Source organism: Flavobacterium collinsii, assembly GCF_902804485.1.
GTDB classification, from domain to species: Bacteria; Bacteroidota; Bacteroidia; order Flavobacteriales; family Flavobacteriaceae; genus Flavobacterium; species Flavobacterium collinsii.
This window is the reverse complement of record NZ_CADCST010000058.1, coordinates 1-57,671: the sequence shown is the minus strand read 5'-3', so window position 1 is coordinate 57,671 and position 57,671 is coordinate 1. Positions and strand designations below refer to the sequence as shown.

The following is a 57,671-nucleotide window of genomic DNA, read 5'->3' as shown; positions in this document are numbered from 1 at the left end:
AACTCTTTCTAGTACTCATCTTTTTAGCATACTCTTTACTAAAAAGATTAAAAGCTTTATTCTCTTTTAAAGAACCGGGGTGATTCTTCAATTGCAATTCATTGACCTCCTTTGTGCGACAGCTGTGCGAAGGCCCAATTAAGTCTTGTGCTCTAATTCCCTGGGCGCTCCAGAGACAACACAACACTAATAAAAGTAGTTGCTTTTTCATAATACTTGTTTTTGGTTATATTTTTTGTTTTTTAGTTAATTATTTGCAATACATGTAGTTTAAATCTTAATTTATTAAGATTTAAACCTAAATATTTGACCTGTGTTACAAATTTATCTTTCAAATCTAACCCTAACCCAAGTGTTATTTTTATGTTATATTATTATCAAATGATATTATATTATTGTTTTTTGCTCTAATCTTACTTTTTAACACAATTAATCTTCATTCTTACAATTAAAATCAAAACATGTAAGTGTGTTTTTTCGTTTAAAAAGACACTAAAAATCAGCGGTTTAATTGGTTCTAAAACTTTATGCTTTTTCTATTAATAAGCTCAAATTTTAAATGCTGGCAACTTCACTTCGTACTATCGAAAATTGTAGTACACTTTCAGATTTGAATTCTCTTATTCTAAACTAAAAGTTTATACTTTAGATCTATTTTTACGTGAAAACTATCTAAAAAACAAGAATTACATCGTAATAAACTGTAAGGAAATACGTTTAACACATTCTAACTTTAATTATATATGGAATATTTAAAAAATTACACTGTTGCAGAAGGACACATAGACGTACAAGGCATTATGGACGGCTTATACTACCCATTTTATATGGAAGAATGCCGTCATGCCTTTATAAAAGATATTTTAGGTTTTGATTTTGTACAACAGGCAGAAAACGGCGTGTTTATGGTTTTATCTGAATACAGTATCAAATTTATCCGGTCGTTAAAAAAAGACGATAATTTTGACGTCAACTGTGCTGTTTATACTGATGCTCAGGGATTGCCTCGTTTACATTTCAAACAATCGATCATTAAAAACGGAAAAATAATGGCTTCAGCAGTATTTACGGGGACTTGTATTCCTGCTACAGGAGGCAGACCTTATTTACCTGAAGAATTGAAAGCGAATTTTGTTGATGCACCTTCATTACAGCTATAACCAGAGAAAAATCTCTTTTATGTAAAAACACAAACAGAGTTCCCTTAGCATTTTGAGATATAGAAAAAAGCTGAAAATAGCCATAAAAAAGGGCTGAAAGCCTAAAAGCATTAACATGGTGCGAAGCACTATGAATTAAAGCAAGGACTGGTGCACCCTGAAAGAGCGAGAGCAAACAAAATCTTTTTTATTAAAAAATCTCTTTGGAAAACATAATATAAGTCAATTTCTCTTCTTTGGGATTAGGCTTATCCCCTTTCAGGGCTCAAAACAATCATTATCAATGTCCTTTCATAGTGCTTCGCACTATGCTATTTCTAAGGCTCATTCAGAGCGATAGATAGTAATAAATAGGTTCGTAAATGTGTCAGGTTGTGCAATGCTTCCCTTACCGCAAAGCCTTTTTAAATTGCAAAACTCTCGGCATCAAAAAAATATCTTGCTATAATACCTAAGAGTCGTTAAAACAAAAAATCCCAAACTCCATTTTTAAATTGGAATTTGGGATTTGTAATTTGAGCTTTATTTTTTTATTAGATCTACTCTAGAACAAAGCTTACACTTACGTTGGCTGTAATTTCAATTTCGCCAATTGCAAGCGTTTCGTTTTCAGCACCACCGTTAGTATCCATAGCCATTGATTTCATAGCTGCATACATTGGTCTTGGATTGTACACCTGAGAATTGTCTGAGATTGTAATAGCTTTACCAACTTTTTGTCCTAAAACTGAAACATAATCTTCTGCCTTTGCCTTAGCATCTTTAATGGCTAATTTACGAGCTTCTGATTGGTATTGCGCTAGTTTAGAAGACTCAAAAGTAACGTTATCTAAACGATTGATTCCCTGCTGAACTAAACCTTCCATTACTTCATCGTATTTAGATAAATCTTTCAATACAATTTCTACAGTCTGAGTAGCATTATAATTTGTTTTCTTTTTTTCGTAATCGTATTGCGGATTAAGTGAAACTTGTTTTGTTTTATAATCAGCAACAGGAACATTCATTTTTTTAATGAATTTCAAAACAGCATCGATTTTTTCATCGTTTTGTTTTTTGACATCTTTAGCATTATTCCCTTTTGTCTCAACCGTAGCTGAAATACAAACCTGATCTGGTGCTATTTTTATCTTTCCTTCTCCACTTACATTGATTTGAGGAATTTGTTTGGTTTCTTGTGCGTACGACATAGACATAAACATGATTGTTAAAAATAATACTACTTTCTTCATTTTTGTTATATTTAAATTATTTGATTAGTGACCTTTCAAAAGTTGTGCCATTGTTACAATTTTCCCAATTTGGCCATAACGAAAAGGATCAAAATTGGGATTGCCAACAATATCACCATCATGCTATGATCTACAAATAAGGAAGGTTCTTTGATCAAAGTTATCAAATATCCTCCAATAGCACCTCCAAAATGTGCTGTATGTCCGATATTATCATTTTTAGCCTTCATACCGTATATAGAATATAATAAATATAAAATTCCAAATAAATAAGCTGGCATTGGTATGACAAAAAAGATCCCCAACATCATATCCGGCTGCAACAATATCGCAGAGTACAAAACTCCTGTGACCGCACCCGATGCTCCTACGGCTCTATAACTATAATCGTTTTTATGGAACAACATTGTTAATAAACTCCCGAAAATTAAACTTCCGAAATAAATCAACAAAAAAGAAAAATTACCCAACCATTGCAATACCACCGGAGCAAAAAACCAAAGCGTCAGCATATTAAAAAGCAAATGCATCATATCGGCGTGTAAAAAACCAGATGAAAGCATTCTTATTTGTTCTCCTGAGCGAATACTTCCTACATGAAACTCATATTTTCTAAAAAAAGCAAGATTATTGAAACCCTGGTAACTAATCAAAACATTGGCAACTATAATTCCAATCAAAATGGTATTCATAAAAAACATTTAATGTGAATTGTAAATATAGTCATTCTTAAACATATGTTAGCATCAATCCAAAATATCGATCGTAATTCATTTTTGCTTTATATTTGTAAAAAAAACAATACATGCAATTTCTCGTTTATATAATAGCCTATCCTTTTCTATGGCTTATCTCTATTCTCCCATTTCGATTATTTTACTGGTTTTCTGATTTGGTCTGTTTTCTGATTTACAGAATCGTAGGCTATCGCAAAAAAGTAGTTCGAGAAAACTTAAAACTTACTTTACCACATTTAAACGATGCTGAGCGAAAAGAAATCGAAAAGAAATTCTATAGCCACATGTGCGATATGTTTCTGGAAATGATCAAAACGATGAGCATTTCGCCTGAAGAAATGGAAAAAAGATTTAAGACTACAAATATTGATCTTGTAAATGAGTATGCAAAAAAAGGTAAAAGCACCATTCTGGTAGCTGCGCACTACGCCAGTTATGAATGGCTTTTAACTATGAACACAAAAATTGCTTTTCAGGGTATAGCAGTCTATAAAAAAGTGGCCAATCCCTACTTTGATAAATTGGTTCGAAAAATACGTTCTAAATACGATACCGAATTAGTTGAAACCAGAAAAGCAATTCCAACAATGGCTCAAAACCAACGTGATGGAATTTTAAGTATGTATGGTTTAGCAAGCGATCAATCGCCAAAACTGGATCGAATTTTTCACTCGATGAAGTTTATGGGAATCGAAGTTCCAGTGCATACAGGTGCCGAAATGCTGGCCAAAAAATACGATCTAAGTGTTATTTTTGTAAAAGTAAAAAAAGTAGCCAGAGGTTATTATGAGGCTACCTTTGTACCAATCGCCGATAATCCAAATGATTACGAAAACTTTGACATTACTGAAAAGTACTTAAGAGAAGTAGAAAAACAAATTTATGAAGCCCCTGAATTCTATTTATGGACACACAAAAGATGGAAACATAGGATAAAGTAATTTTTTTTTATGAAATGTGAGATGTAAAATGTGAATTGTGAGTTTTTGGTGTTCAAACCTAAAATACTCTTTCACTTTTCACTTTTGAGTCTTCAAAATAAAAAACACCTTTTTCGTAAATGAAAAAGGTGTTTTTTGTTTATCAAAATGAAATTTTACCATTTCCATATTTGTGGTTCCTCTTTCCAGATTAAAAGTCTAAATTCTTCATAATGATTTCCATTTCCAATTGTATGTTCATCACGATGTCCTTTTCCTAAATGAAGTTTGTGCAACATTCCTGAACAAGAACCAACCCAAAGGGTCTTTTCATCATCTGATATAGTCATACTACTTATTGTTGAGCCTAAATAATGTCTCCAAATTTTCTGTCCATTCTTATCGAAAGCTTTGATATAACCATAAGCATCACCCAGAATGTAGTAGTCAGAAGTTGCGAGTCCCGAATAAACCCTCATTTCATCATCAATTACTACATAGTCGTCACTATCGGTATACGCTTCGATTTTGATTTCTTTTAACTTAGCACTGTCAACACCAATGGTGATTCCATTATAAAAATGACAGGAATTTGTAATTAATTGTTCATCATCTTTTGAAAAAAGGCAAAAATGAGGATATGATGACTGCGGGCCAATCTCACTAATTTTATTTCCTTCATTATCCAAAATAGCATGATCTCTACCTTGATCTCCAACTACAATATATTTATTATCATTAGACAATGCCCCATTTTCCATATCAATACGAACTCCCCCATCCTCTTCATCATCAATTGGATGAATCAATTTTTCTTCGCTTTCGGAAATTAGATAAATTCCTTCTACACTTACAAAAAGTACTTTTGAACCGTCATTAAACGGAATCAATTCTGTAATCCCCACATTTGCAATATCATTCAAAACAAATTCACGAATAAACTTGCCATTCCAATCTTTAAAGAGAGATATTTTATTATCTAAAGCAATAGCAAAAACATTTCCTTTTTTCGATTTTCCAATAGCCCTGATTTCCGAATCCAGTTCCGAAATTTTATCTCCATCCAACAAATATGCTTTTCTTTTCTCATAAGGAGCTCCTATTAGAAAAACAATCTTTTGGTCATCAATAAAAAAAAGCTGATTAATACCCTGAGATTGTTTTTCTATAAATTCAAAAATAGGCATATTTGATGGAGGAAATTCTAATCTGAATTCGTCAACTCTGCCTTCTAAATTTGCTTTTCTTAACAACTTTAAAACATCTTCACCCAAATGATTCCGAATATCATCAGGATCTTCACCTTCCCAATTTTCCCATCCGTTTTTCTCACCAAAATCTACCATTTCGTTTACCTCTTGGGCATATTCTTTCCCTTTTGTAAACCACTCTTCCTGAATATTCATTTCTATATTTTTTTTAATCTTTTACATGAAGCAAACATACAAGTAAAAACCTACAAAACAAAACTGCAGATAAAATCATAAATAAAAATGCCTCTTTCGAAATTTCAAAAGAGGCATTTTTTATGCTTCAAAACTTAAGAATTAAATTCCTGCGATCGCTTTTATTTCATCAATAATTCGAAGTGCCAATACATCGGCTTTTTCCTGAGAAGGAGCTTCTGTATAAATCCTGATAATTGGCTCTGTGTTTGATTTTCTTAAATGAACCCATTCTGTAGCAAAATCAATTTTCACACCATCAATTGTACTGATATCTTCGTTTTTGTATTTTTCGGTCATGGCTTCCAAAATTGCATCAACATCGATTTGTGGTGTTAATTCAATTTTATTTTTACTCATATAATATTCAGGGTAAGAAGCTCGTAATGCCGAAACTGACATTTTTTTATTTGCTAAATGCGTCAGGAACAAAGCCACTCCTACCAAACTATCTCTTCCATAATGAGATTCCGGATAAATAATGCCACCGTTACCTTCACCTCCAATAATAGCATTGTTTTTCTTCATTAACGCTACTACGTTTACTTCACCTACAGCACTTGCTTCGTATTTCCCACCATGAGCAACGGTTACGTCGCGCAAAGCACGTGACGATGACATATTTGAAACTGTATTTCCAGGAGTTTTACTCAACACATAATCCGCACAAGCTACCAAAGTATATTCTTCTCCAAACATTTCTCCATCTTCAGAGATAAATGCCAAACGGTCTACGTCCGGATCAACAACAACTCCTAAATGTGCTTTCTCTTTCACAACCAGTTCAGCAATATCCGTTAAATGTTCTTTTAAAGGTTCCGGGTTATGAGGGAAATGCCCGTTTGGTTCGCAGTATAATTTTACAACTTCAACACCCATTAATTCTAATAATTTTGGAATAATGATTCCGCCAGAAGAATTTACTCCATCAACAACTACTTTGAACTTTGCAGCTTTTACTGCTTCAACGTCTACCAAAGGCAAGTTTAAAACCTCGTCGATATGGATATCCATATAAGCGTCATTTATGGTAATTTCACCTAAACTGTCAACATCCGAGAAATCGAAAGCTTCTGCTTCGGCAATTTCAAGAATTTTAGCACCTTCTTCTCCGCTTAAGAATTCACCTTTTGCATTCAGCAGCTTTAAAGCATTCCACTGTTTTGGATTGTGAGAAGCCGTTAAAATGATTCCTCCATCTGCCTTTTCTAAAGGAACAGCTACCTCTACAGTTGGTGTAGTAGAAAGCCCAAGATCAATTACATTAATTCCTAAACCTATTAAAGTATTCACTACAAGGTTATGAATCATTGGCCCCGAAATTCTGGCATCACGACCAATTACTACTGTAAGTTTTTCTTTTGATGTATTGTTTTTCAGAAAAGTTCCATATGCCGATGCAAATTTCACAGCATCAACAGGAGTCAGGTTATCTCCTACTTTTCCACCGATTGTTCCTCTTATTCCTGAAATTGATTTTATTAAAGTCATTTTTGTGAGTTATGGTTATTTTTTGTCACAAATATAGAAAAGTTACTAAGATTCTAAGTTGCTAAGGTTCTAAGTTTTCAGATTTTAAATACGAAGTGATCTATCATTCCTTAAAACGATGTCAAAAAGTTTTCATACTTTTACTAAAATAACTTAGTTTCTTAGAACCTCAGGACCTAAACAAATGAATTTCCTAGCCCATATATATCTTTCCGGCGAAAACGATCTGATCAAAATTGGCAACTTTATGGCCGATGGAATTCGCGGAAAACAGTTTGAGCATTTTCCGGAAGATGTTCAAAAAGGCATTCTTCTACATCGATCTATAGACACCTATACCGATTCGCATGATGTTTTCAGGCAAAGTACCAAACGTTTACATGAAAAATACCATCATTATGCCGGTGTTATTGTCGACATTGTTTACGATCATTTCCTTGCAAAAAACTGGGAAAAGTACTCTGATGAAAAATTGGATCGTTTTGTTAACCGATTTTACAGATCTTTGCATGAAAATTATCCCATTTTAACAGAAAAGACGCAAGACTTAATGCCTTATATGATCAAACAAAACTGGCTTTTGAGTTATCAGACTGTTGAAGGAATACACCAAATTTTAACTCAGATGGACCGAAGAAGGTCGAAAAACCAATCCAATATGCAATTTGCCAGTGCAGAACTAGTCGAATTCTATCCGGAATTTGAGCGTGAATTTACACTCTTTTTTGAAGATATAAAAAGCCATTCCAGTCAAAAATTACTTTCTCTTTAATAACGCTTTTTACAGAGAAAGCACCAATACTACATTTTAATTTTACATCAGCATGAAAAAAATAACTTTCTTAGTTACCTTAATCTACATTAGCTGTACCGCACAGCAAAACCCAATAAAGCCAACCGGACTTGTCGTTTCAAAAGCCATGGTGGTTTCGGCACGTGCAGAAGCTTCAAAAGTTGGAGCAGACATCATGAAAAAAGGTGGTAATGCCTTTGACGCAATGGTCGGTACTGAATTGGCTTTGGCTGTTGCATTCCCATATGCAGGAAATATTGGCGGTGGTGGTTTTATGGTTTACCGAAAAGCCAATGGCGAAGTGGGCTCACTGGATTACCGCGAAAAAGCACCTCTTGCTGCAACAAAAGATATGTTCCTGGATAAAGATGGAAATGTCATTAAAGGAAAAAGTACCGAAACAGCTTTAGCAATTGGAGTTCCGGGAACTGTCGCCGGAGTTTTCGCTGTTCATAAAAAACTAGGATCTCTTCCGATGTCCGAAATATTAAAACCTGTTATTGCCCTTGCCGAAAAAGGTGTAATTGTAACCTTAAAACAACAAAAGCAACTGGAAGCTTATCATGACGCCATTGTAAAAGTGAACGGTCCGAATACACTTATGGCCGGAAAATTCAAAGAAAACGACACGATCAAATATTCTGCTCTGGCCAGTACTTTAAAACGCATTCAAAAGAATGGAAGAGATGAGTTCTATAAAGGTCAAACTGCTAAAACCTTAGTAAATTATATTCAGAAAAAAGGCGGTATCATAACGCTTAAAGACCTTGAGAAATACGAGGCCAAATGGAGAAAACCACTACAGTTTGACTATAAAGAATTAAAAATTACTTCAATGGCACCACCAAGCAGTGGTGGAATTTGTCTGGCTCAAATTATGAAAATGATTACTCCTTATGACTTATCCAAAATGGGACATAATTCGGTAGAATCCATTCAGGTTATTGTTGAAGCCGAGCGAAGAGCATATGCAGACAGAAGTCAGTTTTTAGGTGACCCTGATTTTGTAAAAATTCCAATGAAAGCTTTGCTATCTGATACGTATTTAAAAGACAGAATGTCGAGTTTCAATACCGAAAAAGCCAGTTTATCCTCTGAAATAAAAGAAGGAAAAGTAACGTACAATGAAAGTACTGAAACTACTCACTATTCTATCGTTGATGCACAAGGAAATGCTGTAGCTGCAACTACCACAATAAATGACGCATTTGGATCTAAATATTACTGTGACGAGCTGGGTTTCTTTTTAAACAATGAAATGGACGATTTTAGTGCAAAACCCGGATCTCCTAATATGTTTGGTTTAGTAGGAAATGAAGCCAACAGTATTGCACCGCAAAAAAGAATGCTAAGCTCAATGACTCCAACGATTGTCGAAAAAAACGGAAAACTGTTTATGGTGGTAGGTACTCCGGGCGGATCGACTATTATCACTTCTGTATTACAGGCAATTTTAAATGTATACGAATACAATTTAAGCATGCAGGAAGCTGTAAATGCTCCCCGTTTTCACCACCAATGGCTTCCGGATCTGATTACATTTGAACCTAATGCCTTTAGCAATGTTACAATTGACAAACTAAAAGCAAAAAACTATCTGATCAATGAAAAAAATGCTCCTGTAATTGGCAAGCTGGACTGTATCCTGGTTCTTCCAAACAATTCTCTTGAAGGTGGTGCTGATTTTCGTGGAGACGATACAGCGGTTGGTTTTTAATATTAGTTCTCTATTTTCGTGAGTTTTCAAACATTATAGACTAAATTTGTATTCTCCCTAACCTTTTACAAACAGCATGCTAAAAAAATATTTTAGAAAACTAGAAAACATTATCGCTTTAGGACAATCGTTAATGACTCCAAAGCAATTTATTTTCCTGTCAAGCGTTTTAATTGGTATCTCCTGCTCTCTGGCAGTAATTGTTTTAAAAACTTTTGCACATAGTGTTTTTTCATTCGCCACTTATATCAATGGAATTTTAAAACTGAGTTTTATTAACAGTATACTTCCAATTATTGGTATTGTACTTACTGTTTTTGTTGTCAAAAGAGTTCTAAACGGTAGCATCGAAAAAGGAACATCACAAATATTGTATGCTGTTGCAAAAAAAGCGAGTATTATTCCCAGAAAACAAATGTATGCCCAAATCGTTACCAGCTCCTTAACGGTTGGTTTGGGAGGTTCTGCGGGTCTTGAAAGCCCCATTGTGGTTACAGGAGCCGCTTTTGGGTCAAATTTTGCTCAAAATTACAGATTACCTTATAAAGACCGGACTTTACTGATTGGCTGTGGTGTTGCAGCTGGAATTGCCGCTGCTTTTAACGCTCCTATTGCCGGAGTTCTTTTTGCAATTGAGGTTTTGCTGGTAGATGTAAGTATTTCAGCTTTTACTCCTATCATGATTTCGGCCGCAACAGGGGCTTTAGTTTCGGCTATTGTTTTGGACGAAACGATTTTATTATCCTTTAAAAAACAGGAAGCATTTAATTATCATAATATTCCATTTTATGTACTTCTGGGAATTTTAACCGGTTTTATGGCCGTTTATTACGCCCGAAATTTTCAAAGAATTGAGCATTATTTTGCCAATCTAAAAATGGGAGCCTACAAAAAAGCATTAATAGGAGCTTCGTTATTGGCCTTACTAATTTTTGTTTTCCCAACACTCTTTGGAGAGGGTTATGAAAGTATAAAAACACTATCCGAAACCGATCCCGGAAAAATATTAAACAATACCCTGTTTGAAGATTTCAGAAACAATCAGTGGGTTTTATTATTATTTGTAGGATGTACCATGATGGTCAAAGTTTTTGCCTCGGCATTAACTATTGGTAGCGGTGGAAACGGTGGTAATTTTGCACCTTCCTTATTTCTAGGATCTTATTTAGGTTATTTTTTCTCTAAATTCATTAGCCTTATCGGTTTATCAAAACTGCCAATCAGTAATTTTACAATGGTTGGAATGGCGGGAATTTTAAGTGGATTGTTTCATGCACCTTTAACCGCTATCTTCTTAATTGCTGAAATCACGGGAGGTTACAGCTTAATGATTCCGCTGATGATTGTATCATCAATCAGTTTTGCAATTTCAAAACGTTTTGAAAAATATTCACTAGACGTTAAAGGTCTGGCTAAAAAAGGACACGCTTTTACAAGTAATAAAGATTCAAATATTTTATCAACTTTAGATATCGACACCATTATTCAATGTGACTATCTAACAGTACATCCAGAGGAAAACTTAAGCAAACTGGTCGATCTTATTTCCCACTCCAACCAGGTGGTTTTTGCAGTTGTAAACAATGAAAAAGAACTTGTTGGTATTGTTCATTTTAACGATATAAGGGAGATTATTTTTAACTCTTATCGTGTCAAGTACACTTTAATTAAAGACGTCATGAAAACACCGGCAGCTACCATTTCTTCTACTGACAGTATGGAAATTGTAATGAGCAAATTTGAAATATCAAAAACAGCATTCCTTCCCGTTATCCGAAACGAAAAATACTATGGCTTCATCTCCAAATCTATAGCACTTGAAGCCTATAGAACCAAGCTGCGTTCTATGACAATTGAATAGCCTTAATATCGGATACGTTATTTTTTTGGATTATCCGATATTAAGAAGTACCTTTGGTGGGTAATGTGGAATATAGACTTAACATATAGAACTGAATTTCAATCAACATTTGATCGATTGTATCAAAAAAGGCTTGATCTGCAAAACAGCAGACCACTGCCCAATATTGCTTTGCATAAAATTCGAGAGAGTTTATCTTTAGAATGGACATACAACTCGAACAGCATAGAGGGAAACACCATGAGTTTGCGGGAAACCCAAATGGTCATCCAGGAAGGCATTACCATCAAAGGAAAATCACTTCGGGAACATTTTGAAACCCATAATCATGATAAAGCTATTGATTATCTATATCAAATTGTAGACGATACGTACAAACTTCGAAGCATCGATATTTTGTCTATTCACGGATTGATTTTACGTTCTATTGAAGATGATTTTGCCGGTCGTTTACGCAACGGAGGTGTCCGCATTTCCGGAGCTAATTTTATGCCTCCCAATGCAAACAAAGTTTCAGATTATCTTGATGAACTAATCGATTTCATCAATACAAATCCATTAGAACTGAACGATATTGAACTGGCTACGATTTACCATCATAAACTAGTTTGGATTCATCCTTTTTTTGATGGAAACGGGCGTACAGTTCGTTTGAGTATGAATTTATTACTAATGCGTTGTGGTTTTCCGCCTGCCATTATTCTTAAAAACGATCGAAAGAAATATTATGAAGCACTCAATCAGGCTAATAACGGTAATTATCAAAAACTAACCCTTTTGATGTGTCAGGCTTTGGAACGTACTTTAAATATCTACCTAAGTGCAATGCCCGGCAATGATTATGATTATCAGAAAATATCTGATATTGTAAGTGAACCAGAAACTCCATACGGTCAGGAATATGTAAGTTTACTAGCCAGAACAGGCAAAATAGACGCTTATAAAGAAGGCCGAAACTGGTACACCACCAAAGAAGCCATCGAAGAATACATGCTTACCCGAAAAAGAAAACGCTAACTTTGGTTAGCGTTTTTTGTTACTATTTGTAACATAAACTTTTGCACTCCAGTATCAAAAGAACAAATCAAAATGGTAACTTTGCTTTTTGCTCAAATTTATGTTAGAAAAAGACAATACTATTGAAGTTCTTGGTGCAAGAGTTCATAATCTAAAAAATATAGACATTTCAATTCCGCGTGAAAAACTGGTTGTTATTACCGGTTTATCAGGCTCGGGAAAATCATCTTTAGCATTTGATACCATTTATGCCGAAGGACAGCGTCGTTATGTAGAAACTTTTTCGGCTTATGCCAGACAGTTCCTTGGCGGCTTAGAACGTCCCGATGTAGATAAAATTGACGGACTTTCACCCGTAATTGCAATTGAACAAAAAACCACCAGTAAAAGTCCACGCTCTACCGTAGGAACCATTACCGAAATCTACGATTTCCTAAGGCTTCTTTACGCTCGTGGTGCCGACGCTTATAGTTACAACACGGGCGAAAAAATGGTTTCGTATTCTGACGAGCAAATTAAAGATTTAATCATTCAGGATTTTAATGGAAAGCGCATCAATATTCTGGCTCCGGTAATTAAAGCCAGAAAAGGACATTATGCTGAATTGTTTCAACAAATTACCAAACAAGGCTTCCTAAAAGTACGTGTCAATGGTGAAATTCAGGATTTAGTTTCCGGAATGAAACTGGATCGTTACAAAACACACGACATCGAAATCGTAGTCGACAGAATGCTGATTGAAAATACTGAAGACAATCAAAAACGTTTAGCCGAAAGTATCAATACAGCGATGCATCACGGTGAAAATGTCTTGATGATTTTAGATCAGGACACTAACGAAGTGCGTTATTTCAGTAGAAATTTAATGTGTCCTTCAACTGGTATTTCGTATCAAAATCCGGAACCTAATTTATTTTCTTTCAACTCCCCAAAAGGAGCTTGTCCGCATTGTAATGGTTTGGGAACTGTACATGAAATCAATATTAAAAAAATTATTCCAAACCCTAAATTGTCTATAAAAGCAGGTGGATTCGCACCACTTGGTGAATATAAATCATCCTGGATTTTTAAACAATTAGAAGTTATTGGTGAGAAATATGGTTTTAAGATAACAGACCCTATTGAGAAAATTCCGGAAGAGGCCATGACTGTTATTTTACATGGCGGAAAAGATAAATTCACGGTAAACTCAAAAGATCTTGGCGTCACCCGAGATTATAAAATAGATTTTGAAGGTATCTCTCATTTTATTAAAAATCAATATGATGAAAGTGCTTCAACAACTATCAAACGTTGGGCAAAAGATTTCATGGACGAGGTTAATTGCCCTGTTTGTGAAGGATCCCGTTTGAAAAAAGAAGCTTTATTCTTCAAAATCAACAATAAAAATATCACCGAACTATGTGATATGGATATTTCTGATTTAACAATCTGGTTTCAGGATCTAAATACTCACTTAACCGACAAACAACTTTTGATCGCTTCGGAAGTGGTTAAAGAAATCAAAGACCGTTTAAACTTCCTAATGAATGTTGGCCTGAATTATCTAGCATTAAGCCGAAGCTCAAAATCACTTTCGGGTGGTGAAGCACAACGTATACGTCTGGCAACTCAAATTGGATCACAACTGGTTGGAGTTTTATATATTCTGGACGAACCAAGTATTGGTTTACATCAAAGAGACAACGAAAAACTAATTAAATCATTAGAACAATTACGCGATATTGGGAACTCGGTTATTGTGGTGGAACATGATAAAGATATGATTGAAACCGCCGATTATGTGATTGACATTGGTCCGAAAGCCGGTAAATATGGCGGAGAAATCATCAGCATTGGAACTCCTGCCGAAACATTAAGGTCTAACACCATTACTGCTCAATATCTGAATGGTAAAATGAAACTCGAGATTCCGAAGGAACGTCGCAAAGGAAATGGAAAGTCCTTAAAACTAACGGGAGCAACAGGAAACAACTTAAAAAATGTTTCTATCGAACTGCCTTTAGGACAACTGATCTGCGTAACTGGAGTTTCCGGAAGTGGAAAGTCAACTTTGATAAACGAAACGCTTTATCCTATTTTAAATGCTTACTATTTTAATGGTGTTAAAAAACCACAACCCTACAAAAAAATTGAAGGCCTAGAACATATCGATAAAGTAATTGACATCGACCAAAGTCCGATTGGAAGAACACCACGTTCGAATCCGGCAACCTATACCGAAGTTTTTACAGAAATCAGAAACCTGTTTACTATGACTTCCGAAAGTATGATTCGAGGTTATAAAGCAGGACGATTTAGTTTTAACGTAAAAGGTGGACGCTGTGAAACCTGTGAAGGATCTGGCGTGAGAACCATCGAGATGAACTTCTTACCTGATGTTTATGTAGAATGTGAAACCTGTCAGGGCAAACGTTTTAACAGAGAAACACTGGAGATTCGATACAAAGGAAAGTCTATATCTGATGTTTTAAATATGACCGTTGATGAAGCGGTTCCGTTTTTCGAGAACATTCCGAAGATTTACAGAAAAGTAAAAACTATACAGGATGTTGGTTTAGGTTATATCACCTTAGGTCAGCAAAGTACAACGTTGTCAGGTGGTGAAGCACAGCGTATCAAACTGGCTAGTGAGTTATCCAAAAAAGATACCGGAAACACCTTTTATATTCTGGATGAACCTACTACAGGATTGCATTTTGAGGATATACGTGTTTTAATGGATGTCATTAATAAATTAGTGGATAAAGGAAATACAATTTTAGTAATAGAACATAACATGGACGTTATTAAACTTGCGGACTATATTATCGATATTGGTCCAGAAGGCGGAAAAGGCGGCGGACAATTGATCGCCAAAGGAACTCCGGAAGAAGTTGCGAAAAGCAAAAAAAGTTACACCGCTAAGTTTTTAAAGAAAGAACTAGAATAAAATTATCATTGCCAAGGTTTTAAACTTTGGCAATGAATTTTGTCTCTTTTTGGAATTAAATCAAGGAAAGAATATAAGTCGAGCCTAAGGCTCTTTTTATTATTATGTCCATTTTATATGACGGATTAAAACCCATCGCTACAAGATTAGTCGAGCCTACGGCTCTTTTATGATTACATCTGTTTTATACGATGAAATAAAATCCGTTATCAATAAACCAACCATATGATTAAGTTCCAAAGGAACGATAGATTTTGTAGCAACGGATTTTAATCCGTTGAAAATAAAACGGTCCCAAAATAAGTTTCAGAGGAACGGCACATTTCGCAACAATTTTAAATTTCGACAATGAATTTCGTTTCGTTCTGAAATTAAATTAAAAAAAATATTGGTCGAGCCTATGGCTCTTTTTATTACTACATCCATTTATATGACGGATTAAAATCCGTCACTACAATATTGGCCGAGCCAACGGCTCTTTAATGATTACATCTGTTTTATACGATGGAATAAAATCCGTTATCAATAAAACAACCACATTATCAAGTTCCGAAGGAACGATAGATTTTGTAGCAACGGATTTTAATCCGTTGAAAATAAAACGATACCAAAATAAGTTCCGGAGGAACGGCACATATTGCAAGTACAGATTCAAATCGATTGGCACAAAACAAAACATTTTTGCAAAACACCCTTAATGCATTGATAATGAACAGTAACCCGCTACCCTCTTTTATTCGGATGCAATATTTAAATTAATAAATCCTCATTTTTGCTCCAATTCGCAAAAAAAGCCTTAATTTAGCTGGCCTTTTTGTCAAAATTTTAAACTTTGGCAACGCTTTTTTGGGCAAAAAAAAACATTGATTAAATCGAAAACTGATGCCCTAGCCCCGATGGAAACGGCATCCTTTTGTGACGGGAGTTCGGCACAAAAGATATAGTGGACAGCGGGAAAGAGCTCCTTCCTTCGACTATGCTTAGAATGACCATTTAAAACGACACAGCTAGAAATAAAAATATAAATAATTAAAATACCTAAAATGAGATTAGAAGATTTTGATAATGATGAGGATAAAGTAATTCAGGACCGTTTAAAACAAAAAACGTGGAATGAAATCAGGACCAACGACAGCTGGGCGATTTTTAAAATCATGGCTGAATTTGTAAACGGATATGAAAGTATGGGACGTATTGGCCCATGTGTCTCTATTTTTGGATCAGCAAGAACAAAACCAGACGACAAGTATTATCTATTAGCAGAGAAAATAGCTTATAAAATCAGTAAAGCAGGTTACGGAGTAATCACAGGAGGTGGTCCCGGAATCATGGAAGCTGGAAACAAAGGAGCACATCTAGGAGGCGGAACTTCCGTTGGACTAAATATCGAATTGCCTTTTGAGCAGCATTTCAATCCTTATATTGATCACGACAAAAACCTGAATTTCGATTATTTCTTTGTGAGAAAAGTAATGTTTGTTAAATATTCACAAGGTTTTGTAGTAATGCCTGGAGGTTTTGGAACTCTTGACGAAATGTTTGAAGCCATCACTTTGATCCAAACTAAGAAAATTGGAAAATTCCCGATTATATTAGTTGGAGTTGAATTTTGGTCAGGATTAATCGAATGGGTCAAAACTGTACTTGTTGAAAAAATGCATACAGTAAGCCCTGAAGATTTAAACTTATTCAAGATTGTAGACACTGAAGATGAAGTAGTTGATGTATTAGACAAATTCTACAAAAAATACGATTTAAGTCCAAATTTTTAATACAATCATCAATTTTAGAAGTGATATACAAATTTAAGTTTCCTGCTGAACAGGCAGAAAACAAGAGAAATTCATATCGTCCATAAAATTACATTAAATAAAATACTACAAAAATTAAAAGCTGTTTTTTAAACAGCTTTTTTTATACTATTTTTACAAAAAACCAAAATCATTATTTACGCTTGAGTTTATTTACAATTTAAATTATTTACTCTATCCTTGAAATCATTTTATAAAATCATATTCTATATTTTCGTTTTATTCGGCTCGATAAAACAATACGCACAACATCAGTCTAAGATGGAGGTCGCCGTTAATCTTGAGCTCAAAACCCTGAACATAAAACAAGACATCACCTATTACAACACTTCAAATGATTCTTTGATTTCAATTGTCCTTAACGATTGGAACAATGCTTTTTCCGATAAAAATACGCCATTAGCCCGACGATTTTCCGACGAATTTTACAGAGGTTTTCATTTAGCAAAAACTACAGAAAGAGGAAGTACAACTGTTTTAAGTTTAACCGATTCAGACAACGCTGTACTTGAATGGGAACGAACAGCGAAAAATCCGGATTATATTGTAGTAAAACTAAATCGTAAATTGCGTCCAGGAGAAAAAATCGATTTGCATTTAATTTATATCGCCAAAATACCGAGTGATAAATTCACCCGTTATGGTTTTGATCAAAATGGTGGTATGAATTTAAAAGACTGGTTTTTAAGCCCGGCTCGTTTTGAAAATCATCGTTTTATGAAATACAACAATTTCAATTTAGATGATATTGCCAATGCTGGTACAGATTACGAAATTGAAATAAAAGTACCACAACAGTACTATGTAACTTCTGATTTGAATCAGATTTCAGAAGGCAATGCAAGCTCATCTTTTAAAACTTATGTGCTTACAGGGAAAAATAGAAATGATTTCACTTTGTTTATCGAAAAGCAAAATAGTTTCAAAAACTACGAAAATGGCTCGCTTCAGGTACTTACAAATCTTACAAACAAGAGACTGACCGATATTCAAAGTGCCATTATCATCAATAAAGTAGTTACTTTTGCTAACTCTTTTATTGGAAAATATCCACATCAAAGAATCACTGTTTCTCAGGTAGATTACGATCGAAATCCATTCTACGGATTGAACCAGCTGCCTTCGTTCATTAGTCCGTTTTCAGACGAATTTGTTTTTGAAATCACATTCCTGAAAACTTATCTGAATAACTATCTTAAAAACAGTCTGCGTCTGGACCCCAGAAAAGACAACTGGGTTTATGACGGTATTCAAATTTATGCGATGATGAAGTACATCGAAGAAAACCATCTGGATCAGAAAATGCTGGGAAGGCTTTCTGACATGAAACTCTTTTCTGGTTTTAACATCACAAGCCTTACTTTCAACGAGCAATACAGTTATTACTATATGCTTATGGCCCGTAAAAATCTGGATCAGCCGTTAGGAGATCCAAAAAACACTTTAATAAAATTTAACGAACAAATCGCGAGTAAATATCGTGCAGGCTTAAGTCTTAGTTATTTAGATGATTATTTAAATCACAATATTGTTCCCGAAAGTGTGCAGGAATTCTACGATTTAAACAAAACGGAACAGACAAACCGATACGATTTAGAAAAAATACTAACCAAAAAAAGTCCCAAAAAAATTGACTGGTTTTTCAATACGATTATAGGTTCACGTGACATCATCGATTATAAGTTCACCCATGTTTCGAGAACGAAAGACACCGTGGCCTTTCGAATTAAAAACAGAACCGGTATCTATGCTCCGATACCTATATATGGAATTAATAAAAATGAAGTTGTTTTTAAAGAATGGGTTGAACCTAAAACAGCCGATTCAACCTATATTTTTGAAAGAAAAAATGCCGACAAAATTGTCATCAACTATGACAATGAGGTTCCGGAATACAACCAAAGAAACAATTGGAGATCCATAAAAAGTTTGGTTATTACTAATCGTCCTATCAAATTTAATTTTGCCAAAGATCTCGAAGATCCTTATTACAATCAAATTTTATACATACCAACTCTAAATTATAACTATTACGACGGTCTGACTCCCGGTATGCGTCTTCACAACAAAACAATTTTAGACAAACCTTTTACGTTTGATATCGATCCGGCTTATTCCATTAATGCGAAAACTTTTTCAGGTTCTTCCTCATTTTCCTGGAATCAGTACTACCGAAACAGCACTTTATACAATGTACGCTATTCCATAAGCCAAAATTATTACCACTACGCTCCTGATGCCGCCTATTTGAGACTGAATCCGATGGTACAATTCAGAATCCGTGAAGAAAATTTCAGAGATAACCGAAAACAACTAATCATGTTCAGACAGGTTATTGTAAATCGTGAAGCAAGTACTTACATCAAAGACAATTCCACTCCAAATTATTCTGTTTTTAATGCCCGTTACGTTAATACAAAAATGGAACTGGTAAATCATTTTAATTTTATGACGGATGTTCAGTTCTCAGGAAAATTTGGAAAAGTAGCTGCAGAAATTGAATACAGAAGACTTTTTGAAAACAATCGCAAACTAAATTTAAGATTGTACGCCGGAAGCTTTTTATACAATCGAACAAACTCTGATTATTTTAGTTTTGGTTTAGACCGACCGTCTGATTATATGTTTGATTACAATTTTTTCGGCAGATCAGAAAGTACTGGAATTTTCAGTCAGCAATATATAATAGCCGAAGGTGGTTTTAAATCTAAAATAGCACCAAGATATGCCAATCAATGGATGGCTACCTTAAATGCGAGCTATGCTATCTGGAACTGGATTGAGGTTTATGGAGATGTAGGTTTAATGAGAAGCAAGCATCAAAGCGAAAATTTTAGATATGATAGTGGTATCCGGTTAAATTTAGTTCCGGATTATTTTGAATTGTACTTTCCGGTTTATTCTAATAACGGATGGGAGATTTCACAAAATAAATACAGTGAAAAAATACGATTTATCGTCACATTTTCACCAAAAACATTACTTAATCTTTTCACTAGAAAATGGCTTTAATCGAATGAATTACTTGTAAAAACATGCATTATTCATATAAAAAAAGCAAAAACACCAAGCATAACACAAAAAAGACACCCGCTTTTAGCAATTTAATTACAGATAATTAAATTATATTTACTTTAATGAATTATGATTATTAATACTTTTTAATTATTTTTGTTGCGTAACATGACCCATTTGAGATTATGATTAAAGAAAAAAATAATACTACACTTACTTTCGAAGATTTCAAGACTGAAGTAATGAACGATTACAAAATTGCGGTTACCAGCCGCGAATGTAGTCTTTTAGGACGTAAAGAGGTATTGACAGGGAAAGCTAAATTTGGAATATTTGGAGACGGTAAAGAAGTCCCACAACTTGCAATGGCAAAAGCCTTCAAAAACGGAGATTTTCGTTCCGGATACTACCGCGATCAGACTTTTATGATGGCCATTGGCGAATTGACTCCAAAGCAGTTTTTCGCAGGTTTGTATGGCCATACCGATTTAGATTTTGATCCAATGTCTGCCGGAAGACAAATGGGCGGCCACTTCGTAACTCATAGTTTAAATGAAGACGGTTCCTGGAAAGATTTAACAAAACAGAAAAATTCAAGTGCCGATATATCTCCTACTGCCGGACAAATGCCAAGATTATTGGGATTGGCACAGGCTTCAAAAATCTACAGAAATGTTGACGGAATTACTGTTAAAGACAAATTTACAGTAGACGGAAATGAAGTTGCCTGGGGAACTATAGGAAACGCAAGTACTTCTGAAGGCTTGTTTTTTGAAACTATAAACGCTGCAGGTGTACTGCAGGTTCCGATGGTAATGAGCGTTTGGGATGATGAATACGGAATTTCGGTTCACGCCAGACATCAGACTACGAAAGAAAATATCTCTGAGATTTTAAAAGGATACCAACGCGATGAAGATGCTAAAGGTTACGAAATTTTCAGAGTTAAAGGCTGGGATTATGCCGAACTGGTTTCGACTTACGAAAGAGCCGGTGCTATTGCACGTGAAGAACATATTCCCGTTTTAATTCACGTAAACGAATTAACGCAACCACAAGGACATTCTACTTCAGGTTCACACGAGCGTTACAAAAACGCAGAAAGACTGGCTTGGGAAAAAGATTTTGACTGTATTCGTCAGATGCGCTTATGGATGATTGCCATCAATATTGCGTCACCTGAAGAATTGGCTGAAATTGATTTTGATTTGAAAAAAGAAGTCCTGGAAGCTAAAAAAGAGGCCTGGAATTCTTTCATCAATCCAATTATCGAAGATCAGAAAAACCTTTTGGCTTTATTAGGTCAAATTGCTGAAGCAAGCATCAACCATAAAGAAAGAATACAAAAATACATTTCGGAATTAAGCGCTATCAAATCACCTTTAAAAAAGGAAATGCTTACCATCGCAAGAAAAATATTGCGTTTTATTGAAGTTCCAAACAGCAAAGTTTTATTATCAAACTGGATTACCAATTATATTGAAATTACGCAGCCACGATTCAGCAGCCACTTGTACTCTGATTCTGAGCTAAATGTATCTTCTGTTAAAAAAGTACTTCCGGAATACGACGAAAATGCGAAAGCAGATTTGGACGGAAGAATGATCCTTCGTGATAATTTCGATGCTTTGTTTACTAAATATCCGGAAACTTTAATTTTTGGTGAGGATGTTGGAAACATTGGCGATGTAAATCAGGGGCTTGAAGGTATGCAGGAAAAATACGGAGAACTTCGTGTTGCCGATATCGGAATCCGTGAAGCGACCATTATCGGTCAGGGAATCGGAATGGCGTTGAGAGGTTTACGCCCGATTGCTGAAATTCAATATTTAGATTATTTACTATATGCCATCCAAATCATGAGTGATGATTTGGCGACATTACAATACAGAACGGTAGGAAAACAAAAAGCGCCGTTAATCATCAGAACCCGCGGACACCGTTTAGAAGGTATCTGGCATTCAGGTTCACCAATGGGAATGATTATCAACGCTATTCGTGGTATTCACGTTTTAGTACCAAGAAACATGACTCAGGCTGCAGGATTCTACAACGCCCTTTTAGAGTGTGATGAACCGGCTTTAGTAATCGAATGTTTGAACGGTTACCGTTTAAAAGAAAAAACACCACTAAACTTTGGAGAATTCAAAACACCGATTGGTGTAGTTGAAACTTTAAAAGAAGGTTCGGATATAACACTTGTTTCTTACGGGTCGACTTTAAGACTGGTAGAACAGGCTGCGGTTGAATTATTAGATTTAGGAATTGATTGTGAGGTAATCGATATTCAGTCTCTTCTTCCGTTTGACATCAATAAAGACATTGTAAAAAGTATCGCTAAAACCAATCGTTTGTTAGTTATTGACGAAGATGTTCCTGGTGGAGCTTCAGCGTTTATTTTACAACAAATTCTGGAAGAACAGGATGCTTACCACCATTTGGACAGTAAACCACAAACTCTTGCTGCAAAAGCACACAGACCAGCTTATGGAACTGATGGTGACTATTTCTCAAAACCTTCTGCCGAAGATATCTTTGAGAAAGTCTACACGATGATGCACGAAGTTAACCCTTCTAAATATCCAAGTTTATACTAAGATTTTAGTTTACTATAAAAAAACTCCCCAAATGAAACTTTGTTCTTTTGGGGAGTTTTTATTTAGTTTCAGGTTTCGGGTTTCACATCTCACATCTCACATTTTACATTTTACATTTTACATTTTACATTTTACATTTTACATTTTACATTTTACATTTTACATTTTACATTTTACATTTTACATTTTACATTTTACAAGCTACCCGATTAACCTGCTTCAATCAAATATCCTTTAAAATAGCTCTTGCCTTCTCCAAATCCTCGGCAGTATCAATTCCGATTCCGACATGTGTCGTTTCTACCATTTTAATACGTTTTCCGAACTCTAAATAGCGTAGTTGCTCTAGTTTCTCAGAAGCTTCTAAAGATTTCATTGGCAAGCTGTAAAAATCCAATAAAGCCTGTTTTCTAAACGCATAAATTCCGATATGCTGAAAATAACGAACCCCAACATCTTTATCCCTCGGGTATGGAATTACTGATCGTGAAAAATACAATGCAAACTGCGACTGATCGACTACCACTTTCACATTATTCGGATTATTAATTTCCGTTTCATCGGTAATCTCACGCATTAAAGATGCCAGATCTATTTTGCGTTCTCTGTCGTCTTTAAACACAGATAAAACCTGTTCTAAAGGCCCGGCTTCGGTAAAAGGCTCATCACCCTGTACATTTACAACAATATCCACATCAAGACCCGCAACAGCTTCTGCAATTCGATCACTGCCGGATTCGTGTTCTTTGATACTCATAATAGCTTTCCCGCCCTGATTTACAATTTCATTATAAATTAAATCGGAGTCTGTTACTACAAATACATCATCAAACAATTTTGTAGCAACGGTTGCTTCATACGTTCTTAAAATCACCGATTTTCCTCCAAGATCCTGCATGAGTTTAGCAGGAAAACGTGTTGATGCATATCGCGCCGGAATTACAGCTATTATCTTCATTTTATTTTTATTTTATAAACTTCTAAACAAATGTAACTATTCAGAATTAATAAGTTTAAAAAAAATATTCCTTGCCGCATTTTATAAATCTGAAGAACAGTAATTTAAAAAATACATTATATTTATGAGAAAAAAACTACTATGAAAAAACACCTGATTTTGCCCTTACTTTTATTAAACTTAACTTTTATTCCTTCGGCCTTCGGCCAAAAAAACACCAAAATAAATAATGCTTTTACCGATCGTGTTTTTGACGGACAAGGCTATCAACCTACTTCTGATCTAAAGTGGAAATTCAAAACTGATGGTAAAATTTTCTCCTCTCCAATTGCAAAAGACGGCACTGTTTATATAGGCAGCGAAGACGGTTTTCTCTATGCTATTGAAGAAAAATCAGGAAAAACAAAATGGAAATTTAAAACCAATGGAGCTATTCATAGTACTCCCGGCATTTATGGAAACTCGGTTTTCTTTGGAAGTTTTGACGGAAATTATTATGCCGTAAATACCCAAAACGGCAAGTTAATCTGGAAATTTAAAACTGGCGGTGAACACTGGCTGGGAGAAAACGGCAGGTTCGGGATGCAACCTGCAACACAGTATATGGACGATCTCTGGAGTTTTTATATATCATCTCCGGTAGTTTATGAAAAAGGAAAAAAGGCAGTTGTCCTGTTTGGGAGCAGCGACGGAAACATTTACTCACTGGATGCTAAAACCGGAGATTTAAAATGGAAGTTCAAAACCAATGAACCTGTACACGGAACTCCGGTAATCGATAAGGATAAAATTTATATTGGTGGCTGGGATGCTGTATTGTATGCGCTAAATATCGAAACCGGTAAGGAAGTCTGGCGTTTTACAACCGGAACAAAACCGGGTTTTAAAGGAATCCAATCCGCTGTTGCTGTTGCCGACGGGAAGGTTTATTTTGGAGCCAGAGAGCCTTACTTCTTCGCTTTAGATGCCGAAACTGGAAAATTACTCTGGAAATACGATGCCGAAAATTCCTGGTTTTTAAGCACGGCTGTTATCCAGAACAACACCGTGTATGTAGGAACTTCAGATACTTATGCTTTATTGGCTCTGGACGCCAAAACGGGTGCCGAAAAATACCGCTATAAAACTAATGGCTATGTTTATGGATCGCCTGGCATATCAGGTAATACCGTTTATTTTGGCGATTTTACCGGAAATTTCTTCAGTCTGGATTTACTTTCTAACGGGGGAAAATCTAAAGTCGTAAGCACCGAAAATCGCAAACAATTGGCCACTTCTACATTAAAAAACGACCTTTTAGATTTTTCCTACACCGGCCGTAATGCAGATCTTTCGCTGTATGACAATTGCAAAAAGGTAATGGATGATTTTTATAAACTGGGAGCTATTGTTTCTTCTCCATTTATCAGTAACAAAACGGTGTATTTTGGAAGCGCCGATGGCTATCTCTATGCTTACAACTTAGAAGAGGAAAAATAATGCTATTACTTTATTCCACAGAGATTCACAAAGTTTTCACAGAGACTCACAAAGTTTTTTTTTGCAGGGGACTTAATTTTTCTCACGCAGATTTTCTTTGCAGGATTTCGAACGAATTTGAATCAGTTCAATCTCCTAAAATCAGCGTGAATCTCTGTGCAATAGCACTCCCTTTAGCCTCCCTAAAGTAGTATTACATTATTTTGACTGAGGTCATACTCAAAGAACCAGCTAATAGTTTATCATTAAACAAGCTGAGTTCTTCCGATTTTTCTTTTAATCCCAAAGTGTAAAGTAATGGTAGATAATGGTCTGGCGTAGGAATCGCCAGTTGAACTGCTTTATTCATTTTTTCGAAGTCAATCAAAGGCTGAAAATTATCTTCCAGCAAATACGAATTGATTGTTTCGCGTGCTTCAATTGCCCAATCATAACCATAATTATCTTTATCAAAATTCCTGAAATCGACCATTCGTAAATTATGCACAATATTTCCGCTTCCTATAATTAGAACACCTTTATGACGTAAGGATTGTAATTTTTGAGCCAATTCAAAATGATACTGTCCTGACTTCGTATAGTCTATACTCAACTGAATCACCGGAACATTTGCCTCAGGATATAAATGTTTGATTACACTCCAGGCACCGTGGTCCAATCCCCAGTGCTCATCCAGATCTACTGGAACCGGTTCTAATATTTTTTTAGTTTCATGCGCCAACTCCGGACTTCCTTTCGCAGGATATTGAACATCAAAAAGGGCTTGCGGAAAACCACCGAAATCATGAATCGTTCTTGGCATTTGCATCGAAGTCACTTTGGTTCCGTTGGTAAACCAATGCGCCGAAATACACAAAATTGCATTGGGCTGCGGCAGTGTTTTCGCTAGATTACGAAAACCAGCCACAAACTGATTTTCTTCAATCGCATTCATAGGACTTCCGTGTCCTAAAAACAGAACCGGCATTTTATCTGTATTCGAAAACGTAGACGAAATCGAATGTAAATCGTTTAGTGTTGTCATTTGCTAATTTTTCTTTAGCCACGAATTTCACTAATTTATTGATTTTAAAACAATTCGTGCTAATTTGTGAAATTCGTGGCAACTAATCATTCTTCAAAACTCTCGTCTTTAAATCCTATCAAATATAATTTATTTTTAGCACGTGTCATAGCGGTATACAACCACCTGATATAATCGCGATCGATTCCGTTAGGCAAATACGGCTGTTCGATAAAAACCGTATCCCACTGACCTCCCTGTGATTTATGACAGGTTATAGCATACGAAAACTTCACCTGTAAACCATTAAAATATTCGTTCTCTTTTACCTTTTGAAACTTCTTATACTTGGTCGTTTCGTTTTCATAATCCTTCATTACTTCCTCATACAAACGGTTGGACTCTTCATAAGTTAACGATGGAGATTCACTTTTAATCGTATCTAAGATCAATACCGTTTCAAAAGGCTTCTGATCCGGATAATCGACCATTCTGATTTTTACCTTTGCAAAATTAAATCCGTACAGCTCCTTGATACCAAAAAGTTCCAAAACTTCAATAATATCACCATTCGCAATAAATCCGGCTTCATCTTTTTCCTGTAACCAAAAGTAATTGTTCTTTACCACCATCAGAAAATCTCCTGCCGACAGCTCGCTTTCTTTAAATAAAATTCTGGTTCGAATTTGTTCATTGTACTGATTAGCTCTTTTGTTCGAACGGACAATAAAAGCAGTATCTTCAATACTATAATTACTGTAAGCCGAATTAATAGCATCCTGAATATCATATCCATCGGTCAACCGAACAATGTCTTTGAATCTTTTAACATTAAATCTAAATTCGGTAATAAAACTCTCTTTCAGCAGCTCCCTTAATTCTGTTGCGTTAAACAAAATTCCGGAACTTTCCTCCTGACGCATTACCTCATCGAGTTCGATATGTTCAATTTCTTTACCGTAATGAATTCCTAAAGTGTGAGTGTCCAAAGCGGGACTAATATCTAAATTAACCGGAGGCAGCTGCGCAGTATCTCCCAAAAGAATCATTTTACAATTCGTTCCTGAATACACATACGAGATCAAATCATCCAGCAGCGATCCGTTATCATACATTTTGGAATCGGAATTACTATCGGAAATCATCGAAGCCTCGTCGACGATAAAAATGGTGTTTTTATGTTTGTTTTGCTGTTTGGTGAACGCCACGCCCCCACCCGAAGATTTCTTAGGAAAATATATTTTTTTATGAATGGTAAATGCAGGCGTATTCGAGTAATTGGCAATTACCTTTGCCGCACGTCCGGTTGGTGCCAGCAAAACAAACTTTTTATTGATATCGCCCAAATTGTTTACGATGGTCGAAATCACAGTTGTCTTTCCCGTTCCTGCATATCCTTTCAATACAAAAATGGTATCGTTAGCCGGTTCGGTCAAAAAAATAGCGATTTTTTGAAAAAAAATATCCTGTTTGTATGTTGGAGCAAAAGGAAATCTTTTTTGCAAAACGCCGTAAAACAATGCTGAATTCATAGGGTAAGTTTGAGGCACAAAGTTCGTCTTTTTTAATGGCAATGCCAATTTAAAATTTCGCCTCTACAACTCATTCCGAAAATTAAGGCTTCCCTTTTTCAAAAAAAAATTCTTTTCTTAACCTTCTTTTAAAATGTAAGTGAAATTGTTTTTTGAAATTGCAATTATTATTGTTCCTTTTTAATTTGTAAGTTTGTGGTCGCCTAAAATTCTTTCTTGTAAAACAGGTAACGAATTGTAAATCAATATGTCATTACAAAACACTAACATCACTTCAAAAAAATACAAAAAGCTTTCTATTCAGGTTTCCTTGACCGGATTGTCATTTTGTTGTTTTGATACTTTAAATAATACCATCTCTTCTTTAAAAGAAATTCATTTTGAAACGTTTCACAAAGCGACCAAAATAGAAGAACTGTTTGGCGATGCTTTTAGAAACCATCCGGAACTACAGGAAACTTATGACGAAGTTTTGATAATTCACAATAATAATCTTTCCACCTTTGTTCCAACGGCTTTATTTGATGAGAACTACCTTGGAAGTTATCTGCAATACAACACAAAGGTTTTTGAAACTGATTTTTTTGCTTTCGATCAAATTTCAAAATATCAAATGAATGCGGTTTACATACCGTATGTCAATATCAACAATTTTTTCATCGATCAGTTTGGTGCTTTTGACTACAAACATGCCAACAGTATTTTAGTTGAAAAAATTCTGGATGCTTCAAGAAACAATGACGATAAAAAAATGGTCGTTAATTTTAATTATGGGCATTTTGAGGTGATTGTAGTGCAAAATCAAAAACTATTACTGTTCAACTCCTTTGAATACCAGACACCCGAAGATTTTATTTATTATTTGCTTTTTACTGCCGAGCAATTGAGTTTGAATCCAGAGAGTTTCAAACTTGAATTATTAGGCACAATCGACCAAAACGATCTGTATTATGCCGTTGCATACAAATACATTCGTCATATATCCTTTTTGGATGTAAGCACCTTACAGCAAAGAAATAGCTTCACAACAGCCGAAAATCAAAAACATTATATCCTATTCCAATCATGAGAATCATTTCAGGAAAATACAAAGGTCGCCGCATCTTTCCGCCAAAAAACCTTCCTGTAAGACCGACAACCGACATGAGCAAAGAAGCATTGTTTAATGTTTTGAACAACCATTTTAGTTTTGACGGTTTAAAGGTGCTGGACTTGTTTTCAGGAACCGGCAACATCAGTTTTGAATTCGCTTCACGCGGAAGCGCTCCAATTACCTCTGTAGATGGTGATTTTGGATGTGTAAAATTTATCAAGCAGGTTTCATCAGAATACGATTTTGATATCGCTGCAACTAAAAGTGATGTTTACAAGTTTCTGGACAACTGTAAAACTTCTTACGATATTGTTTTTGCCGATCCGCCTTACGGATTAGATCAGACTGCATTTGAAAAGATTGTCGTAACGGTTTTCGAAAAAGAACTCCTTCATGAAGACGGTATGATGATTATCGAGCATTCAAAATATACAAAAATGGATCATTTGAGTAATTTTTCTTTTCAAAAAAGCTACGGAGGATCTTTCTTTAGTTTTTTCGAATTGAACTCAACCGATGACGACGAAGAATTACCGGACGATTTGTCAACCAAAATAACAGAAGAAGACGAAGGGTAATTTTTTCTCTGTAAACTCACACTGTCATATCGAGCGAAGCCAAGACTTTTTAAGTTTAAAACTTCGCTCAGAAAGGCAATTCTGTATCTCAATCTTATCTTATACGATCTGAATTCTCCTCTATACTTTTTCCTTTGAATTCCGATTCTTTCACTTTCCCAAAAGAATATCGAACTGAAACTGAAATCTCCCGATCATCCAGCAAATACCTTGCTTTTGAACTGATATTGTTAATCGTAAAAACTTCTTCTTCCTTTATACTTTTAAATGCATTATTAAAATTAAGAGCACAACTCCAATTTTTAAAGAACGTTTTAGAAACAGCCATATCTACTACCGCTCTAGCATTTCTTTCAAAAACTCCTTTGTATTGTTTTGTAATTGCCCTGAAACCAACCACTAATATATAATCTTTTGGAAGCCTAAATTCATTATTGGAGTAATAATAAAAATAAGGCTTTGAAGATCCGAATACTGCCGAAGAGTCTTCAATTTTCTCTGAAACAAAAACCAACGAGTTTGTAGTCGTCCAGAATCTGTAGGTAAAAGGCAATTCAAAATCAAGAATCAAGGCGGACTCTTTCTCGAAATTCACATCCTTAAAAGTCATTATATTTAGTTCCTTATCAAAGAAAAAACTATTATAAACCGGATTTGTATTTTGATAATACGTTAGCTTCATCGATTTATCACGGTATTGAAAAGTAGACGAAATTTCATTTACAATCGTAGGATCTAAATTAATATTTCGGGCATATAAAAAATAAGGATTAATATAAGTAGTTCCCTGACTTAATGAAGAATAATTGGGTCTCGAAATACTTCTGGCGTAATTAACACTAATACTCTTCAGGCTGTCTATTGGAAATGAAAATTGCGCTTTAGGGAAAAAATTAGTGTAATTTTTATCGATCAAAGGAGATAAATCTGTTTTAAATTTTCCGTCTACATTTGTATTTTCCACCCGAACTCCAACAGAGAATTCAACCTTCTTGATCTTTCCTGAGAACTGGCTATAACCCGCTAAATTTTGCTCCCTGAAATCATAATGACTAAGTTCGTTTGCATTGTTTTTATAATAAAAGAGATCAAAATCTGATTTGGAATTTGCAGATGAATACAGACCCCCTATTTCAAATTTCATTTCATTTTTAAACTTCTTTTCCACATCAATTCTACCTGAAAAAACATTCACATTAAATTTTTGATCCCGAAGCTGTGCCCATTCAAATTGGGTGTCATTATAATTATTTTTAACCTGACTCCACAATCCCTGATCGAAATTAGACCATTGCAAACCCGTAAAAACCTGTACATCGATAACCTTTATTTTTTTCATATAATTCAGAAATGAGTTTACAAAATTCTTTTTACTATCATTATCACTATACGTCATCACGTTATTTTCGTCACTTTTGTTTTTATTATGGGTTATGGTATGAATAGGAAAAATATCTTTCTGAAGCTTACTGTTCACACTAATAGAAAAATAGTCGTCTTCATTTATCTTGTAAAACAAACTGCCACCAAAAACAAACTGCCTTTTTTCAGAGTAAGCTGTTACATCATATTTAGAAGTGATTTCGGCATTGGGAATTTGATAATCAATACTGTGATTTTCCCAGGGTTGTAATTGATTGTAATTGAAATTGGCTTTCCACTCCAATTTGTTCTTTTTAAAACTTGTATTAAATCCAAGATAATTGTTGTACTTTTTCTTAAAAGAAGCCAACTCTGAAATCTCTGTTCTAAAACTGTCTTTTTTACTAAACTTCCTGGTAATCAAAATTACGGAACGTCCTTCGGCTTCATATTTAGAAGATGGATTCTGAATGATTTCGATTGTTTTAATATCGGTTACAGCCAAAGCATTAAGATCATTCATTCCTACTTTTTGATTGTCAATATAAACTAGAGGGTTTCCTCTACCCACAACCGAAATACTTTCTCTGTCTGAACTGACCTGAACGGTTGGTAATTTTGCCAGTAAATCGACTGTATTCGGAATAGCATTATAAATAGAATTAGCAACATCTACTTTTACATTTCCGTTTGTATTAGTAAACGCCTTTTTATCCTGGACAATCACAACTTCATTTAATGCATTCGAAAGACTGTCTTTTGGGGTTTCGTTTTGTGCATATCCCTCTAAAGAAAGCAAGAATAAAAAGAGAATTAAAAAAAGTTTTACCAGTAAATTAATGTTCATTTCGGATTTGATTTTAGATTGTAGTCCTGCAAAAATGCTTCTAAAAAAGAATTGCGAAAGTTAATTGAAGGTTAATGCAGGGTTAATGTGCCTATTGTCTCTTAAAAGCTTTATTTTTGAATTGGGAATGGCCCACGGATTTACTCCTGTTTAGTAAATAAATCCCATCTCGGTCATTAAAAAATTATAAAACACATAGAAACATAGATTTCTATTTTTAAAAGAGGTTATAAAAGAGAAATATATTTCTTTCGCATAGTGTTATGCGTTTTATTTAAAGTGAAACGGCTTTCTCAGTATTTAGAACTATGTTTCTATGTGTTAAAACAATTACAACGAGCTGAATAAAACCAGCCTAAACCAGTTCAATCTGTGTGATCAGCGTATCAATAAAACAATTCATGAAACAACGAATCAATTTACTAATAGCCTTTTCTGTCCTCGCTCTGATCGTTTTATCGACAGTGCAATGCTATTTAGTAAAAACAACTTATGACTATAAAGTAGCGCAGTTTCATACTGAAATCAAGAATAAAATTGCCGGGATCACCAATGATTACAGCGATATAGATTCGGTAATCGTTGCAAAAAAAGAAGCACTTTACCAACAATTATCCGAAAATTACATTCAGGGGAAAAACAGCAAGTTTGAGATTAAAAACTATATTCTCGGAAATGAATACAGCGATGCTTTAACACAAAAAATCCAGCGTAAATTCAAAAGAGATTTACCCAACTTAAAAATCGATTTTGCCATTGTTCTGAATAAATTTGTTCTTTACCAAAACGCCAAAAAAGTAGACACCATTTTCTCTGAGAAACCTTTTATCCAAAACAAACTATACGGAAATCTTATCTCATTAAATCATGCCTTTCTAGTACGGAATTATGTTGGAACTACTAACGGAACTTTTGAAAATAAGGGCTACAAATTACTAACCGAGGATTCGATGTACGTTTCAGTAATAGACTGGGAAATGATTATTTTAAGACGAATGACTTTCGTTTTAATTTTGTCTTTACTTTCTATAGCAACTCTTATCACGCTTTTTTTCATTGCCATAAAAGCTTTAATCAAACAAAAGAAAGCCAACGATATTAAAACCGATTTCATCAATAATATTACACACGAACTGAAAACACCTTTGACGACTTTAGGCATTTCGACCAGGATATTAGAGCGAAAAGACATCCGGGATAATGATGCGAACTTTAATGCCATTGTCAATACAATTTCACGTCAGAACAATCGTTTACAGAATTTGATTGATCAGGTAATGGCGAACTCTTTGGCTGAAAACGGAATCGAATTGCAAAAAGAAAAAATAGAAACCGAAGAATTCCTTCTTACGATTGTAAATGATTTTAAAATCACCTATCCTAAAATCGACATTAAAACCAATTTTCATACGCAGAAAACCAATCTGGTTCTGGACAAATTTTATCTGACTACTGCTCTTTTGAATGTCTTGGAAAATGCTGCAAAATATGGTTCAAACACCATTACAATAAAAACAAATCTGAACCAAAATCAATTTTCAATTAGTGTTGAAGATGACGGAATAGGAATTGAAAAGAACAAACAATCGCTTCTTTTTGAAAAATTCTATCGCGTTGAGCAGGGAAATCTTCATAATACAAAAGGATTAGGATTAGGATTGTATTACGTCGATCAAATTATAAAAGCGCATCAGGGCTCTGTTAGCGTTGTGAGTGACTTAGGAAAAGGAACTCAGTTTACTATTTTATTAAAAGTTTAATACCCTTATTTTGAAAAAATTACTTTTAGCCGAAGACGATTCTGATTTTGCGGCAATTTTGAAACAATATTTAGAACTGCATCAATTTGAAGTAATCTGGGCAGAAAATGGAGAAATAGCTTTAGACTATTTTGCAAAGCAGGCTTTTGACATTTGCGTTTTTGATGTTATGATGCCAAAATTGGACGGATTTTCACTGGCTGAAAAAATAATTACAATTGACCCCGAAATTCCATTTATTTTTCTAACAGCAAGAAAGTTAAAAGAAGACAAAATCATTGGATTAAAACTAGGCGCAGACGACTATATCATAAAACCTTTTGAAGTCGACGAACTTGTTTTGCGTTTACAGAATATTCTAAAAAGAATCGAACAAAAGAGAAGCCTGAACGGAAATAGTATAATTGAAATTGGTTCTTATATCTTTGATAATGAAAGACTAACCCTAAACAATAAAAATCACGTCCAACAGCTCACAGAAATGGAAGCTTCTCTTATTGAGTATCTATATCTCAACCATAACCAGTTATTAAAGAGGGATCAAATTTTAATGTCGGTCTGGAAAAAAGATGATTATTTCTCAGGACGAAGTATGGATGTTTTTATTAGCAGACTTAGAAAATATTTTAATTCCGATCCAAAAATCAGCATTGAAAGCACTCGAAATATTGGACTGGAATTTAAAATAGAAAAACCTTGACGAATCAAGGTTTTTCTATTCTTATGATTATTTTCCAATAACCCAACCTAATGTAAAATTAGCTACCGGAACAAATTCGGTATCGTATTTATCAATATTTATGCCGGGCCCCAGATTAAATTCCATATTAAATTTTCGATTGTAAGTTCGTTGTAATCCCCAAAGTACCGCAAGGGTTGTTGATGGTACACGCTCTCTATATCTCTCGTTAGTCGAAACCGTTCGGAAATTATACTGGGCATTTAGAGCAAAAAAATTAGCCGAGTTATGAGCTGTTCTCTTTCCTTTTTTCGTTCTCTTTTCTAAATTGTAATAATGGCGAAATTGCTCACTGATTAACGGGGAAAAATAGACGTTTGACTCGTTATAGAAACTGCTATAACTGTAACCAACTCCTAAGCTAATTTCTGAATAAAGGGTATTTTTAGCCGTAAAGCCATGCTCATAAACGAATCCCGGAGAGATCATATTTATTTTGAATTGATTTTTTTCTACTGAAGGTGCTTCATCTTGCGCCTGAATCACATTGATAATAAGAAAAGATAAAAATAAGAACAGATACTTTTTTTTCATTTTGATTGTTAAATTAATTGTGCCAAAAATAAGATAAAAACAATAAAAACAAACTTTAAAAAAGTATTCTTTTTCTTACTTAAACATCGTTCTTACCATCAGAAAAACCTACTTCGTTCACTGCACAAAATGGATCACAAATTCTCAGGAAGCAATACGTTAGTAATTTTTTCATAAAGCGGTGTTTTTACCCCATACTTCATCCCTTCGTTCAACACAAATTTAGTCAGCGAAATTGCTTCGGTGTTCTTCCCCGCCAATAAATCTCTATGCATAGAGGACGTTGCTTCACGAGGAGATTTTTCTAATTTAACGATAGTTTGATTTACGATATCTTCCGGCAGCTTTAACCCTTTTGCTTTAGCTACTGCATCAATTTCATGTAGCAATTCAACATAGACCGCCATAGCGTCTGCATTATCTAAAATTTCACCAATATGCTGATTCAGATACGAAGTCGTCGACGCTAGTGCCGAAATAAAAATAAACTTTTCCCAAACTGTTTCTTCGATATTCTCAACCAAATAACTTTCAATTTTCGCCTGTTGAAGAATCTCCTGCAATTCTTCTAATTTTGAAGAAGAAACCGTTTTAGAACCAAAAAATAACTTTTCATAAAATCCCATTTTTCTAATTGTTCCCGGTAAAGTAATCATCGAAATAATATAAACACAACCGTGCAAGATATCGTTATGAGGAAATATTTTCTGAATGCGTTCCGGTGCATCAACTCCATTATACAAAGGAAGAATAACCGTTTTAGCAACAATACAACTTTGAAGCGAAAGCAGACTTTCCTCAATGTCATACGTCTTTGTTGCGCAAATTAAATAATCTAATTCACCAATTTCTTTCGGATCATTTGAAACCAATTTTGGATGTACAATCATTTCCGAATCGTCGGTTACAATTTTTAGTCCGTTTTCGGCTATTGTCTGCTGAGTAGTTCCGCGTGCAATAAAAACAATCTCAATCTCTTCAGACTCCTGATAAGCCTTTGCTAAAAGTCCGCCAAAATAACCGCCCACTCCACCAAGTCCTAAAATTCCAATTCTTTTTTTCATAATAAATTAATTAAAAAGGGGTTATCACAAATTACGTGAATTTTGAATCCTAAATATCAATTTTAAAAAAAGCAATTCACTTATTTTAAAAAATCGATGCTTTCGCAACAGTAAATCCGATATACTTTATGTGTTATTGTTTTGAAGAGGTCACATTTATGAAAAAAGAATAAAAGAGTTTCATAAATAAAAAAAAATGCAGACCTATAAGCCGGATTCTGTCTCTGATAAATCAGAGCCTTATCATTTATCTAGATCCTGTATTACTACAGGACTCAAGCTACCTACCCTTCAACAACGGACGAGAAGCCCTTAAATGCTGATATACTTGGTATTTCACCGCATAGAGTTTACCTGGTTTCACTACAGCATTACCTGTACATACTTTCTGTTGCACTTGTCCTTACGCTATTACTAACGCCGACGGGTGTTACCCGCTATGCTTCTCTGTGGTGTCCGGACTTTCCTCCCTTCCGATAAATCGGAACGACGATAAGGCGGTCTGCGGGGCAAAAGTAGCGATTTATCTACTAAGAATAATGATTTTAAATTTTAGATTTTCGGCCCATTTTCATAACAATTTAATTTTAAATTGGTTATCTTTAAAATCCATAATTTTAAAATTCAATTATCATGACAAGAATGTATCACTACGCAACTGTTTCAAAAGCTTTAGATCAATTGAATGAAAAAGGATTCACGTTTGATTTTAACTTAAACTCAGACCTGATAAAAAAGAATCCTGAAAAATTTGAAATTGTTCATGTGTATCGATACGAAGGGAATTCAGACCCGGGCGATGAGGCAGTTGTATACGGAATCAAATCAACATCAGGAAAAAAAGGAGTTTATGTCGCAGGTTTCTCTGCCGACTCCGATCAGGAAACGGTAAAGTTTTTATCTGATTTAAGTATCAAAGGAAGATAATCTCCAGGAGCCGAGATCCTGCTATCCGCTTTATCTTTTCCTTGCTAAAGGAGCAAGAAAAAGGATACCGCTCCTATCAGGGCTAGGGCACTTGGTTTCATAAGAAAATTATGTTTTTTGTTTAGAGTAAAAACAAATTTATCATTTTTACTCTAAACAAAAATCTAATCATTTACTCGTGCTGCGTTACATCATTGTATTGCCAAAGCACATTTATAATCTTCCATTCTCCGTTTGTTTTTACAATGTGCATATAATCGATCCAGGCATCAGCAATCAATTTAACAGACGCTGTTCGTGCCGAGACATCCAGTAATTTCACTTCTTTTCTTGGATTTTTCGGAAACTTATCCCCTTTTGCATTGTAAGTCTCTGCCAGAATCACCATGTTCTCTGCAAAGTATTCTGAGATATAATCTTTTTTAGCAGCTTTACTTCTAAAAACAGATCGTTTTACCAATCTGGGGTGCAAAGCACCTTCCATCAATTTAGGATTCGGATTATGCTGTGCCTCGATATAAGCCAAAGCAACACGTTTGATATCAAGCGAATCCTGAGCGGTTTGCGCCTGAAGAGTAAACGAAAAAAATGCAAATGCGATTACCAATAAATAGTTTTTCATAAAAATTAAGGGGTTAAAATGAGATTGCGGCTAAACTTACCAACGAGACGCGCGTTTCAAATACTTTTAAGCAGAACCCACAACATACAGCTGCCTAAATAGTAGTTTCTATAAATTTAGGGATATAAACTCTCTAAACTGACCTTGAAAAAAGTACAGAGATCATTTTGGCGAATAATTCGTCTTTGTCAAAATCCGATCTTCAATATTCCCAACTACATCACCATATTTTGCAGTAAATTCTTTTTTAATCGCGATCCATTCCTGATCTGCTTTAAAACCTTCCCAGGCTTTTTTCATAGTAGTTTCGTCCGGCCATTCCAGAAAATAAACAAATTCTGTTTTTTTGTCTGATTTTGATTCCCAGATGGAGGTGATTTTAAAATTATACTTCTTCATGATACGCATTGCGTGATCCCGAAAACGTTCATGGAACTGATTTTTATTACTTTCAAAAATCTCATAAATCCGCAATTGATACACCGGACTGCCTGCAGCTGTAGTTTGAGATTTTACAATAAATGTGGTAACCAAAAGCAAAGTCGATAAAAATAATTTCATATCCGGCAATTTTAATTGGTTTTAGATTCCCTTAAAGGATTTCATCAAAAATATAAATTTAAACCTGAATTCTGACAAATAGGTCGAAATCAGTTTCATAACGAAAAGTTAAAAATGAAGAGCAAAAAAATACTTCTTCGCATTTTCTTCAATACTAAAATTCAAATTCTAAAACGTTACTTTCTCATATTCAAAACACTCAAAAACAACTCCAACATTTATCAATTTCAGATTTGTGATTTGGCAATTTTCAGCCTATATTTGCTATCGAATAAAATAGAACATGGAACAATTTGTAGTATCGGCCCGTAAGTATCGCCCACAGACGTTTAAGGATGTAGTGGGACAAAAAGCCATTACCAACACTTTGCTGAATGCTATAGACAGCAATCACCTTGCTTCTGCCCTTTTATTCACGGGACCACGTGGTGTTGGTAAAACAACCTGCGCGCGTATTCTGGCCCGAAAAATAAATCAGCCCGGATATGATGATCCTACTGAAGATTTTGCTTTTAACGTTTTTGAGTTAGATGCTGCTTCAAACAACTCTGTTGATGACATTCGTAATCTGATCGATCAGGTTCGAATCCCGCCACAAACCGGACAATATAAAGTTTATATTATTGACGAGGTTCACATGTTGTCTTCGGCCGCTTTTAATGCTTTCCTTAAAACATTGGAAGAACCGCCAAAACATGCCATTTTTATTCTGGCTACCACAGAGAAACACAAAATTATTCCAACGATTTTATCTCGTTGTCAGATTTTTGATTTCAAAAGAATTACGGTAAAAGATGCTAAAGAACATTTAGCAGATGTTGCTGCAAGTCAGGGAATCAATTTTGAAGACGATGCTTTGCACATTATCGCTCAAAAAGCTGATGGTGCAATGCGTGACGCTTTATCTATTTTTGATCGTGTGGTTTCGTATTGCGGAACTAACTTAACACGTCAGGCCGTAACCGAAAATCTAAACGTTCTAGATTACGAAACTTACATTAGCATCACCGATTTACTTTTAGAAAATAAAATTCCGGATGTTTTATTAGCCTACAACGACATACTCGCAAAAGGTTTTGACGGACATCATTTTATTGCAGGACTTGCTTCTCATTTCAGAGATTTACTGGTAAGTAAAACTCCTGCTACGATCGCTTTACTTGAAGTAGGTGAACAAGCCCAGCAAATGTATGGAGTTCAGGCACAAAAATGCTCGCAGGATTTTCTGTTAAAAGGAATCGACATTGCCAATGACTGTGATTTAAAGTACAAACTAAGTCAAAACCAACGCCTTTTAGTCGAGTTATGCCTAATGCAGTTGGCCTCTATCAATTTTGATGGAGAAAAAAAAAAGTTGAGCAATTCATAATTCCTCCCACTTATTATAAAAATGGCGGATATTCTATCGTTGAAGTTAAAACTCCAAAGACAGAAACTCCCCAAACGACTGTACCCGGAACCGAAACTTCAAAAAACGACGAAACAGCTTCAGCTCCAAAACCTGAATTAAGCACAGAACCAAAAGTTTCTGCCTTTTCTTTATCAAGCATCCGCAAGAAAAAAGAATTAGAAGCGGCCAATAAAACTTATGTAAAACCAACTTCTGTAATGCCTACAGAAGAATTTACAGAGACTGAAATGTTAGTGCAATGGAACAAATATGCACAGCGTCTAGGCGATAAAGGACACAAAATCATGCAGTCGTTATTGTTGATCAACGACCCAAAGTTAAACGGCACAACTATTACTTTTGAATTACCAAATGAAGGTTCTAAACTAGATTTTGAAGGTCAGATTCATGGCCTTTTAGGCCATCTAAAAGGACATTTACACAATCACGATATTACAATTGAGGTTAATGTTAATGAAGCGATCGAAGTTAAACGCAGTCTTAACGATCAGGACCGATACAATCGTCTGATGGAAATCAACCCAAATATAGACCTTTTACGCACTACATTTGGATTGGATTTACACACCTAGTTTTTATTTATGCTGCACCCCGAAATTATATACTTTTTGCAACCATTTTTTCCTTTGTGATTCATCGGCTATCTTTATAATTCCAATATAACTCACCTTTACAGGTTTTATTCCACAGAATTCTAAAGTAGCCTTCCTCAACTGATTGACACTCGGTCTTGCATAAAACAATCTGTAGTACCAGCCAGGCTGATCTAAGGTCGTGATAATATGAGCCGTTTTTCCTTTTAACAACTTATCCCACCAAACCGAGTTTTCACGGTACTGGAAAGCCATACCCGGCAGAAACAACCGATCAATAAAACCTTTTGTAATCGCGGGCAATCCACCCCACCAAACCGGATGAATCCAGACTAAATGATCTGCTTTTTTTATTTTCTCCCAAGACTCTAACAAATCGGGCTCTAATTCGGTGCGCTTTTGATAACCAAACTGTAAATTCGGATTGAAGTTGAGCTTCGCAATTGTAATCGTATCTACTTCCGCTTTAGACGCAATTACTCCTTTGAGATACGATTCTGCCAGTGCAAAATTAAAACTGGACGGATTGGGGTGACCATTGATAATAAGAATCTTTTTCATATTCAATTAGCTTATATTAATACTAATAGTGCTGTAACTGGTCAACGCTTCATAAATTTCGGCAGGTGAGTGTATTTGGTGGCTAAAGTAAATTCCTTCTGCGACACTTTCGCTCAATAGCCTTTCGACATGCAAAACTGCCGAAAATGCTGTTAATTCTGCCTGACCTTTTAAACTCTGTAAACTGATGCGCTTTGTTTTGTTCTGAGTTTTAACTATGACTTCAAAAATCGTTTGATCTCCTTTTCCGCTCGAACCAAACAAAAGCTGCCTTTCTTTTAATGACATGATATTAAACACTTTTAGTCCTTGGAGATATCCCATGAAACGCGTAACTATTTTAGAATTATAAGTCATCTTAACCGAAACGGTTGGTATTTTTTCAATCTGATTTAAAATGAATAAATCCGGAACATCAAGATTGTAAACTTGTCGTTTTCCTATTCCAAATGAAAAATTAAAATTTTCTGAGTCAGAAAAATGTCTGACATTTTTAGATTTGTCGTTCTCATAAACCACAAAGGGCTTACACACATTTTCCGCTAAAAAATGGGCAGAGCTTTTCCCGGCCAAATCTTTGATCGAATAATAAATATACAGATTTGTTTCCTTAATTTTAGAAGTATCGGGTTCAACAAGACCAACCAAACTACTGACAATTCCACCCATCCAGCCCGAACTAAAAACGATCCGGCTTTCATTTTTTTGTTTATTCACTTTAGCAAAATCATATGCAGCCATTAAATCCGGAGTCGGTTTTGTAATATCAAGATAATCCAGACCTTTTTGTATAGCAAACTGCAAGATTTTATTACTACTATCTTTTGCGCACATTACAATCAAATCGATCTTATGATCTGTAATTGCAGTAAAGGTGTCAGGATTGTTCACATCTACTACTAAAGCACTTCCGGTTTTTCCTGGATTACGGCTCCCGATAAAGACCTTATAATCAAAATTCCTTCCTTTAAGGATGCGTAAAATAACTTTACCTACTAATCCTGTTCCACCAATTATTAAAATATTTTTCCTCATTAGTACATTTGTTTGAAACAAAAATAACGAGGAAACTCCTTATAGGAACCGGACAAATGTCCTATAAAATTGCTTTCCGGATTCGGCTTAAATGCCTTGGTGTAACACCTAAATAAGAGGCCAAATATTGAAGTGGAATTTGTTGAATGTAATTTTTATGATTTTGATAAAGCTCTTCATAACGCTGGGTTCCTGACAGTTTTTGAAAAGAAATCATTCTTTTTTGCAACGTAACATATTCAATTTCGGCAATTTTACGACCTACTTCCTGCCAGTAAATACTTGAGCTGTAAAGTTTCTCTATTCCCTCTTTTTGTATCACCTCGATTTCAGTATCTGTAAGTGCCTGAATATTTTCTTCTGCAACTTTTTGCGTTATGAAACTCGAAAACGAACCCATAAATTCATTTTCAAAAGCGAAACAATTCGTTATTTCATTGCCTTGGTGATTAAAAAAGAATGATCTTAAAATTCCTTTTTTGATCAAAACAATTTCATTACAAACCTGATCTTCTTTCAATAGAAAATCGCCTCTTTTAAGTTTTCGGACTGTAATTAAATCATCTAACTGATCTAATACATCCTGCGGCAAATTCTTAATGGACTGAAAAACTGATTTCATGATATTCCTGAAATGAATTAATTTTTAGAAGCAAAAATCCTTTCTATTCTCTTGTCCGGAATAAGCCATAATAAAGCAACGATAAAATAAGCTGCCCCCGAAATCCATTCGTTATAAAACGAAAATACAATTCCTAAAATGTACAAAACTGAAGAAGTATGCCCTTTTACATCTCGCCCTATCGCTTTTGCCAGGGTCGAATTTGCACCTTCATTGAGAATTATAATGCGCTGTAAAATAAAATATGCAATTGAACACAACAATAAGACAGTACCATACAAAGCCATAGATGCTTTGGCAAAGTTATGTTCGCCCATCCAACCGGTTGCCACAGGAATTAAGGAAAGCCAAAATAGTAAATGCAAATTGGCCCAAAGAATTTTTCCATTAACCTTACCCAGACTATGAATTAAATAATGGTGATTGTTCCAATAAATACCAACATAAACAAAACTCAGAACATAACTTAGAAACTTAGGAATCAGCGGTTTTAAATCGGCGAATTCATGACCTGCCGGTACTTTAATTTCTAAAATCATAATGGTTATAATGATAGCCAAAACACCATCACTAAAAGCCTCAAGTCTGGTTTTATTCATTGAAAATCAATTTTAGTATTAATAAAAAAACGCCACAAATTTCCACGAATTTATTTTGGGTGAAAATTCGTGAAAATGCTTTATCTGTTCGCTATCACTCGGGTCGTGGCAAAAAAATTAGTTGATATCCCTAAATTTTACCGTAATACATTGCTTTTACGATTCCATCTGAAAGTCCAATTTTTGGAACATAAATCTGGCGTGCACCACTCCATTTCATGGCATTCAGATAAATTCTGGTGGCATGAATAATTACGTCGGCGCGATCTGAATTCAAACCTAACTCGGCGATTCTTTGCTCGTAACTTAAAGAGTTCAAAAAAGCATATTGTGAATTGATGTAAATGTATGAAAGTGGTTTTTCCTGCTGTTTTCCAGACATTTTAAACAATTTATTGATGTTTCCTCCCGAACCGATCAAAGTTACTTCTTCATAATCTTCGGTATTGGTTTTGATCCATTTTTCGATTTCATCCCAGACCACATCGTGTACCATATTATTTAACAAACGAACGGTTCCGGCTTTGAAAGATCTGGAATTGATCATTTTTCCATCAGAAAACAAAGTAAATTCGGTACTTCCTCCTCCTACATCCACAAAAAGATAAGTTTCATCTGTTTTTAGTAAATGATGTAAATCTGTAGAAGCTATAATTGCAGCTTCTTTTTTACCATCAATAATTTCGATTTTTATGTCGGCTTTTTTCTTGATCAAAGCTACAACTTCCTTCGCATTATATGCCTCGCGCATCGCCGAAGTTGCAAACGCCATATAACGTTCTACTTTATGTACTTTCATCAAAAGGTTAAATGCTTTCATAGCATCTACCATTCGATCTATATTCTCTGCTGAAATTTCTCCTACGGTAAAGGCATCTTGTCCCAAACGAATTGGCACACGAACAAGTGAACTTTTGTTAAACTGCGGTTCTTTTCCATCTTGTTCTACAACATTTGATATCAGTAGCCTCATGGCATTGGATCCAATATCTATCGCTGCAAATTTCCTTATATTAATCATGCTCACTTATGATTTTGTTTTATTGTTTTTATTAATTGATACGTTATACGACTTCTTCCTGAACCATTATTTTATTTTGATAATATTTATAAGTTTCAAACTGCGCTCTAAATGGAGCATGATGATTTCTAGGCTTATACTTATTGTCCAGTTTATAGGAATGATATCTCACTTTAACATTCCCTTTCCATGCAATATTGAAATTGTCTACTAGTTCTTTCTTTATTGCAAGATCATAAATTGGGCAGGTAACTTCAACTCTTCCGTCAAGGTTTCGGGTCATGAAATCGGCCGATGAAATATACACTTCTGTTAATCCTGCATTTCCAAAAATATAAACTCTTGAATGTTCCAGATAATTGTCGACTATACTTATAGCTTCAATGTTTTCACTCATACCCGGAATTCCCGGGATCAAAGAACAAATTCCTCTTACCTGAAGCTGAATTTTAACTCCTGCATTACTGGCTTCGTACAATTTATCAATCATTTTAAAATCAGATAAACTGTTCATTTTTAATTTTATATGTGTTTTTCTGCCAGCCAGTGCATGCAGAATTTCACGGTCGATCAGTTTGATAAATTTTGTTCGGGTATAATGTGGGGACACAATTAAATGTTTGTATCGGTGCACTCTGTAATTGATATCAAAAAATTCGAATATTTTAGAGATATCTTTCAAAATTTGCTGATGACAGGTAAACAAAGTTACATCTGTATAAATTTTGGCCGTTGATTCGTTAAAATTCCCGGTTGATATAAAGCCGTAGCGACGTGTTTTACTGTCTTCTACTCTTTCGATAACACAAATTTTGCTATGTACTTTTAAGCCTTTTATTCCAAAAATAAGATCAATTCCTTCTGTCTGCATTTGCTCGGCGTAGGAAATATTAGATGCCTCATCAAATCGTGCCTGAAGCTCGATTTGAACGGTTACTTTTTTACCATTTTTCGCTGCATTAATCAAAGAACTGATAATCTGTGAGTTCTTTGCCAAACGATATAACGTAATTTTTATACTGGTTACTTTCGGATCTAAAGCAGCTTCACGCAAAAATTTTGTCAGATAAGAAAATGACTGGTATGGAGCATGCAGCAAATAATCTTTTTTACTGATTTTTTCCAAAATACTGCCTTCTAAACTCAAACCCGGAATTGGCAAAGGTTCGTTTGGCTTGTACAATAAATCATATCTTCCTAAATTAGGAAAACTCATATAATCACGTCTGTTGTGATAACGTCCACCCGGAATTATACTATCGGTTTCTACAATTTTCATTTTATCCAAAAAGAAACGCAAAGTATCTTCTTCGATTAAATTATCGTAAATAAAACGAACAGGCTCCCCTATTCTTCTGTCTTTTACAGATGTTGCAATTTTTTCGAGCATACTCTTACTCAAATCACTGTCGATGTCCAACTGGGCATCACGCGTAATTTTGATCATGTGCGCCGAGACACTTTTATAATCAAAAATATTAAAGATATTCTTCAGGTTGTAACGAATCACATCGTCAATCAATATCACATATTGCTTATCATCATCTGACGGCAAAACTACAAATCTGTTTATTGTTTTTGGAATTTCAATAACAGCATAACGAACTTCATTATTGGTGTTCATTTCCAGGCGCACAGCCAAATATCCTAAGGTATCTTTAAGAACCGGAAATTCAGCCAGATCATTCAAGATGATGGTCACCAATTCAGGACTTAATTTTTGCACAAAAAAGTCTTTCAGATAGCTCTCCTGATCTTTTGTAATTTGATCTTCGTTGATAATAAAGATATTTTCGGCTTCCAGCTCTGCTTCGATATTACCTAAAATACGCAAACTTTCGGATTGCTGCTGAATAACAATTTCGGTAATGTCTTTAATTAATTGGTGTGCCGAAACTCCTCCCAAATATTTTTCTCCGGAAATCCCGGAAAGACTTAATCTTCGAATTGCAGCGTAGCGAACCCTGAAAAATTCATCTAAATTGTTTGAAAAAATTCCAACAAAACGTAGTCTGTCTAAAAGTGGAACCGAATTATCTCCAGCTTCCTGAAGTACTCTTGCATTAAACGCCAACCAACTTTTTTCTCTATCGATATATTTCTGTTCGTACACTATATTTATTTTAAATCTTTGGGGAAAATTGTTTTATGAGTTTTACCTTTATTAATGGTGTTCCAACTATCAGCATCAAACTGTAGTGATACAAAGCCTGAAGTAGGTACATTTTCGATAAAAACATCCCCAAATTTATTAACAAAATTTGTAATAGCCTCGTTATGTCCGAAAAGAATAACGCTTTCGAAACTATTATCACATGATTTGATAACTTTTTCGAGCTGTTTGTCATCAAAGGTATAAAGGTCGTCTTTATATACGATACTTTCTATAGGATAAGAAATATTTTGCGCAAAAATAAGCGCCGTTTCCAAAGCCCTCGCCGCAGTACTACTCCACATAATATAGGTTTTAGGAAGAAATTTTGAAATAGTAGCCGATACTTCATGTGCATCTAAAATGCCTTTTTTCATCAAAGGTCTGTCGAAATCTTTTAACGGGGCTTCCCAACTTGATTTTGCATGGCGTATTAAAATTAGGTTTTTCATAAGCAGTAAGGTTTACAAACCTCATTAAAAGAGGTTGTTTTTTATTGAACTTCTAATTTACAAAAGAAATCTTAAACCTTCTCTTTTTTTTATTTCTGTTAACATTTCAACAAAATTTTTAACAACGAACCGAAAACTAAAAATCTTAAATCCTTAACAAAGGAAAACTTCCTTATTTAACAAAAAGTGTTCTTCATCTATTAAATTAAACAGTTAATCGATATTTTTCATATTCATAAAAAATTAACCAAATAATTGATTATTAACCATTTAAACAGTTTTAAAAACTATCTTTTTAATAAATAAAATAAAAAATTAACCTCTGTTTTTTTGTCGAAAATGGCAAAAAAAAGTGTTTTTCACCCCCTTATTTAACAAAAAAAATACACTTCAACGAGTTTTTAGGTTAGTTACGGAGAAAAAAAATCAAAAGTAATTACACGTTATAACTTTGATTCTGTTAAAATATCACAAGTACTTCAAAAACAAAATCCTAAAATATGAAAACTAAAACTACTCTACAAGAAGTGGGAAATTTCATTAAAAGTGGTAAGTATATTTTCCCGTTTCACAAAAACATTCAACACGATGTCTTTTCTAAAATTAGTTTAAAATCATTTTTAATTTTAATTTTAGGATTCGTAATGTATTCTTCCGCAATTGTTGCTCAGGAAATAATCCCTGTTAGGATTGGAAATACTATTCCTTCCAATAAGACAACTTCTAAGACAGCAAAAACAGCAGCCACAACAGAAGCTGTTAGTGCACTGGCAGCTGTTGCCGGTTCAATTGATGTCGCTAATCCTTCTGCAGGTTACAATGGTTATAATGCAGATCAGCTTGTTCGTAATGTGCTAACATCCGGTTGTTTAACGATTAGCAATGTTCGTTACGGTTATTACAGAAAAAACAATAACAACACCTGGACCTGGGTAGACCACACCTGGTCTTCTACTGCCGGAGACCGACAATTAGGGTACTACAGCAAAGGAACTTCAACATTCCCAATAGACGAGGGAATTCTTTTATCTACAGGAAAAATTAGCTCTGCCATGGGACCGAACACCTATACCAATAAATCGGACGAAATGGTAAATGAGGCGAGTGATCAGGATTTAACGGCGATCTCAGGCAGAACGATGCACGATGCTTCTATATTGGAATTTAATTTTATACCGGATGGAAATCTTGTGGAGTTCAAATTTATATTTGCATCAGAAGAGTATCTCGAATATGTAAATACAGCCTTCAATGATGCTTTTGGGTTCTTTTTAAGCGGCCCTGGAATTAGCGGTACTTATACCAACAATGCTATTAATCTCGCCCAATTGCCAAACGGTGATGCGGTAACCATAAACAACATACACTCCGCTGGAACCAACGTTAATAATGTTTCGTTCCCGGCAGTAAACGACACTTACTATTTGAACAATCCTCCTGCTTCTACCACTATGGAGTATGATGGTTCTACTGTTGTTCTTACTGCTACTTATGCTGTTACACCGGGAAATAATTACAAAATAAAAATGGCTATTGCCGATGCATCGGATCAAAAATGGGATGCCGGTGTGTTTTTGAAAGCAAAAAGTTTTGCTACAAATACTTTGGTTATTACTAATCCTGCTCCTGTATGTGTTAATGGCACAGCAAACCTTACTTTACCAGCAGTTACTGCAGGAAGTACTGCAGGACTTACTTATAGTTACTGGCAGGATGCTGCAGCAACTATTCCATATACCACTCCAACTGTAGCGCCAGTAGGAACTTATTACATTAAAGGTTCAAATACACAATCGGGCTGTTCAGATACGAAACCGGTTGTTGTGAGTCAGACCAATATTGTGATTACCGAAACTGCTGCTTCACATGCTGATGTAAAATGTAAAGGAACGACAACCGGATCAGCGACCGTAACTGCCACAGGAGGAACTGCACCTTATACCTATTCCTGGGCACCATCAGGTGGATCCGCAGCAACGGCTTCGAATTTAGCCGCAGGAACTTATACTGTAACCGCTACTGATTCAAAAGGATGTACCGGTACCAAACAAATAATTATTACGGAGCCTGCAGCTATCTTGACTGCAACCACTTCGCAAACCAACGTACTTTGTAATGCCGGAACTACAGGTTCTGCAACCGCGACTCCTGCCGGAGGAACCGGACCTTACACCTATTCCTGGGCACCATCGGGCGGATCGGCGGCAACAGCTTCTAATTTAGCAGCCGGAACTTATACCGTAACGATTAAAGATGCGAATCTTTGTACAATAACCAAAACGGTTACGATTACGGAACCAACGGCGCTAACCGCTACCACCACACAAACCAACGTACTTTGTAAATCAGCAACAACAGGTTCTGCAACTGTTACTCCAACGGGAGGAACCGGAGCTTATACCTATTCCTGGGCACCATCGGGCGGATCGGCAGCAACAGCTTCGAATTTAGCAGCGGGAACTTATACCGTAACTATTAAAGATGCTAATCTTTGTACGATCACCAAAACGATTACCATTACAGAGCCTGCAAATGCCTTGACTGCAACCACTACGCAAACCAACGTACTTTGTACATCTGCAACAACAGGTTCTGCAACCGTGACTCCTGCCGGAGGAACCGGAGCGTATACTTACTCTTGGGCACCATCAGGTGGATCAGCTGCAACGGCTTCTAATTTAGCCGCCGGAACGTATACCGTAACCATTAAAGATGCTAATCTTTGCACCATCACTAAAACGGTTACCATTACCGAACCTGCAACTGCCTTGACTGCAACCACTACGCAATCCAACGTGCTTTGTACATCTGCAACAACAGGTTCTGCAACCGTGACTGCTGCCGGAGGAACAGGAGCTTACACTTACTCTTGGGCACCATCAGGTGGTTCAGCAGCGACAGCTTCGAATCTAGCGGCCGGAACATATACTGTAACGATTAAAGATGCAAACCTTTGTACCATTACTAAAACAGTAACCATTACCGAACCTGCAAATGCCTTGACTGCAACCACTACGCAAACCAACGTGCTTTGCACATCTGCAACAACAGGTTCTGCAACCGTGACTCCTGCCGGAGGAACAGGAGCTTACACTTACTCTTGGGCACCATCAGGCGGATCGGCAGCAACAGCTTCTAATTTAGCCGCGGGAACGTATACCGTGACCATTAAAGATGCTAATCTTTGCACCATCACTAAAACGGTTACCATTACCGAACCTGCAAATGCCTTGACCGCTACAACCACACAAACCAATGTGGCTTGTAATGCCGGAACTACAGGTTCTGCAACCGTAACTGCTGCCGGGGGAACCGGAGCCTATACCTACTCCTGGGCACCATCAGGTGGATCAGCAGCAACGGCTTCTAATTTAGCAGCAGGAACGTATACGGTGACTATTAAAGATGCCAACCTTTGTACCATTACTAAAACAGTAACGATAACAGAACCAACTGCACTAACCGCTACAACTACACAAACCAATGTCGCTTGTAATGCCGGAACTACAGGTTCTGCAACAGTAACTCCTGCTGGAGGAACTGGAGCGTATACCTATTCCTGGGCACCATCAGGAGGTTCAGCAGCAACAGCTTCAAATTTAGCGGCTGGAACGTATACCGTGACCATTAAAGATGCCAATCTTTGTACCATTACTAAAACCGTTACCATAACAGAGCCAACTGCCTTGACCGCTACAACTACACAAACCAATGTCGCTTGTAATGCCGGAACTACAGGTTCTGCGACAGTAACTGCTGCCGGAGGAACCGGAGCTTATACTTACTCCTGGGCACCATCAGGTGGTTCAGCAGCAACAGCTTCGAATTTAGCCGCAGGAACTTATACCGTGACTATTAAAGACGCTAATCTTTGTACCCTTACTAAAACCGTTACCATCACGGAATCATCTACTTTGACCGCAACAACCTCACAAACCAATGTGGCTTGTAATGCCGGAACAACAGGTTCTGCAACCGTAACTGTTGCCGGAGGAACTCCTGGTTATACTTACTCTTGGGCACCATCAGGCGGTTCAGCAGCAACTGCTTCTAATTTAGCAGCGGGAACTTATACCGTGACTATTAAAGATGCCAACCTTTGTACCCTTATTAAAACCGTTACCATAACAGAACCAACCGCTTTAACCGCCACAACTACACAAACCAATGTGGCTTGTAATGCCGGAACAACAGGTTCTGCAACCGTAACTCCTGCTGGAGGAACCGGAGCGTATACTTACTCTTGGGCACCATCTGGAGGTTCAGCAGCAACAGCTTCGAATTTAGCAGCAGGAACTTATACCGTGACTATTAAAGATGCAAACCTTTGTACCATTACTAAAACAGTAACGATAACAGAACCAACCGCACTAACCGCTACAACTACACAAACCAATGTCGCTTGTAATGCCGGAACTACAGGTTCTGCAACCGTAACTGCTGCCGGTGGAACCGGAGCGTATACTTACTCTTGGGCACCATCTGGAGGTTCAGCAGCAACAGCTTCGAATTTAGCCGCAGGAACTTATACCGTGACTATTAAAGACGCTAATCTTTGTACCATTACTAAAACCGTTACCATAACAGAGCCAACTGCCTTGACCGCTACAACTACACAAACCAATGTAGCTTGTAATGCCGGAGCAACAGGTTCTGCGACAGTGACTGCTGCCGGAGGAACCGGAGCGTATACTTACTCCTGGGCACCATCAGGTGGTTCAGCAGCAACAGCTTCGAATTTAACGGCTGGAACTTATACGGTAACTATTAAAGATGCCAACCTTTGTACCATTACCAAAACAGTTACCATAACAGAGCCAACTGTACTAACGGCCACTACTTCACAAACTAATGTAGGCTGCGGAGGTGACAATACAGGATCTGCTACCATTACTGTTTCCGGTGGAACTCCAGGTTATACTTACTTATGGTCTCCATCTGGTGGAACAGCTGCTACAGCAAATGCACTTGTTGCCGGAACATATACTGTAACTGCAACAGATGCGAACTCCTGTACAATAACGAAAACGGTTACTATTATTGATGGAGATTCTATCAAACCAATAATAGATCCGCTACCACAAAGTTCTACTATTAATTGTCCTGCAACACCTGTATTTGCAACTGCAACTGCAACGGATAACAATGGCGTGATTTCATCATTAACCTATAAAGATGTTATTACTCCAGGCGGATGTGCCGGTTCTTACACTCAAACCAGAACCTGGACTGCTGTTGATGCTTGTGGAAATATTTCTCTTCCCGTTAGTCAAGTTATTGTTGTACAAGATATTTCTGCCCCAACATGGTCTACTCAAACTTCTTCTTTAAACAAAACAATAGAATGTAGTGATGCAGCGGGCTTAGCTTCTGCACAAGCCTTGTTTCCAACTGCCACTGACGCTTGTGACACCAATGTTTCAAACATCATAAAAGTAAGCGGTGCTTTTGTAGCCTCTCAGGGTTGTGCCAATTCAGGAACCTATACCAACACCTGGACAGTAAAAGACGATTGCGGAAATACTTCTGATACTTTCACGCAAGTGATTACTATTCAGGATACTTCTAAACCAACATGGTCTACTCAAACTACTTCTTTAGACAAAACTATAGAATGTAGTGACACAGCAGCTTTAACTTCTGCACAAGCCTTGTTCCCAACTGCGACTGATGCTTGCGACACCAATGTTTCAAACATTGTAAAAGTAAGCGGTGTTTTTGTAGCCTCTCAGGGTTGTGCTAATGCGGGAACCTATACCAACACCTGGACAGTAAAAGACGATTGCGGAAATACTTCTGATACTTTCACGCAAGTGATTACTATTCAAGATACTACAAAACCAACATGGTCTACTCAAACTGCTTCTTTAGACAAAACTATAGAATGTAGTGACACAACAGCTTTAACTTCTGCACAAGCCTTGTTCCCAACTGCGACTGATGCTTGCGACACCAATGTTTCAAACATCGTAAAAGTAAGCGGTGCTTTTGTAGCCTCTCAGGGCTGTGCCAATTCAGGAACCTATACCAACACCTGGACAGTAAAAGACGATTGCGGAAATACTTCTGATACTTTCACGCAAGTGATTACTATTCAGGATACTTCTAAACCAACATGGTCTACTCAAACTGCTTCTTTAGACAAAACTATAGAATGTAGTGACACAACAGCTTTAACTTCTGCACAAGCCTTGTTCCCAACTGCGACTGATGCTTGCGATACCAATGTTTCAAACATTGTAAAAGTAAGCGGTGTTTTTGTAGCCTCTCAGGGTTGTGCTAATGCGGGAACCTATACCAACACCTGGACAGTAAAAGACGATTGCGGAAATACTTCTGATACTTTCACGCAAGTGATTACTATTCAAGATACTACAAAACCAACATGGTCTACTCAAACTGCTTCTTTAGACAAAACTATAGAATGTAGTGACACAACAGCTTTAACTTCTGCACAAGCCTTGTTCCCAACTGCGACTGATGCTTGCGACACCAATGTTTCAAACATCGTAAAAGTAAGCGGTGCTTTTGTAGCCTCTCAGGGCTGTGCCAATTCAGGAACCTATACCAACACCTGGACAGTAAAAGACGATTGCGGAAATACTTCTGATACTTTCACGCAAGTGATTACCATTCAGGATACTTCTAAACCAACATGGTCTACTCAAACTGCTTCTTTAGACAAAACTATAGAATGTAGTGACACAACAGCTTTAACTTCTGCGCAAGCCTTGTTCCCAACTGCGACTGATGCTTGCGACACCAATGTTTCAAACATTGTAAAAGTAAGCGGTGCTTTTGTAGCCTCTCAGGGCTGTTCTAATACAGGAACCTATACCAACACCTGGACAGTAAAAGACGATTGTGGAAATACTTCTGATACTTTCACTCAGGTGATCACTATTCAGGATACTACAAAACCAACCTTTACCGGAACGTTACCTACTGACATTACTGTTTCTTGTGATGCTGTTCCGCAGCCCGCAAATATGGAAGCCTCTGATAATTGTAATGGTAACTTACCAATTGTTTTCAGCGAAACAAAAAGTAATACTGAGAATCAATGTGCTACAAATTATACTTTAACCCGTAAATGGACAACCAGTGATTGTGGCGGAAATACAATTTCTTACACTCAAATTATAACCGTTAGAGACACCACTCCACCTACAGGAACAGCTCCTCTTAATGTGGCCAATTTGCAAACTATCGCCGATATTCCTGCTGGAAATTCAAGTGACATCAAAGACGCTAAGGATAATTGCAGCAGTACAGTAAACATTACGGTAAATGACACAAACAATGGCGGAAGCGGCTGCGACGGTAATCCTTACATCCTGACCAGAAGCTATACTCTAACCGATTGTGCAGGAAATAAAACTGTATTGGTACAAACCTTTACAGTAGCCAATAAAGTTTCTGTAAGCGGAGTTGCTACGAATGTAAACTGTCTGGACGGAAAAAGTGGTTCAATCCTGGTAACCAATAGCGCTGGTTCGACTGTTGTTATTAGAAACGCTAACAACGAAATTGTTGGAAATACCAATTTACCAGTCGGAACCTACACACTTACAGCAACATCCCTTGTAAATAATACAAATCAAACGTGTACTGCAACTGCAACTGTAACAATCATTGCAATTCCTAATTTAGTAACTAATATTAGCAGTAAAGCCTGTAACGATGATTCGACTATCATTAACCTACTATCCCTGTTACCAGAAAACACTCCTTCTAATGGAACCTGGGTGGACAACAATAATACCAGAAGTATACAAGGAAATGATCTCAATCCTTTAGGTCTCGCAATAGGTAATTATACATTCGAGTACAAAATACCTGATACGAGCTGTCCAAAAAGCATTGTACTGAATATGGAAATAAATGATGATTGTAAAGTACTTGCCTGTGGAAGCGTAGTGGTTCACAACGCCTTCTCACCTAATGGAGACGGAATCAATGATATCTTCAAAATAGACAGTATTGACGACACCACTTGTTATCCTGAGAATGATGTAGAAATTTATAACCGCTGGGGAGTATTGGTATTTGAAACACATAATTACAACAATCAAACCAATGCCTTTGATGGAATTTCAAGAGGCCGAACTACAGTCAAACAATCTGATGGACTGCCAACAGGAACTTATTTCTATATTATTAATTATAAATCGTTGGACGGAAATAATGTACTTCAAAACAATAAAAAAGATGGGTACTTATATCTATCAAAATAAGAAATAAAAAATATATCCTATTGCATCACAAACACATAAAGAAGCTTTTTACGATTAATTAATAAAAAAATCCTTATTTTTGAATATACAAATGCATAGGCTTTTTTTCGATTTTAATTGATGAAAAAGTAGTACTAATGAAAATAATAAATACCACTATGAGAACAAAATTATTTTTCTTCGTCATTATGTTTGTAACAATTGCTGGTTATGCCCAACAGGACGCACAATTTACGCAATACATGTACAATACTATAAACATCAATCCTGCTTATGCCGGATCACGAGGAGCTTTAAGTGTTTTTGGATTGTACCGCACCCAATGGGTTGGACTCGACGGGGCACCTGAAACCAGTGCTTTCTCTGTAAATAGCCCTATAAACAACAGTAATCTAGGAGTAGGAGCCTCTTTAGTAAACGACAAAATTGGTCCAACCAATGAAAATAACATTTCTGTCGACCTCTCTTATACTGTTCAGACCTCAGCCGATTTTAAACTTTCATTTGGTATTAAAGGAACAGCAAACCTGTTCAATCTCGATATCAGCAAATTAAATCCGGAGAGTCAGGGAGATCCACAGTTTCAGGATCTAAACAATAAGTTTTCACCAAATGTGGGAGCTGGAGTCTATTGGCATTCTGATAAAGCTTATATCGGTTTGTCTGTACCCAATTTTATCGAAACCAATCGGTTTGATGATAATGACTATGCCATTTATAAAGATAAAATCAATTATTACTTAATAGCCGGTTATGTGTTTGATTTAGACCAATACCAATACATCAAGTTCAAACCTGCCTTACTGACCAAAATGGTTGAGGGAGCACCGCTTCAGGTAGACGTTTCTGCAAACTTTATGTTTATGGACAAGCTTGTGGTTGGACTAGCGTATCGTTGGAGCGCTTCAATAAGCGCCATGGTAGGATTTCAAATAACCGACGGTCTTTATCTTGGTTATGGTTACGATCGTGAAACCACCCGCCTGAACAACTATAATTCAGGATCACATGAGATATTCCTGCGTTACGAATTCTTCAAAAACAATGGTAAAATGACAACGCCACGTTTCTTCTAAAAATTAATGATTATGAAAAATTATATACTCCTTTGCTTAACAATTATCTGTTCTTTTCCATCAGGCAGCTATGCGCAACAATCGAAAATTAATACTGCTGATAAAAACTACGATAATTATGCGTATATCAACGCTATTAAAACCTACGAACGTGTAGCCGATAAAGGATACAAATCAGACGATTTGTTTAAGAAGCTCGGAAATTCTTACTACTTCAACTCTAACTTTGAAGCAGCCGCGAAATGGTATGGTGAATTATTTGCCATGAATACCGTTGTCGAGCCTGAGTATTACTATCGATATGCACAATGTTTGAAATCAACCGGGCAAACAGCTAAGGCTGCTAAAATCATGGAAGAATTTTCGGCTAAATCCAAAAACGACGACAGAGCGAAATTATACACCGAAGATGTAAACTATCTTGATAAAATTAAAGCCAATTCAGGTCGATACAAAATCGAAGATGCCGGAATCAATTCTAAATACTCCGACTATAGTTCCTTTGTGTATAATGGTAAAATATACTTTGCCTCTGCCAGAGATACCGGAAACTTTTCACAACGTAAACACAAATGGACCGGAGAGTATTTTACTAATTTGTATTTTGCCGACACTGACCCTGCTTCCAACAGCGTTGTTAAGGTCAATAAATTTAAAACATCCCTCAACACAAAGTTTCACGAATCTTCTCCCGCTTTTACAAAAGATGGAAAAACGGTTTATTTTACGCGAAACAACTACATCAATGGAAAAAAAGGAAAAGATGATAACAAAATTACTTTAATCAAAATATACAAAGCTACTCTTGAAAACGGAAAGTGGACCAACATAACCACACTTCCTTTTGATAGTGATAATTACAGTACTGCGCATCCAACATTGAGTCCTGATGAAAAAACGCTTTACTTTGCCTCTGACATGCCCGGAACTGTAGGACAATCAGATATTTATAAAGTGAGCATCAACGGTGATGACAGTTACGGCACGCCTCAGAATTTAGGCAAAGTCATTAACACCCAGGGAAAAGAAACATTTCCGTATGTGACCAGTGAAAATGAAATTTACTTTGCTTCCGACGGACATCCCGGTCTAGGAGGTCTGGATGTTTTTGTGGGTAAAATTGAAGACAACGGAACCATAAGCAGTATACAGAATCTTGGAGCAGATATCAATTCGCCGAAAGATGATTTTGCCTACATTATTGATCCCGCTTCCCGAAGAGGTTATTTCAGCTCTAATAAAGATGGTGGACAGGGTTCTGACGATATTTATAAATTTCTGGAAACCCGAAGACTTCAATGTATACAAGAGTTAAATGGAGTTATTACAGATGCCGAAACCTTAGCAATTTTACCAAATACGAAACTAACGTTGTATGACAATCAGGGAGCTATAAAAAGCAATACCATTTCGGACGCAACAGGTTTTTACAGCTTTCCTGTCGAATGCGGAAAAACGTATAATGTAAGAGCCGAAAAAGAGGATTATACAACCAAAGAAATAAACATTACTATTGGAAAACTCACCGGAAAAACCAGTCTTCCTATTGCTTTGGACAAAGCAACCTGCAAAGTCGCTGTTGGGGATGATTTAGGAAAATGCTTTGGAATTAAAATGATCTACTTTGATCTGGACAAATCAAATATTCGTACCGAAGCTGCACTGGATCTGGAGAAAATACTTGATGTATTAAACAGTCATCCAAATATGAAACTTGATATTCGTTCACATACAGACAGCCGCGCTACGCACCAATACAATGCAGCCTTATCTGACAGAAGAGCAAAATCGACTATTGCATGGCTGGTTAAAAATGGTGTTGCCAAAAACAGGCTAACCGGAAAAGGATATGGCGAGACCCAACTGGTAAATGGCTGTTCTGATGGTGTACCGTGTACAGAAGAACAACATCAAATGAACAGAAGAAGCGAATTTATTATTACGGAATTGTAATTTCTAAAAAATAGTGAGTCGTCCTAAAATAGGTTGACAAGTTTTACAATATTAATTAAAACCAGTAAAGTTGTCTTTGCTGGTTTTTTGATATACAAAATTAGGTGTTTTCATTTTCAAGCTTAAATGTGGTCTTTTTTGATTATAACATTCTACAGATTCTTTAATTAAT

At 36.0% G+C, this 57,671-nt stretch carries 42 protein-coding genes and 1 other RNA gene (1 of these 43 running past the window's edge); 21 read left to right on the top strand and 22 right to left on the bottom strand.

Translation table 11 applies throughout. The annotated features are described in order from the left end of the window. Positions 1-211, bottom strand: the 5' end (the start) of a protein-coding gene (locus FLA105534_RS03190; protein WP_173964603.1) for a zinc-dependent metalloprotease. Its footprint begins 5,093 nt before the window's first position; only the first 211 of its 5,304 coding nucleotides appear in the window; its start codon is at positions 209-211; its stop codon lies off the left edge, out of view. Between the two features lie 532 nt (positions 212-743). Here FLA105534_RS03190 and FLA105534_RS03185 point away from each other — a divergent pair. Then, entirely contained in the window at positions 744-1,160 is a 417-nt protein-coding gene (locus tag FLA105534_RS03185; RefSeq protein ID WP_173964602.1) for an acyl-CoA thioesterase, read from the top strand. A gap of 539 nt (positions 1,161-1,699) precedes the next feature. On the opposite strand, the gene FLA105534_RS03180 is transcribed toward FLA105534_RS03185, so the two are convergent. Further along, positions 1,700-2,392 carry an SIMPL domain-containing protein gene (locus FLA105534_RS03180; RefSeq protein ID WP_173964601.1) on the bottom strand — a complete coding sequence of 231 codons (693 nt, stop codon included), beginning with the start codon at positions 2,390-2,392 and terminating at the stop codon, positions 1,700-1,702. Positions 2,393-2,445: 53 nt separating this feature from the next. After that, on the bottom strand, positions 2,446-3,084 hold the full coding sequence (locus tag FLA105534_RS03175; RefSeq protein ID WP_173964600.1) for a rhomboid family intramembrane serine protease: 639 nt from the start codon (positions 3,082-3,084) through the stop codon (positions 2,446-2,448). A gap of 113 nt (positions 3,085-3,197) precedes the next feature. Between FLA105534_RS03175 and FLA105534_RS03170 the strand changes: the two genes are divergently transcribed. Continuing rightward, a complete protein-coding gene (locus tag FLA105534_RS03170; protein WP_173964599.1) occupies positions 3,198-4,070 on the top strand; it encodes a lysophospholipid acyltransferase family protein in 873 nt (290 codons plus the stop codon). 155 nt (positions 4,071-4,225) lie between these two features. On the opposite strand, the gene FLA105534_RS03165 is transcribed toward FLA105534_RS03170, so the two are convergent. After that, positions 4,226-5,455: a ligand-binding sensor domain-containing protein gene (locus tag FLA105534_RS03165; RefSeq protein WP_173964598.1), complete on the bottom strand. Its 1,230-nt coding sequence runs from the start codon at positions 5,453-5,455 to the stop codon at positions 4,226-4,228. A 141-nt stretch (positions 5,456-5,596) separates the two neighbouring features. Continuing rightward, the gene (gene glmM / locus FLA105534_RS03160) at positions 5,597-6,985 is read right to left on the bottom strand and encodes a phosphoglucosamine mutase (RefSeq protein ID WP_173964597.1); all 1,389 of its coding nucleotides are present in this window, start codon (positions 6,983-6,985) and stop codon (positions 5,597-5,599) included. Between the two features lie 184 nt (positions 6,986-7,169). On the opposite strand from glmM, the gene FLA105534_RS03155 reads away from it, so the two are divergent. The 8 genes from FLA105534_RS03155 (at position 7,170) to FLA105534_RS03120 (ending at position 22,728) form a co-directional block, all read left to right on the top strand. Next, a complete protein-coding gene (locus tag FLA105534_RS03155; protein WP_173964596.1) occupies positions 7,170-7,757 on the top strand; it encodes an acyl carrier protein phosphodiesterase in 588 nt (195 codons plus the stop codon). A gap of 52 nt (positions 7,758-7,809) precedes the next feature. Then, positions 7,810-9,495 (top strand): gamma-glutamyltransferase, encoded by a 1,686-nt coding sequence (gene ggt / locus FLA105534_RS03150; protein WP_173964595.1) that lies wholly within the window; start codon positions 7,810-7,812, stop codon positions 9,493-9,495. 76 nt (positions 9,496-9,571) lie between these two features. Further along, complete coding sequence (locus FLA105534_RS03145; protein WP_173964594.1) at positions 9,572-11,356, top strand: chloride channel protein; 1,785 nt, start codon at positions 9,572-9,574, stop codon at positions 11,354-11,356. A gap of 63 nt (positions 11,357-11,419) precedes the next feature. After that, the gene (locus FLA105534_RS03140) at positions 11,420-12,373 is read left to right on the top strand and encodes a Fic family protein (protein WP_173964593.1); all 954 of its coding nucleotides are present in this window, start codon (positions 11,420-11,422) and stop codon (positions 12,371-12,373) included. Between the two features lie 100 nt (positions 12,374-12,473). Then, positions 12,474-15,305, top strand: coding sequence for an excinuclease ABC subunit UvrA (gene uvrA / locus FLA105534_RS03135; RefSeq protein WP_173964592.1), 2,832 nt, complete (start codon positions 12,474-12,476; stop codon positions 15,303-15,305). 1,043 nt (positions 15,306-16,348) lie between these two features. Further along, positions 16,349-17,077 carry an LOG family protein gene (locus FLA105534_RS03130; protein ID WP_068845660.1) on the top strand — a complete coding sequence of 243 codons (729 nt, stop codon included), beginning with the start codon at positions 16,349-16,351 and terminating at the stop codon, positions 17,075-17,077. Positions 17,078-17,377: 300 nt separating this feature from the next. Further along, positions 17,378-20,128, top strand: a complete 2,751-nt coding sequence (locus tag FLA105534_RS03125) for a gluzincin family metallopeptidase (RefSeq protein WP_173964611.1) — start codon at positions 17,378-17,380, stop codon at positions 20,126-20,128. A 188-nt stretch (positions 20,129-20,316) separates the two neighbouring features. Then, positions 20,317-22,728, top strand: a complete 2,412-nt coding sequence (locus FLA105534_RS03120; protein ID WP_173964591.1) for an alpha-ketoacid dehydrogenase subunit alpha/beta — start codon at positions 20,317-20,319, stop codon at positions 22,726-22,728. A gap of 223 nt (positions 22,729-22,951) precedes the next feature. Here FLA105534_RS03120 and kdsB read toward each other — a convergent pair whose 3' ends face one another. Further along, positions 22,952-23,686, bottom strand: a complete 735-nt coding sequence (gene kdsB, locus FLA105534_RS03115; protein ID WP_173964590.1) for a 3-deoxy-manno-octulosonate cytidylyltransferase — start codon at positions 23,684-23,686, stop codon at positions 22,952-22,954. Positions 23,687-23,827: 141 nt separating this feature from the next. Between kdsB and FLA105534_RS03110 the strand changes: the two genes are divergently transcribed. Further along, positions 23,828-25,165 carry an outer membrane protein assembly factor BamB family protein gene (locus FLA105534_RS03110; protein ID WP_173964589.1) on the top strand — a complete coding sequence of 446 codons (1,338 nt, stop codon included), beginning with the start codon at positions 23,828-23,830 and terminating at the stop codon, positions 25,163-25,165. 193 nt (positions 25,166-25,358) lie between these two features. Here the strand turns inward: FLA105534_RS03110 and ygiD are convergent, their stop codons facing one another. Together ygiD and FLA105534_RS03100 are read right to left on the bottom strand one after the other, a co-directional pair. Next, positions 25,359-26,189, bottom strand: coding sequence for a 4,5-DOPA-extradiol-dioxygenase (gene ygiD, locus FLA105534_RS03105; protein ID WP_173964588.1), 831 nt, complete (start codon positions 26,187-26,189; stop codon positions 25,359-25,361). An 86-nt stretch (positions 26,190-26,275) separates the two neighbouring features. Further along, the gene (locus FLA105534_RS03100; protein WP_173964587.1) at positions 26,276-27,700 is read right to left on the bottom strand and encodes an ATP-dependent DNA helicase; all 1,425 of its coding nucleotides are present in this window, start codon (positions 27,698-27,700) and stop codon (positions 26,276-26,278) included. A 247-nt stretch (positions 27,701-27,947) separates the two neighbouring features. On the opposite strand from FLA105534_RS03100, the gene FLA105534_RS03095 reads away from it, so the two are divergent. Further along, entirely contained in the window at positions 27,948-28,769 is an 822-nt protein-coding gene (locus FLA105534_RS03095; protein ID WP_173964586.1) for a DUF3822 family protein, read from the top strand. Continuing rightward, positions 28,766-29,371: an RsmD family RNA methyltransferase gene (locus FLA105534_RS03090; protein WP_173964585.1), complete on the top strand. Its 606-nt coding sequence runs from the start codon at positions 28,766-28,768 to the stop codon at positions 29,369-29,371. The genes FLA105534_RS03095 and FLA105534_RS03090 overlap by 4 nt, the downstream gene beginning before the upstream one ends. A gap of 94 nt (positions 29,372-29,465) precedes the next feature. Here FLA105534_RS03090 and FLA105534_RS03085 read toward each other — a convergent pair whose 3' ends face one another. After that, positions 29,466-31,580, bottom strand: a complete 2,115-nt coding sequence (locus tag FLA105534_RS03085; RefSeq protein WP_173964584.1) for an outer membrane beta-barrel family protein — start codon at positions 31,578-31,580, stop codon at positions 29,466-29,468. Between the two features lie 401 nt (positions 31,581-31,981). Here FLA105534_RS03085 and FLA105534_RS03080 point away from each other — a divergent pair, with 401 nt between their 5' ends. Next, positions 31,982-33,340, top strand: a complete 1,359-nt coding sequence (locus FLA105534_RS03080) for a sensor histidine kinase (RefSeq protein ID WP_173964583.1) — start codon at positions 31,982-31,984, stop codon at positions 33,338-33,340. 10 nt (positions 33,341-33,350) lie between these two features. Beyond that, positions 33,351-34,040 carry a response regulator transcription factor gene (locus FLA105534_RS03075; protein ID WP_173964582.1) on the top strand — a complete coding sequence of 230 codons (690 nt, stop codon included), beginning with the start codon at positions 33,351-33,353 and terminating at the stop codon, positions 34,038-34,040. Between the two features lie 27 nt (positions 34,041-34,067). On the opposite strand, the gene FLA105534_RS03070 is transcribed toward FLA105534_RS03075, so the two are convergent. The 3 genes from FLA105534_RS03070 to rnpB form a co-directional block, all read right to left on the bottom strand. Then, complete coding sequence (locus FLA105534_RS03070; RefSeq protein ID WP_173964581.1) at positions 34,068-34,613, bottom strand: DUF3575 domain-containing protein; 546 nt, start codon at positions 34,611-34,613, stop codon at positions 34,068-34,070. 134 nt (positions 34,614-34,747) lie between these two features. Then, positions 34,748-35,677 carry a ketopantoate reductase family protein gene (locus FLA105534_RS03065; RefSeq protein WP_173964580.1) on the bottom strand — a complete coding sequence of 310 codons (930 nt, stop codon included), beginning with the start codon at positions 35,675-35,677 and terminating at the stop codon, positions 34,748-34,750. A 191-nt stretch (positions 35,678-35,868) separates the two neighbouring features. Then, positions 35,869-36,186: RNase P RNA component class A (gene rnpB / locus FLA105534_RS03060), an RNA gene on the bottom strand. Positions 36,187-36,310: 124 nt separating this feature from the next. Here rnpB and FLA105534_RS03055 point away from each other — a divergent pair. Further along, positions 36,311-36,604, top strand: coding sequence for an SH3 domain-containing protein (locus FLA105534_RS03055; RefSeq protein WP_173964579.1), 294 nt, complete (start codon positions 36,311-36,313; stop codon positions 36,602-36,604). Between the two features lie 172 nt (positions 36,605-36,776). Here FLA105534_RS03055 and FLA105534_RS03050 read toward each other — a convergent pair whose 3' ends face one another. Then, positions 36,777-37,226, bottom strand: a complete 450-nt coding sequence (locus tag FLA105534_RS03050) for a nuclear transport factor 2 family protein (protein ID WP_173964578.1) — start codon at positions 37,224-37,226, stop codon at positions 36,777-36,779. A 162-nt stretch (positions 37,227-37,388) separates the two neighbouring features. After that, a complete protein-coding gene (locus FLA105534_RS03045) occupies positions 37,389-37,787 on the bottom strand; it encodes an NIPSNAP family protein (protein WP_173964577.1) in 399 nt (132 codons plus the stop codon). A 283-nt stretch (positions 37,788-38,070) separates the two neighbouring features. Between FLA105534_RS03045 and dnaX the strand changes: the two genes are divergently transcribed. Next, entirely contained in the window at positions 38,071-39,156 is a 1,086-nt protein-coding gene (gene dnaX / locus FLA105534_RS03040) for a DNA polymerase III subunit gamma/tau (protein WP_173964576.1), read from the top strand. Between the two features lie 13 nt (positions 39,157-39,169). Here dnaX and FLA105534_RS03035 read toward each other — a convergent pair whose 3' ends face one another. Beyond that, the gene (locus FLA105534_RS03035; protein ID WP_173964575.1) at positions 39,170-39,337 is read right to left on the bottom strand and encodes a hypothetical protein; all 168 of its coding nucleotides are present in this window, start codon (positions 39,335-39,337) and stop codon (positions 39,170-39,172) included. 58 nt (positions 39,338-39,395) lie between these two features. On the opposite strand from FLA105534_RS03035, the gene FLA105534_RS03030 reads away from it, so the two are divergent. Continuing rightward, positions 39,396-39,770, top strand: coding sequence for a DNA polymerase III (locus FLA105534_RS03030; protein ID WP_246253161.1), 375 nt, complete (start codon positions 39,396-39,398; stop codon positions 39,768-39,770). Between the two features lie 3 nt (positions 39,771-39,773). Here FLA105534_RS03030 and FLA105534_RS03025 read toward each other — a convergent pair whose 3' ends face one another. The 7 genes from FLA105534_RS03025 to FLA105534_RS02995 all read right to left on the bottom strand — a co-directional run bounded on the left by FLA105534_RS03025 (position 39,774) and on the right by FLA105534_RS02995 (position 46,233). Further along, the gene (locus FLA105534_RS03025) at positions 39,774-40,352 is read right to left on the bottom strand and encodes an NAD(P)H-dependent oxidoreductase (protein WP_173964574.1); all 579 of its coding nucleotides are present in this window, start codon (positions 40,350-40,352) and stop codon (positions 39,774-39,776) included. 6 nt (positions 40,353-40,358) lie between these two features. Continuing rightward, a complete protein-coding gene (locus FLA105534_RS03020; protein ID WP_173964573.1) occupies positions 40,359-41,387 on the bottom strand; it encodes an NAD-dependent epimerase/dehydratase family protein in 1,029 nt (342 codons plus the stop codon). Positions 41,388-41,448: 61 nt separating this feature from the next. Next, positions 41,449-42,009 (bottom strand): Crp/Fnr family transcriptional regulator, encoded by a 561-nt coding sequence (locus tag FLA105534_RS03015; protein ID WP_173964572.1) that lies wholly within the window; start codon positions 42,007-42,009, stop codon positions 41,449-41,451. Between the two features lie 17 nt (positions 42,010-42,026). After that, positions 42,027-42,608: a TMEM175 family protein gene (locus tag FLA105534_RS03010; RefSeq protein ID WP_173964571.1), complete on the bottom strand. Its 582-nt coding sequence runs from the start codon at positions 42,606-42,608 to the stop codon at positions 42,027-42,029. Between the two features lie 130 nt (positions 42,609-42,738). Beyond that, positions 42,739-43,629 carry a Ppx/GppA phosphatase family protein gene (locus tag FLA105534_RS03005; RefSeq protein WP_173964570.1) on the bottom strand — a complete coding sequence of 297 codons (891 nt, stop codon included), beginning with the start codon at positions 43,627-43,629 and terminating at the stop codon, positions 42,739-42,741. A gap of 43 nt (positions 43,630-43,672) precedes the next feature. Further along, entirely contained in the window at positions 43,673-45,742 is a 2,070-nt protein-coding gene (gene ppk1, locus FLA105534_RS03000) for a polyphosphate kinase 1 (protein ID WP_173964569.1), read from the bottom strand. Between the two features lie 5 nt (positions 45,743-45,747). Then, on the bottom strand, positions 45,748-46,233 hold the full coding sequence (locus tag FLA105534_RS02995) for a SixA phosphatase family protein (protein ID WP_173964568.1): 486 nt from the start codon (positions 46,231-46,233) through the stop codon (positions 45,748-45,750). A gap of 500 nt (positions 46,234-46,733) precedes the next feature. On the opposite strand from FLA105534_RS02995, the gene FLA105534_RS02990 reads away from it, so the two are divergent. The 3 genes from FLA105534_RS02990 (at position 46,734) to FLA105534_RS02980 (ending at position 57,499) form a co-directional block, all read left to right on the top strand. Continuing rightward, positions 46,734-54,470, top strand: coding sequence for a choice-of-anchor L domain-containing protein (locus FLA105534_RS02990; RefSeq protein WP_173964567.1), 7,737 nt, complete (start codon positions 46,734-46,736; stop codon positions 54,468-54,470). 158 nt (positions 54,471-54,628) lie between these two features. Beyond that, on the top strand, positions 54,629-55,546 hold the full coding sequence (locus FLA105534_RS02985; RefSeq protein ID WP_173964609.1) for a PorP/SprF family type IX secretion system membrane protein: 918 nt from the start codon (positions 54,629-54,631) through the stop codon (positions 55,544-55,546). Between the two features lie 12 nt (positions 55,547-55,558). Continuing rightward, positions 55,559-57,499 (top strand): OmpA family protein, encoded by a 1,941-nt coding sequence (locus FLA105534_RS02980; RefSeq protein WP_173964566.1) that lies wholly within the window; start codon positions 55,559-55,561, stop codon positions 57,497-57,499. Positions 57,500-57,671: the final 172 nt, after the last annotated feature.

Coding starts and splice junctions, on each gene's coding strand:
- FLA105534_RS03155 (WP_173964596.1), top strand. CDS start 7,170: ATGAATTTCCTAGCCCATATATATCTTTCCGGCGAAAACGATCTGATC.
- FLA105534_RS02995 (WP_173964568.1), bottom strand. CDS start 46,233: ATGAAAAACCTAATTTTAATACGCCATGCAAAATCAAGTTGGGAAGCC.
- FLA105534_RS02990 (WP_173964567.1), top strand. CDS start 46,734: ATGAAAACTAAAACTACTCTACAAGAAGTGGGAAATTTCATTAAAAGT.
- FLA105534_RS02980 (WP_173964566.1), top strand. CDS start 55,559: ATGAAAAATTATATACTCCTTTGCTTAACAATTATCTGTTCTTTTCCA.
- FLA105534_RS03050 (WP_173964578.1), bottom strand. CDS start 37,226: ATGAAAAACTATTTATTGGTAATCGCATTTGCATTTTTTTCGTTTACT.
- FLA105534_RS03085 (WP_173964584.1), bottom strand. CDS start 31,580: ATGAACATTAATTTACTGGTAAAACTTTTTTTAATTCTCTTTTTATTC.
- FLA105534_RS03045 (WP_173964577.1), bottom strand. CDS start 37,787: ATGAAATTATTTTTATCGACTTTGCTTTTGGTTACCACATTTATTGTA.
- FLA105534_RS03180 (WP_173964601.1), bottom strand. CDS start 2,392: ATGAAGAAAGTAGTATTATTTTTAACAATCATGTTTATGTCTATGTCG.
- FLA105534_RS03125 (WP_173964611.1), top strand. CDS start 17,378: ATGGAGGTCGCCGTTAATCTTGAGCTCAAAACCCTGAACATAAAACAA.
- ygiD (WP_173964588.1), bottom strand. CDS start 26,189: ATGACAACACTAAACGATTTACATTCGATTTCGTCTACGTTTTCGAAT.
- FLA105534_RS03015 (WP_173964572.1), bottom strand. CDS start 42,009: ATGAAATCAGTTTTTCAGTCCATTAAGAATTTGCCGCAGGATGTATTA.
- uvrA (WP_173964592.1), top strand. CDS start 12,474: ATGTTAGAAAAAGACAATACTATTGAAGTTCTTGGTGCAAGAGTTCAT.
- FLA105534_RS03110 (WP_173964589.1), top strand. CDS start 23,828: ATGAAAAAACACCTGATTTTGCCCTTACTTTTATTAAACTTAACTTTT.
- FLA105534_RS03035 (WP_173964575.1), bottom strand. CDS start 39,337: ATGCTTGATAAAGAAAAGGCAGAAACTTTTGGTTCTGTGCTTAATTCA.
- FLA105534_RS03130 (WP_068845660.1), top strand. CDS start 16,349: ATGAGATTAGAAGATTTTGATAATGATGAGGATAAAGTAATTCAGGAC.
- FLA105534_RS03140 (WP_173964593.1), top strand. CDS start 11,420: ATGTGGAATATAGACTTAACATATAGAACTGAATTTCAATCAACATTT.
- ggt (WP_173964595.1), top strand. CDS start 7,810: ATGAAAAAAATAACTTTCTTAGTTACCTTAATCTACATTAGCTGTACC.
- FLA105534_RS03005 (WP_173964570.1), bottom strand. CDS start 43,629: ATGATTAATATAAGGAAATTTGCAGCGATAGATATTGGATCCAATGCC.
- FLA105534_RS03100 (WP_173964587.1), bottom strand. CDS start 27,700: ATGAATTCAGCATTGTTTTACGGCGTTTTGCAAAAAAGATTTCCTTTT.
- FLA105534_RS03185 (WP_173964602.1), top strand. CDS start 744: ATGGAATATTTAAAAAATTACACTGTTGCAGAAGGACACATAGACGTA.
- FLA105534_RS03020 (WP_173964573.1), bottom strand. CDS start 41,387: ATGAGGAAAAATATTTTAATAATTGGTGGAACAGGATTAGTAGGTAAA.
- kdsB (WP_173964590.1), bottom strand. CDS start 23,686: ATGAAGATAATAGCTGTAATTCCGGCGCGATATGCATCAACACGTTTT.
- FLA105534_RS03055 (WP_173964579.1), top strand. CDS start 36,311: ATGACAAGAATGTATCACTACGCAACTGTTTCAAAAGCTTTAGATCAA.
- FLA105534_RS03165 (WP_173964598.1), bottom strand. CDS start 5,455: ATGAATATTCAGGAAGAGTGGTTTACAAAAGGGAAAGAATATGCCCAA.
- FLA105534_RS03030 (WP_246253161.1), top strand. CDS start 39,396: ATGCCTACAGAAGAATTTACAGAGACTGAAATGTTAGTGCAATGGAAC.
- FLA105534_RS03095 (WP_173964586.1), top strand. CDS start 27,948: ATGTCATTACAAAACACTAACATCACTTCAAAAAAATACAAAAAGCTT.
- FLA105534_RS03080 (WP_173964583.1), top strand. CDS start 31,982: ATGAAACAACGAATCAATTTACTAATAGCCTTTTCTGTCCTCGCTCTG.
- FLA105534_RS03090 (WP_173964585.1), top strand. CDS start 28,766: ATGAGAATCATTTCAGGAAAATACAAAGGTCGCCGCATCTTTCCGCCA.
- FLA105534_RS03025 (WP_173964574.1), bottom strand. CDS start 40,352: ATGAAAAAGATTCTTATTATCAATGGTCACCCCAATCCGTCCAGTTTT.
- FLA105534_RS03170 (WP_173964599.1), top strand. CDS start 3,198: ATGCAATTTCTCGTTTATATAATAGCCTATCCTTTTCTATGGCTTATC.
- FLA105534_RS03070 (WP_173964581.1), bottom strand. CDS start 34,613: ATGAAAAAAAAGTATCTGTTCTTATTTTTATCTTTTCTTATTATCAAT.
- FLA105534_RS03120 (WP_173964591.1), top strand. CDS start 20,317: ATGATTAAAGAAAAAAATAATACTACACTTACTTTCGAAGATTTCAAG.
- FLA105534_RS02985 (WP_173964609.1), top strand. CDS start 54,629: ATGAGAACAAAATTATTTTTCTTCGTCATTATGTTTGTAACAATTGCT.
- FLA105534_RS03010 (WP_173964571.1), bottom strand. CDS start 42,608: ATGAATAAAACCAGACTTGAGGCTTTTAGTGATGGTGTTTTGGCTATC.
- FLA105534_RS03065 (WP_173964580.1), bottom strand. CDS start 35,677: ATGAAAAAAAGAATTGGAATTTTAGGACTTGGTGGAGTGGGCGGTTAT.
- FLA105534_RS03145 (WP_173964594.1), top strand. CDS start 9,572: ATGCTAAAAAAATATTTTAGAAAACTAGAAAACATTATCGCTTTAGGA.
- dnaX (WP_173964576.1), top strand. CDS start 38,071: ATGGAACAATTTGTAGTATCGGCCCGTAAGTATCGCCCACAGACGTTT.
- glmM (WP_173964597.1), bottom strand. CDS start 6,985: ATGACTTTAATAAAATCAATTTCAGGAATAAGAGGAACAATCGGTGGA.
- FLA105534_RS03175 (WP_173964600.1), bottom strand. CDS start 3,084: ATGAATACCATTTTGATTGGAATTATAGTTGCCAATGTTTTGATTAGT.